The sequence below is a fragment of the Paraglaciecola sp. G1-13 genome, from assembly GCF_055809255.1.
Genome location: NZ_CM147903.1, coordinates 1,209,676 through 1,267,346, shown reverse-complemented (window position 1 = coordinate 1,267,346; position 57,671 = coordinate 1,209,676). Strand labels below are relative to the sequence as shown.

Here is a 57,671-nt window from a genome sequence, read left to right as displayed (position 1 = left end):
ACAGCCACTAGAGCAATGCTATGTGCAGCTCCTATAGTGTCATAAAGCGCAGCCCAGTAATTTTTCATGATTGCTGGGCATGTTAATATAGACGCACAGAGACTGCTGACCTATTCGCTGGATAAGCTATCTACTCTGCTGAGCTTCTAACCAGTCTTTTGTCTTTCGATACTCCCTAGTCGCATCTCTTTTGCTCACGCTCAACAATAACTGACGTCGATTTCAATACCGATTATGGTCTTTGATGAGACTTTGCCCAAAGTATGCGCATTGGCTCGACTCATGCTACACGCTATTGAATGCGCTAGTATTTTTCAGCACCCGTTGTTTGAGCGCAGCATTTAAACTAAGTAAAATAGCTAACATAATAAGGTGCAGTAATGAGCGAAGACGCGACGAACTTTGATCGTAGAAGCATGCTAAAAACCTTAACTGCGGGGGCTGTTTGCACCCTTGCTGCATCAGGAATGGCCAACAGCGCGCCGCAAATCAGCGTGGCTGAATTTCCCGCCGTTCCTAAAGGGCTTTCCCCTGAATCCCTCGCTGAGGATGAATCTTTTTGGGCCAAGGTTGCACTGTTTTACGACACAGCCCAAGGCATTGTTAATTTGGAGCATGGTTATTGGGGCAAGATGTCTCGCCCAGTGCAAGAAGCCTACGTAGACAATACCCGTATGGTTAACACTGACCTGTCTTACTATGCACGTAAACACTATAAAGACGACGAAAGAGTCAGCACCCTTAACGTTGCTAAAGCTCTTGGGGCACGGGAAGACGAAGTCGTGCTGACCCGCAATGCCACTGAATCTATTCATAACCTTATTCGCCAGTACAATCGATTAGAGCCAGATGATGCCATTCTGTATACGGACATCGATTATCCCAGCTTTAAAGACACCATGCGCTGGCTTGCGGCGTCTGGAAACCTCGAGGCGGTTGAGGTAACGCTACCTCCTCAGGCAAATCAGCAACAAATACTCGATAAGTATATTGAAGCCTTTGATAAACACCCTAATTTAAAATTAATGTTGCTCACTCATGTGAGTAATCAACATGGCTTGATTTTACCCGTCGCTAAGATTTCAGCCATCGCGAAGCTACGGGGTATAGATGTGATATGTGACTGCGCTCAATCATGGGGATTACTCGACTTCAATATCACAGAATTGAACGTAGATTGGGCAGGGTTTAATTTGCATAAATGGATTGGCAGCCCAGTGGGTGTGGGTGCGCTGTATATGAAAAAAGGCTCATTGAAAAAAGTATCCCCCTACCCTGGTGAATCTGACCCAAAAAACACCAGTGTGAATTCGCGCGTACACACAGCTACAGTCAACTTCGCTTCAATTTTAACCCTGCCTGCGGCTATCAATTTTCACAACATGCTTGGCGGCGCTAACAAAGAAGCGCGTCTGCGTTACTTACATGCCTTGTGGGCAACCGAAGCCCGCAAGATGCCGCATATCGAAGTACTGGGCGGCGCTGACGGTGAGTCCTGTACAGGCATGGGTGCATTTCGCCTTGCGGGTAAAACAACGCTGGAAGAGGCGAAAAACCTACAGCAAAGGTTAGAAAACGAATTTGGCGTTTTTACAGTCGTTCGCGTCGGGTTATCCAGCGGTTGCTGTATACGGGTTACGCCACAGGTATTTACCTCAGCGAATGATATTAGCCAACTGCTTATCGCTTTGAAAAACCTCGGTTGAGCGTTGAATAACACAAAATTAATCTAAAATTACCCCAAAAAAACAATAAGCAAAAGGAACACCATGAACAAGCTTTTACTTACCTGCGCTTTATCCATCAGCCTTGCGATGTCTGCAAACGCCTTTGCCAGCGATTCACCTGAAGCTCGCATTAAAGCAGCTGGTTTCGAATTACCTGCCCCGGTAAAGCCCATCGCTAATTATGTTACATGGCGACGTTCAGGGAATACCTTGTATCTGTCAGGTCACGGTGCCTGCGAAGGTAACAGTATATTGGGAAAACTCGGCGATACGCTTAATGTTGAGCAAGGTTATGAGGCCGCTCAGCGCGTGGGTTTGTGCGCGCTGGCCACCATAAAATTGGCGGTAGGCGATTTAACGAAGGTTAAACAGGTGCTACAAATTAACGGCATGGTAGCAGCGGTTCCGGCGTTTACAGACCACTCGAAGGTCATCAATGGCTTTTCTGATCTGTTTGTCACTGCGTTTGGTGACGACGGCAAAGCCGCGCGGGCAGCGGTAGGTATGAGCGGCTTACCTGGCAATATGTCAGTAGAAGTCAGTGCGGTTATAGCATTAAAAGAATAATCTTCATTTTACACTGACTGCCTTACTGATTTAATGCTGTCTGCCTTGTTAATTTAATGATTGCTCATTGGTAATGACTATCGCGCAAGGCAGTTGCTCCGTCCCCTTTTTGATTTATTGCGTCATCGCATCATCGCCTCACTGCCTCACTGCCTCACTTTTAAAGCTAGAACGTTAAGGTTTCAAACGGGTAAAAAATGCGTTTAATTTGATAATGTACATCGAAATATTAACCGACATGCTTACCCCGAACGATTCAATAAAATTTCAGCGCTCATTGAAAAACGCCACATGGCTCTGCTGCCTGAATCTAGCCCTGTCACTTACTTTTTGAAAAGTGGAATAAAAAGCAGATTACCAGCCTGATTGTTGCGCTATGCCTTTGAGCCTATGGCGTTCATGGTTTATATTCTGTCGAATATTTATATCTCCAGCAGAAGCAGAGGTGGCATTCATCTTTACCAAGAATCTGTTTGGATAATGTTCGCCGTGCGTATTTGCGGGGCCGGTGCTTTTATTATCACTGCACTTGATCACTACACTCGATCACTACAATAGAAGAGACAACGAACACAGCTATTTCAAATATGGGCAATTGCTTTATTCTGCGTGGCAGCTATGCGAAAAATTGTCATTGTGCGCTAAGTGACTTTATTATGAGAGTAACGGTATGCCAAGAGCCAACCAAATGCCAAGAGACGCTAAGAGGCGCTAGCATTTGATAAAGTAGCCAGAGCGGAGGTCAGTGATCGACTGCTGTTAATCCTGTGTAATGAATATTGCATACCTGTGCCTGAACCCTCCAGGCTATAAACTAACAGAACAACATAAACTTAAAAAAGAGCTAAATATGACTCATGATCTAGCGGCGAACAAACAAAACGCCATTGATTTTTACCGCACGGCCTATTTAGGTGAGCCGGCCAAGGCCGTTGCACTTTACGTAGGCGACACGTACATACAACACAATCCAGCAGTGAAAGACGGTAAACAAGGTTTTATCGATTACTTCACTGAAATGGCTGAGGATTACCCTGTAAAAAGTATCGAATTTGTACGCGCTATTGCACAAGGGGATTTGGTCGCCCTGCACACTCACCAAACCTGGCCGGACAATATGCACTACATCACCATGGATTTTTTCCGTTTTGATGATGCAGGAAAAATCGTTGAGCATTGGGATTCAATACAAGAAATACCCAGTGATTCGAAAAACGGGAACACGATGTACTAACTGCGCGTAATGGGCACCATAGACAGTTCAATGTCTATTTGGAGCCCCTTGTGTCATATAAAGCATAAAAAGCGCAATAAATGCCAATCTTATTGTCGATAAACACCAACTTATTAGCGCAGTTATTAGCGCAGTGCCAGTATCACCCACTGAAAAACGTGAACGATGGTTAGCGGTGTGGATGCCGATAGAAGTAACGCCCTAATTCGCATTATTAAATGAGCGTGGCCAACGATTCTCACGTATTTAATGTCAACGCAAGGCACTTACCCAGCCTCTTTTATCTCACAAATACTGTTAACAAGTGGATATCGTCCACTAGCAATAGCCCCTCTGTGCTCAAGATAAATACCCTAGTGTAAATACATTGTTTTAATCGCATTCACTTGCTGACATAAGGCCAGCCATGGCTTAGCAGGCTTATTGAGTAATAGCTTACGCGCCTAATAAATAAAAATTAATGCATTGATTGAGATCACTTAATGTAGCGAGTATGATATAAAATTGTAAACAATTTACAATAAACATTATTAATATAAATGTGATTTTCTTAGCCGGAAATGAATCGTTACGTTACGCGTTGATGGTCTACGTCATTTGCCGAGCCTGTGTTTATTGATCATTAGGGACTCTTATTACTATGAACATACGTAAACCACTCTCCTTAGTCGCGCTTGGCGTCGTTATCGTTTTACAAAGCGCTTGTAGTCATAACAACGATGTAAATTCCCCCAAAAGCAACCCTGTAGCATTTAAAGATGTGTCTGAGTCAGTTGGCTTAATCACAGATGCAAACTGGAAATACGGCGGTCCAGCTGTGGTTGATTTGAACAATGACGGGCACTACGACTTTTTATTGACCAACCATGACACCACCCCAGTACAATTGTTTATGGGTGATAAAAACCATCATTTTAGCGAGGTGAAGGGTGTTTATGGCAAGGTGGATTTACATGGCGTGTCCGCCGGTGATTACGATGCTGACGGCGACAATGATATTTTATTGTCGCTCGGCGGCGGGAACGGTTTAACCCCGCAACCTCAGCGGTTATTGCGCAACGACAATGGCAAATTTACCGATGTAACCCAAGAAGCAGGCATATCTGAACTAGGCGCACGGGGCAGAAGCGTGCGCTGGGTAGACTTAGACAACGATGGCGACCTTGATTTTATGCAGGTTAACGCCACCAAAATGGTTGATGAAACCTCACCGCGAAACATCATTTTTGAAAATATAGGTAACGCTAAATTTCGGTATGTGAACAGCCCAGGTTTCGAAGATGTTGAAGCAGAGCGAGTGTTACTCACGGATTACAATAACGATAATGTAATGGACATCATTACATTCACCAGTTACGACAAATCCACTATTTGGCAAGGCAATGGCGATTTTACCTTTACCAATACCACCAGCAAAGTGTTTCCAGCGGGACATGAAGGTTACCCAGGTACCGTCACTGTCTCTCAGGCTGATATTGATAATGACGGCGACCTTGATTACTACTTTGCTAGGGGTAAGCTCTACTACACCATCGCCAATAACAGCATCAGTTTTGATAAAGCGCATCAGACGCTTGACCTTCGAGATGTCGGCAGTAAAAGTCACGATGGCTTAACCTTATACGCTGATGCTGACTTGGTGCTCAATGACTTTTATCACTTCCCTAGAGCCAAACTGCTGGATTTTATGCCAGTATATATCGGTGCCAACAAACAGCAAATTACCACGCCAACAGCTGATCAGACCGTGACACAAGAGCAAGCAATGGGCTTTCCTGATGAAGTCACTGAAACCGGTTGGTACATAGGTTACTTAGGTGACAACAAGTGGCGCGTAGAATGGATGCTCACCGATGATTTAGCCTGGGATGTGCGCGCGTCTTTCACCGGCATCACAGACTATGAAGCCAGCTGGACACCGCAAGAGTTAGGAGTGCCTGACGTACTACTACGCAACGACAACGGCGTATTTACCGATATTTCAAACGTCTTACCTGAGCAAGCCAAAAGCAATAACTGGGGAGTGACCACAGGTGATTTTGACAATGACGGAGACGCAGATTTCTTTGTTTACCGCTTTGGCGATTTAAAACGCCGAATCGCTGACGTGATGTTCATCAATAACGGCGATGGGCAGTTCAAAGCCATTGATAAGCAAGATGCCACCAGCGAAATAGGACTCAAATCTCACGGGGATTCAGGCGTAGCATTTGATTTCGACCTTGACGGAAAAATCGATATATTAAGCGGCGATGACGACAACGGGAAATGGCATTTATACAAAAACGTCACTCAAAATAATAATCATAACCACCTACTGGTAAATGTAGGCTATTCCGAAAATGGCGTCGACGCCTATGGCGCAAAAGTGTGGGTCACCACCAAAGGTGGCAAACAGTACAAGCTTATTGGCTCGAGCAACGCCAACCATTCACAAAGTTTATTGAACATTGCGCATTTCGGTTTAGGCAAGGATGACGTAGTAAACGACATTACAGTGCGCTGGCGAGATGGCACCACGCAAACCTTAAAAAACCAGAAAGTTAATCAGGTACTTACCCTAGGTAAGTCTCTTTAGCGGTATTGCATTTCGCTTGAGAATAGGCGGTAAAGTCAAGCATGGGCTTTGCCGTTAATTCATTCCCTTTTGCCTATCACCTCAAATACGGGTGCGTGCACGATTACAGGTATCAACATGAACAACGAGCAATTCAAAAAGTATCTTTCACTCAGCATCTTTGTTGTGCTGCTGCAATTTGGCTTAACCGCCTGCGGTGAGCCCAGCGAAAGCTTCTCCAATATAAGTGTCACTCCATCCTCCCCTGTTAACTTCGATTATGACGTAAATGGTAGTAAGACCAAGAAGTTAACCTTCGAAATTGACAACCCTGGGCAGTCGGCCAACATCTCTTTACTAGCGAATAATCAGGTGTTAATTGACAATCTCAATGTGCCGCAATTCGGCATACAAACCATCAATGTAGTGGTGCAATTTCAAGCGCTGGGCAAGACGAATTTACAATTCAGAACGATCAACTCGCCCGTTACGATAAAAATGCTCACAATAGAGGACGTCACGAATTTACCACTCCCCCACTTCAAGGATATTTCCGTTCAAGCAGGGTTAGATAAAGTAAGCTCGATTAAATACGGCGGGCCTTCTGTAGCTGATATAGACCAAGACGGCGATTACGATTTTATCGTTAATAACCACAACGCTGAAACCAGTAAAATTTACTGGAATAATGGTGATGGCACCGTTACAAAACACAAAAACGACCTATCCCGCTGGTTTATGCAAGACCTCCACGGCACCGCATTGGGTGACTATGATAACGACGGCGACCTTGATTTGCTGCTCAGCCGAGGTGGTGGCAATGGAACGAATCCATCGGTGTCTTACTTCTATCGTAACAACGACAGTAACTTTGTGCGTTATACGGGCGATGTCGGCATTGATCGTGGCGCGCGTGGTCGCGGTGCCAGATTTATCGATATGGATTTAGACGGCGATTTAGACCTTATGTTGGTTAACGAAACGGGGTTGGCTAATCAAACGCCTCAACACTTTTTTTATGAAAACGACGGCGAAGATGGCTTCACCTACAAGTCGGTTGCGGGTATCGAAGATGTGAGATCGTCGCGCACATTAGTCACCGACCTTAACGGCGATAATATCGATGACATCGTTATGTACGGGCCCCTCTCAGTGTGGCAAGGTAACGGCGACTTTACTTACACAGACATCAGCGACAGCATTCCAAATATTGTCCGTGAACTAAGCGGTGTGATGGCCATCACTGACATAGACATCGATGACGACGGTGACCTAGACTTATACTTGGCTCGCGGTAAGGAATTTGAGCATGGTAAGGGCGAATCTCCGTCGGTTGACTTTGACCCTATAGCTAGAACATTCTCTTTGAAAACCCGTGGTTATAAAGGAATCGATGAGTTTAGTTTCACCGCAAGCGGGCCGCTAAAATGGCACAACTATCACTTCTTAGGCCAAAATGGCTTTAGAGGTAAAGACTACCCAATCTATTTAGGAAAAAGCAAAGCCCCAATGAATGTGCCCTCTGGCGGCACGTTTGCATTTGATAAAACCATGGCCCAAGGCTGGCCAGACGATATATCCACCAATGGCGTGTATTTTGGACATATGGGCGACAACAAATGGCGCGCTGCCCTCGTCCGTAACGGCGATATATTCTGGTCTTATTTCTTCACCTTATCCGGCGTCGAAAAGGCCAAACCTCACTTCGAGCCCGAAAACCGTAATATTCAGGACGTGCTACTTGAAAACAAAGACGGGCAATTTGTCGACGTGTCCGACCAATGGAATATTCCCAAAGGTGGAAACGCCTTAGGTGTGACTACAGGCGACTTTAATAACGATGGCCATCAAGACTTGTTCGTTTATCGCTGGGGATTAGTGGAAAAGCGCATTTCAGATTTAATGCTGCTCAATACGGGTGGAGGCGCGTTTGAAACCGTCACCATGCATGGCGCCAGTGACTTGGGCGGCCCAGGGTTTGGCGATATGGGCCAAGCCTTTGATTTCGATTTAGATGGCAATTTAGACATACTCAGCGGCAGTGAATACGGTCAGTGGTATTTGTACAACAATCAACCCGTAAGCAAAAACCACTATGCGTTGGTCAGAGTCGGATATTCCCCAAACAAGCATATTGACGCCCTTGGGGCACACGTCACCGTACAGACGCCATCGACGACCTACAGCAAACGCATAGGCTCAGCAGGTGAAGTGTTTTCACAAAGTTTGCTTAACATCGCGCATTTCGGTTTGGGCAATGAGCAGATTATAAAACGCATTGAAGTGCGCTGGCGTAACGGCGAAACGGCAACATTCACCAACAAGCAAGCGGATAGAGTTTTCGATACTAACAAACTTGATGTTACTGCTCTGGCAATCAATACAGTGGATTTAGCACCACGCCAAGGGGACAAAATTCAACTAACCTCCGCCCTATCCCCTGTCAATGCGCGCCAAGACGTACAATGGCAGTCAAGTCATCCCGCCGTTGCTAATATCAGTTCAACAGGATTGCTAAGCGTAACGGGTAAAGCGGGCGAAACGACAACTATCACCGCCACCAGCCCAAATAAAAATGAGGTCTTTGACACGGCTAAGGTGACGATCTCTGATTGGTACAACAAACCGATCAAATCCCTCAAATTAATCACTACGAAAAAGAACGTAGTGGTTGGCAATAGCATAAAACTGATCGCCAAGCTGAGCCCTGTACACCCAGACAACGGCCAAATCACTTGGGTCAGTTCAGCGCCGAAAATAGCCTCCGTCGACAACCAAGGTAATTTACACGCATTAGCGCCAGGTAACGTCACTGTGACGGCAAAGGCCAATGCAAACTCAGGCATTCAAGATTCCCTACAGTTTATTATTGAACCCAATATTAAGCCGTTTGTGAAAATTGATAATTTAGCGCAATTAACCAGCCAGTCCATACATGCCGGCGACACCTTTGAGGTTAACGTTAATTACCACGCAGGAACGGGGCAAACCGTGATAGCGGCTGATGAAGGCGGACTTAGGGTGTGGCTGCGACACTTTAATAAACAATGGTTCCCCATTGAAGACAGAATAGAAACGGATAAATCCACACTGTACACAGGATCAGGCAGCTCAACCGCTACCCTATCAACTACAGGCTTAGTGCCCACTGATAAGCTACCTGAAGGTCAGTTTTATTCAATCGTGGTGAGCTTTACCAACAGCAACGGCAAAACATTTGAAGATAGTATCGAAGAGTTTATTCTAGTCGAGTGATACAGTCTAAGCCAGCAGCAGGGCTGTACTCGAAAGCCCTGCTAGAGTGGTTACCAAGCACTATGATACCCAAATGATGACTAAGCACTTCCCCGCGATAACTTATTGGTGAGTACATTTGAGCTAAATCAGATCTGCTTCTTCTTGTCGAAGCGTTAAAACTTCATAACCCGTTTGCGTCACCAAAATCGTGTGCTCCCATTGAGCAGACAGCTTTTTATCGGCAGTAATCACTGTCCAACCATCTTTTTTAGTCTTTGTTTTTGCCTTACCCTGATTAATCATCGGCTCAATGGTAAATGTCATCCCTGCTTGCAAACTCAGTCCTGTTCCTGCCTCTCCGAAGTGAAGAACTTGTGGATCTTCATGCATTTCTCGGCCTATGCCATGCCCACAAAACTCTCTGACAACAGAGTAACCATTGCTTTGTGCTACGGTTTGTATCGCAGCACCAATATCACCTAATGTTGCACCCGGCTTCACTTTTTTAATACCTGCCCACATGGCTTCGTAAGTGGTTTTGACAAGACGCTTGGCGAGTGGACTTGCGTCGCTCATGACATACATTTTGCTGGAGTCTGCAATAAAACCATTTTTCTCGAGAGTAATGTCTAAATTAACAATATCTCGCGACTTTAGCTTGTAGCTATCGCGCGGAACCCCATGACAAATGACTTCGTTTACGGAAGAATTTAATGCAAATTGATAACCGTATTGACCAACACTTGCAGGCCTTGCATTTAATGTATTACGAATGAAATTATCGACGTGATTATTGATCTCTAGCGTAGAGATCCCTTCTTGTACAAAGCCATCTAACATATGGAATACTTCAGCCAAGAGTTTTCCTGACGCTCGCATCAATTCAGTTTCTTTTGCCGTTTTAATGTTGACTTGCATACTATTTGACAACTTTTAAGGCAGTGTCAGCGTTGGCATTTTCCAGTTCTTTAACAATAAGTTCTGAGAACGTTAACGTGGGATTTAACTCCGCTAATCGCCCCATTTTTATCCAAAATTCAGCTTGCGCATTGATAGAACGAGACATGACTTGACAGCTTTTTCGCACTTCGTCGTGAACTTCGTCAGATATTTTTATAATTCCCATGACATACCATTTGCATATAAACCATATATGAATCGTATACCTTAGTATTTTGTTTTGCAAAATAATATAGCTGTTCGTTAATTGCAAAAGACATGATTTGCACTGTGTTTGTCAGCAGAGCGTACCCTTTACAAATGACAGAAAGTAGATACAAAGTGAATTTAAGGACACTATAACAACCAGGTTTCACCGAGACTATTGGGGGATTGTCACTGTAACTGACGTAAACCTGAACGACCTTGTACATGACTATTAAAAGGCGTCAGGCATTCAGTCATCTTTTTACTTTTAATTTACTATGCTTTCACCAAAGCGTTACCGCATTAGGCGCTCAATCAGCGACTATGAGGTGCTATCACAGCCTGATATCAACTCTGGTCAATTTAAAAATTAGAATTGAGTCAGGCATATGCCACACATTTATCAAACATACTTACTTAAACGCACTTATTTAAACGCATCGATTTAACGCATTTATTTGATTACGAGTACTGGGCAGTTCGCTTTTTTAACGATCGCGCCGGCAACATTATCATGCAAAAAATGAGACATGCCGGTTCTTCCGTGGCTGGCGATAACCACCATACCAATATCACCGCTGTTGGTTTCAGCCAAGATTTCATCGACCGCATCTCCGTGTCGGATAATCGTCTCAATCTTTAAACTCGTATCTAACTGACTTAATAAATCATGCATTTTAGTTGCGGCAGCATCTTCCATATTCTTAGCTAATTCAGAGGGAGTGATCGTAAGGATCATGTAATTCTCATTTCCTAAAGGCTGCTCAATGACATGCAAAATACGGATACCCACTCGATATAAATTTGCCATTTCAACGACGTACTGCAAAGCATGTGACGAAGTATCGGAAAAATCCGTAGGCCATAAAATAGCGCGTGATCGCATATTACTCTCCTAGACAATGTAAAGGGTGTTGGTGGAATAACGCTACGAGCCTCATCCGAACAGACTCGCCTTTATCGCAAAGACTTAAGTATAGTCAGCGCCCAATGACAATTTAGTGACCAGAATCAATTCAACCACAATCTAAATACCCCTTTCGTTGAATCGGTTGGTTTACATTCAAATAGAACTAACACTAGGTTACTTTGCGGACGCTGAATTTAGCGTATGCAACGTCAAGCTGATTGGATAATGATCAGAAGAGTGAATATTCGTATGCACGTGAGCGTTCACAACCTCTAATCCGCGAAAATAGATATGGTCAAGGTGCTGAAACAAATGATTGAACCTTGGCTTACGATCCATCATCACTTCGTCTAACGAAAACGATTTAGCTAACTGATTAAAGTAACGTAATCTTTTGCCATTCCACGTGTTGAAGTCACCCGCTAACAATATGGGTCCATCATGATTTTCCAGCATGTGGAATACTTGGTGCAAGTGCATACTGAACTTATCAAAAGAGACAAAATTAATAAGGTGGGAGTTTACTACGAGTAGCGACTGCCCTAATTTAGGCAATGGATAGACCGTTGCTAACAACATTTTTTTTGTTTGAGAAACAGGTTCGCTAGGCTTCGATACCGAAAAGTAATGTTGCTGCGCCGCAACAGTCGATCCCGTCTTAACGCCCGTTTCAACATTCGTTTTCACGTTTTTGAAACTACGCGCCATCATCCACTGATGCTGTAGCGACTTTTTGAAGTCGACATCATAAGGTGAATTTAATACCGCTTCTTGTAAAAGGATTAAATCTTTGTCACTAGAAAGAGATTTGAAATCTTCTAACCAGCCCTTTTTTTTGCATTTGAACACATTCCACAGCAAAAGCTCAATGTTCGGCCCCATAACTGGGTTGGGTGCATGCCCCATTATTTTCACAGACTCCAATGGGCTAAAACGACTCTTAAGCATGACTTTATCGGCCTCTAGCAAACAAGATTATAGAAAGATCTGGTGCCCAATAACTCTATCAAAGATAGGGTGAAAATAACCGGAACAAATTGTTACGAGTCTTCTTATAAAAGGGTAGATTGCTAATTTCCTGCTGTGTAACCGGTAGCGAGTTTTGTTTTTTAGAAAGAAAAAACGCTCTCAATTTGGCATTAAGTTGCCTATCAAAACACTCTAAGTTAATTTCAAAATTGAATTCCAAACTTCTGGCATCCCAGTTAGTCGAGCCGACAAATGACCAAATGTCGTCGATAACAACAATTTTACTGTGGTCAAATGGCCTATTATTTTTATACATTTTTATACCGTGCTTAATTATGCGCGAGAAATTTGCTTCCATCACCCAATCCACAAAAGGAATGTTGCTGTGTCTAGGCACGATTATCTCCACTGATACACCACGTAGGGCCGCAGCGTGTAAAGACGTCATTAGGGTTTGGTCTGGTATAAAATAAGGGGTCATAATTTTCACACTTGTTTGAGCGCAAACGAGTGCGTTAATCAAAGTCCAACGTATTTTATTGTGGTCTTCATCGGGACCATCTTGAATGGCTCGAGCAATAACCGATTTATTACTTGTTTTGGTCATCGTGTTTTGTACGAACGAAGGAAATTCAATTAATTCACCGGTCGCAAAAAACCAATCTTCTACAAATACCTGACTAATTTGATCTATCACCGGACCGGTTACTTTAAAGTGGATATCATCAATCGGGTGTTCTGCCGATTTAACCTCATTATTTTTACTTATATTCATTCCACCGACATAGGCTACGTCACCATCCACACAAAGTATTTTTCGATGATTCCGTAAGTTAATAAAGCGAATAGTCGTAAGCGAAATGGCAGGTAAAAAACGAGCCGTTTTCACCCCGAGCTTCTTTAAGGCTCGGTCTGATTTATGCCAGCTGTATCCAATGCCTACACCGTCCAATAATACGTTTACGATGACCCCTCTTTGATGCGCATCGGACAGGGCATCTACAAATTGTCGTCCAAGTGAGTCGCAGTCAAATATGTAACTCGATAAAACGATATAGCGATGAGCCGCATGAATAGATTGGAGCATTTCTGGGTAAGCCATATCACCGTTAACCAATGGCTCAACACTATTATCTGAAACGTAGTTAACAGGATGAATGGTATGCCCCGCAATGACTGCCGGATGCCAGTGCGCCGGAATATGAGATATTTTATTGGGTTGTTCTGGGGCGCGAAAATCCTGCTTAAGTGTTTGAGGGTGTTTTTTCTGCGCTGAGCGCTTAATACGATTTATCCCAAACAGCCAATAAAATAGACTGCCTATAACGGGCGAAAAAATCACTAATCCAATCCACGCTAACGATGTACGTTCATTTTCTTTGAACATAAGTACATGTAACGATGACATAATGGACAAGCCAATATGCAAAACAACTATGATGGTTACCCAATGGATGTAAACCCATTGGGTCCATTGTTCAACTATTTGCATAAAACCCTACTCAAATAATGCTTATGTAAATCAATTTCGGAAATCTAAGTGCTGACAGAATATTACACCATAGCGACAACCTATTTAACGGATACATTTGGCCCAAATTTTATATTTTTGACCATTTTGCTAACGTCGGCGGTTTCTATTGGTTACTTCATATTGATGAGCTACATCATTACAAACATGGATAAACGATACTTTATCCGCAGAAAAAACAAAGATAAAAATGCTGTTATCATCCCTAACCGAACGCCGAGCAAAAGCAGCTTAATATTCATCATTGAAATGGTAAAAGTTCTCTTTGGGATAGCTTTACTAGTGTGTGGGATTATTATGTTAGTTTTGCCCGGTCAAGGCTTAATAACCATGTTGATAGGGTTAAGCCTGATACCCTTCCCAGGTAAAAACAAACTCGAACAGAATCTACTATCAAGACAGTCGGTGAGATCTTCCTTGAATTGGATCCGAGCTAAGGCGAATAAAGAACCCTTTATTTTCGATTGAATGCCCGTCCAATGTTCGAATAGAACAAAAGCATAAAATGGTTGTGGTTAACGTTTTTGACTCAGGTAAGGGAGACCACAGTGCAGCAAAAATACTCAGCAAAGGCTAACATTGCTTAGCTGGTTGACTTTATGGCTACAGGGCATTTGATTAGTGTCATGAACCACATATGGCTCTTGAGAGTGTTTTGAAATGAATAAAGGGTCCCCACTGAGCCTTTGACTGCGGCGAAGCAAGTGTGAATATTTTGAAGAGGAGTAGCTTGCTTAATACAGACTTAGCACGCTATTTGTTTAGAGTGCCAAAGGGTCTAAAACTGGCTTTAAAGCTCCAAATAAAAAAGGGCAAGGTGAGCATCACACCTGCAACGACCATCATGACACCAGCATAAGGGCCGTCAATGGTTTCAGGTAAAACGCCTTGCTGATGAAACTGCTGCCGCAACCCCGTCAACATAACAAGCACGCCTAATACGTCCATTGCAATTAACACAACTAATAAGTTCGAGTGATAACGCACCTTCACTGTTTGTTTTTTCAGATTAGGCTTATCGTTGTTTGCAACGCTAGGAAGAGGGAATAATGACGCCATGAATTCTCACAAAAGTATTTATATTACTATTTAACAATTATGTAACAGTTGACCTCTGTTTTCTGCAATAAGTTCACTCTTGCGTATGAAAAGGCTGAATGTACGGTAAAAACCTTACCCTAGCGTGTAATACTCTGCGAGCAACTGGTTGAACAGTTATAATGACGCGCTTCTTTCGCGTTAACTCAGCAACAAAGGCCTGAATACCTTTTCCCACATGTTTTGGTAACGTCCCTTATGCCAACCAATATGCCCTATTCTTTTGTGACCAACATCTTTAGGCGCGACAGTGTGTCGGGTGATATTTGCAGCGCTGAACTGATCATGCAACATATCGATATTCTTCAAAGACATCATTTCATCATCACTGAACGCAATTGCGCAAATAGGTAAGCTCACATTGGCGAAGCGCTCCTTAAGCCACAGCCCTTCGTTCTCAACCGCATACCCCTCTTTGAGGCACCAACGTCGCCATTGCATCATTACGCCCTTGGGCAGGTTGCACATGATGTTTAGCTTATCCCCAGGGAAGTAGCCCAAAGTCGGCACTGTCAGTGGCACTAGAAAATACCATAAGAACCACGCAACACGCTTAGTGGGGGGCGAATTGTACCACCACGTTCCTGTGCCAGTACCAACTGTAATCGCCCGGCTGATCGGGCCAGTGTTAGGCATCATGCCCAGCATGTGACCGCCTACACTGTGACCAATCCAAATACACTCGAGACCGCTGAAGTGCCTCTCAACAAAATTAAGTACTGCGGGACAATCATTATTCGCCCACCCTAACAAGTCACTATTGCAATGCTTTACATGGCGGTCAATAGACGAACCAATGCCATCATAATCAAATGTCACAACATGAAAGCCTAAGCTGGTTAGCCATATCGCGAAATCCTGATAAAGATGCTGCGCTACGCCCGTCGCGGCCGCAACCACGCAAATACCTTTTACAGGTTTTAGCTGACTCTTAAAAACTTTCAGCACCACCGAATGACCAGCACCTGTAACGATGACATGCTCAATGCTTGACCCGCTAGATGAAGCTTCATCCGTGATGGAAGACTCGTTTCTGCTATTCAATTCGGCCGCTATATCACTAGATGTTGCAACACCTGCTAAAGATTGCGTTGAATTATTCATGACTAGCCTCTTGGTTGTTGATTGAGTCAATGCGTTTAGGTTCTGATGCTCAATAACCAGATAAGAGCACTATTTATTTCGTATGTAAAATAATTTATTTCTAACATTAAATAAAAGGGTTTTAGATTACTGAATAACGAGCAAAAATAGACCAAAGCGTTGCGTTATAAATATTTATTTCGTACATTAAATAAATAGATAATGAAAATGATACACAATGAAAAAGCAACTTAAGATATTTCACTTGCTGCAGTTAGCGCATGGTGCGCTTTTTAAAGCCGCGGATAAAAAACTCAAAAGCGAGCTGCACGTCAGCACGACTCAATTAGCTGTGCTTTTCACATTATCTAAACAGGATAACGCGCCGATCACAGCCATCGCTGATTCGCTCAACATGAGCTACTCCAGCTTATCAGGCGTGATTGACAGAATGACCAAAGCAGCACTGGTTACCCGCCAACAGGGGACAACTGATGCTAGGGTACAAAATGTTATCTTATTGGCCAAAGGACGTGATCTTGCACAGCGCTCCGCTTCAAAGGTACGCAATATAAATCATGCCCTGCTGGAACATTTCACCTTAGATGAGCAAGAAACCATTGCGCGATTTCTAATGCACGTCACGCAAAATGCAGAAAACATAGTCAGTGAAAAAGAACCGTTTTAGTGACTTGCATCAACCCAACCCCATTGTCGGAGTCTCATCATGTCAAAGAGCCTTAATGTTTCCCTAAATAACCGAGTTCTTTCGTTAACCATAAATCGTCCTGAGCTAAAAAATGCGCTCAATCGTGAACTGTACGCGGCCCTAGCGGATGAGCTAGAGCGAAGCAACCATGACGATCAGATCCGCGCTGTTCTATTAACCGCTAACGGCGATACCTTCACTGCGGGTAATGATTTAGATGATTTCATTAACCCAGTTGAAGAGAGTGGCACCCCTTCGGTCATTCGATTTTTAAAGGCTATCTCAGAATGTGAAACCCCTATTGTGGTCGCGGTGAATGGCCCTGCCATCGGGGTTGGCCTTACCATGTTGCTACATTGCGATATGGTGTATGCCAGCAAAAGTGCACGCTTTCGCGCCCCCTTTACCCATGTAGGTTTAGTACCTGAAGCCGCATCCAGCTTGTTGCTCCCCCTTGCGGTAGGTCAAGCATGGGCAAATGATTTGATGCTTGCAGGTCGCATACTTGATGCCAAAGAAGCACTGAGTGCAGGACTTGTTACGCGCGTATTCGAGGATGACGTCTTAGTCGCTGAAAGTCTAAAAATAGCAGAGCAAGTCGCCAGTTTAGCGCCTAATTCAGTTAAGCAATCAAAGCGCTTAATTCGTGGCGTAAACAAAGAGGAAGTTCAGGCGCAAATGAAACGTGAAGGTGTCATATTTGCCGAGCAACTAGCCTCTGCCGAGTTTAAAGAATCCGTCGCGGCATTTTTTGAAAAGCGAGCCCCTCATTTTGCTTAAGGTGGAAAAACAACAAGACCATAAGCGTCTTCACGGGTGGCGCTACAGCCCTTTAACACATGCAGCCTATTCAGGTAAGATGCTCACCTCGTCAGTATTAGCACTGTATTAAATCTCAATGAAAGCAGGAAACAACATGTCAGGCATTACACAGTTAGATGAATTACTTAAATCGATGTCGCCATTTTTGCAAGACGGCGAGTATGCCTTTTGCACAGTAGACGGTAAGGTAGCTGATTATGCACATTTGGATCCGGTGTGCTTTTTTCAAGAATCGGAAGGCTTAACATTAATTTTACTAGCCGAAGATGCCAAACAGGCGAAAATACCTTTTGACGGCACCTATAGACAAATTACCCTCACGGTACATTCTAGTCTAGAGGCTGTGGGATTGACCGCAGCAGTAGCAGCAAAATTAACCGAATACGACATCAGTGCAAACGTGGTTGCGGCCTATTATCACGATCACATTTATGTGCCCAGTGGCAAGGCACAATTGGCTATGAATGCATTGAAAGAATTTAATATGAACTAAACGCGCTGAAGAGCTTTCTTAGTTCCTAGCCATGCTCTCGACCCGTCAAGTTATGCAGGATGAACTTGCTTCGTCTGAGTATATATTGAGTATTTCACGTAACAGTAACTTGGCGTCACCCCGAAGTTTGGTATTACTGACTAATGACTCAAACTCGGCGGGTTGAATATGCCCATCTTGGTATGACAAGCTTATCTCGCTGATCAAATTAGCTTCAAATAATATCGCCGTCATGGGGTCGAGATCATCCACGTTCGTAATGTCTTCCACCTGCCCTTGCACTACATCAATAATCACACTGGGCATATTCCAGATTTTCATTAACTCTACGCTGAGCAGCATCGATTTCTCACTGAGAAATTTCTTAAACACCAACGAGTCTTGTTTAAAATCTGGATCGATCATTTTAAACGCCTCGACCATAAACTGAAAAATAACAACTTTACCCAAATCGTGCATCAGACCAATGGTATAAGCGGCATCGGCATTTTGCTTACGCCTCGCCGCGAGTGTTTTGGCCACAATGGCTACATCTTGGCTATGTAGCCAAATTTTCTCGCCGAAGGTTTTAAAATAAATAGGCTTTTGCTGACATAACTTCTTAATGAAGCGATTAAGCACGAACTCTTTTATGTCATTTGCCCCCATAAACATAAAAGCCTGCTGCAAGTTAGTAATGTCTTTATCACCGCGTTTATAAGCTGGACTATTGGCTTTTTTCATCAATTCAGTCGCAATGCTTGGCTCTTGTTCAACGACCTTGATAAATGACTGCAAATTAAAATCAGGATTATTTAGCAAATTGGTTAGTGAAATAACCGATTGAGGTAACACTGGAAAATGGGTTAGTACGCTATCGGGAGATTTCAGCGCATGATTTACCCGCGTTAAAATGTACTGCTCGATGGGGTTCAATGTGGTGCTAGTTTGTGAAGGCCCAAGCAAGTAATCGTAGAATAAAAAATCAAGACGATTTAATGAGGCGACACTGATGTTGACCGTGCGAGTTGGTATCGGTATGTCGTAAGATTCGACAATATTATCGCTCGTTTTCTCAGTTGAATTTGCAAGTTTACGTTTGTTGTTTTGCTGAGGGTTAGCCGCAGTATTTACGGTGTTATTAGAAACACCTTTATCATTATCGGCAGCGTTACTAGCACGACTGCGCTTAAAAAGACGGGAGATGAGTTTCTCAAACATATTTCAAAAAATTCCAACTGACCAAACAAAAACGAATTACAGTACTGAAGACTTCTAATCATGACTTTCAGCAACATGTCCAGAAACTAACCACCCTGCATTAGTATGCCGTCTACAAAACTGATTATAGGTTAAAGTTTATAAAATTATTCTCCTATTATATTTTAAATTTAGTTTTTTCACCCTGTTTAGTAGTTGATTTATATAATGTTACGGCGATATTCTCCATTCCTAATACTTTAGTGTGATAGGAAAATATTTACTCACTATTTAATCCACTGACTCGTCGCTTTATCTTTTCAAAATCAGATTAACTTGATCATTTTCATTGCGATTCGTGTGGAGCAGATAGGCCCATCACTTTGGGTTAGCTATATTGATTATCGCTCTACCCAGTTCATATTATTCTTCAGTAAATGACCGCCGTCGATTAGTTTCTACGCCAAACGCAATACAGTTCAATATCCTGCTTTAATGTCCGTAAATCCGATAATTGCCCCTCTTCAACCGCTTCATCAAGTTCACGTTTGGCCGCTTCACAGCGTTCACCAAACTGCTGTTTAACAACATCCTGATCGCTTTTAGATGCAGCGCACCCACTTAAACCCAAGACGAACGCACTTCCCCATAACACAGCGTGACGCATATAAATCCTTAGTTGCTATTTTTCGATTGAGTATTTTTAGTGGTGTTTTACTAAAGGTAAAATGAGTTATCAAATTTGTCTTATCTAGACACAACCCAGGTAATGATAGAACTTGTAGACAATCCTATAGGCTTTTAGTGCCCTAGGTGGTTCCACTGGATAAAGCACACAGTGTTAATGGCCGTTAGGGGGCTGCCATAACTCCACTTTATTGCCTTCTGGGTCGATAACCCACGCAAAAATACCGTATTCAGACTCTTCAATATTATCTAGCACTTCACAGCCTTCTGCTTTTAGTACTTTGACTAAGTCGTGCAGCGCTTCCACCCGATAATTGATCATAAAGGGCGCGTTACTTGGTGCAAAAGCCCCTTCAGTTGCTGAGCTGATACACCAAACAGTCGAGCCTTTAGCGGCTTGGCCATTTGCATCACACCATGAAAATGAAGAGCCGCCCCAGTCCTGAACATCTATCCCGAGGTGACGTTTGTACCATGCACGTAATGTAGGTGCATCTTTGGCTTTGAAAAACACCCCACCAATCCCAGTGACTCGTTGCATTATTATTCCCTCCCAATGTCGCTGCTCAACAAAGGATAAACCAATAAGAATCAACTTACAGAAACAAAGTGAAACGCTGTTATCTGCTATGACGTGAGTACACCGAGCGGTGTTAATTTATCTCTAAATTAAACGTTGTTTAGCACCATGTCTTTGATCTTATGAGCTTTCTCAAAATGATCTAATTTGTGAGTTTCAATCCACCACGTGGCTGCTTCCATCAGTAATGCAGGAGCGTCGTTCTTATTCGCAAAGAAAGCGTAAAATGACAAACCAACGTTATCGCCCTTGCTGGCTATTTTTTTGTCACAAACCGTGACGATCTTAGCGCGCAATTCCGCCCTCATACTCTGATAAGCCCTCGTTAATTTTTATTAATGATGAATAAATTTTATGTCTTATACCAACGCCACTAAATAATCAGCCACTTAGGGAAGATTCAATGGAATTGGTATTAGCTACCAAATTGACATAACCAATACATCGAAAGTCAGTCAGACATCAAACTTACTGTACAACAACGTCACACTCTAAACTCATTTCGCACGAAATTGAATTACTGATCAAGCACGCTTCGTCGGCTTTATTGAGCAGTTTTTCAGCTTTTTCAATACTTTCAGTTTTGGGGATCGATAACTGCACTGTAGTTCGTACTTGGGTAAAAAACGTTTTCCCCTGCACTCGGTCGAGAGTGCCTTGAGATTCACATTTTATGTCTTGCCATTCGAATTTAGACGCTCTAGCAATTGCCCTAAACGAGAGCACAAAACAATTGGCGATAGCGGCCATAAATAAATCCTCTGGTGACCATTTGTCACCATCACCGCCAAATTGTGAGGGCGGCGCGACGGTAATATCCGGAAGATTGTCACAATATGCCGTTAAAGCACCTGATGAATCACCTTTGGCGGTGACTGAGTACTGATGGGGCAGTGTTTGCATTGCTATTTCTCCTTAGAGATTGATGACTAGACATACTAATTAGAATACCTGCTTGTCTCTTGATGTTACTTTCATATACGTTTTCTGCTAACTATGCAGGGATTGGAAAACGTTAGATATCTGCAGCTGTACGTTGAAAATGGCGTTAATACTTTAAGCATGTGCTTGAACAAAGCTCTTTAACAACACTCTTTAATAAAGCTCTTGAACAAAGCTCTTGAACAAAGCTTTTTAGAAAAGCTCTTCAGCAAAATCCTCTTTAAGAAATTGAACACTTTCACTTTGTCTCAGGTCAGCGAATGGGATTTATTCACATGACTAAATGCGCGTGATTAACTCTTTATATTGCTGATGCTCTGCCAATAGCACTTGGTGGGTGCCCTCCCCTTTAAGCTGGCCATTTTCCAACCATATGATCTTGTCCATATTGCACAACAGCGCTGGATCGTGCGTGATACACAGCACCGTACTCTCATTCATCGCCCCCATGATAGCTTTCATAACGGCTTGCTTAGATTGGTTATCGAGGCCTTCTGTGGGTTCATCTAACACCAATAATGCGGGGCGACGCAATAACAACTGTGCAATCGCCAAGCGGCGAGATTGGCCTTGTGAAATTCGTCTACCTGCACTGCCTAATCGCGTATTCAATTTATTTGGCAGAGTGAACACCCAGTCTCCCAACTGAGCTTGCTCACAGGCATGTAGCATTTGTTCGTGGGTGGCATCAGGCGCGGCGTAGCGCAAATTATCTGCGATGGTGCCATCGAAAATGTGATGTTGCTGGGCGAGGATCGCGATGAGTTTGGTGCGTTGCGCAAAGGCGAGCCCTTTAATGGCATATTCTTTATCAATTTGCTCGTTGGCATCGTGCGTAACGCAAATATTGCCGTGCTGCTCAGGCCATAAGCCACTTAGCAAATTAACCAAAGTCGACTTACCGCTACCGCTTGGGCCAACAAGCGCCACGTTTTGGTTGGGGTTAATCGACAGACTAATATTCTCTAATGCAAAATGTTGGTTGCCCGTCGAGGGTTTAATGGAAAGGTTCCCGGTAAATGGATCACTATCATACTGATAACTGACATTTTTCAGTTTTAATCCGAGGCCTTTTGTTACGCTGGGGGCCTCATGTACCGGCTGATTTAGCTGCAGTATCGGCTCAGGTTGCTTATCTTGCCCTTGCTGAGTTTGGCCTTTGCTAGTTATCGTGTTGGTACTCGAATTCAATGTATTTTGAGTTTTGGCTAACACGTCTTGCAAGGCAAAAATACGCCCAGCGGCACTTAACGCTACAGGGAGTTGAATAAAGGCATTTGGCAAAGTCAGCACAGTTTCAAAACTGGCTAAAACAAATAATGACAGCATGGCTAAATGCACGTTTTCTATTTGCTGTGTGAATACCAGAGGCACCAGCACGCATACACTTGCAAGCATGGCTAGCTGCACAACGATTAAGCTAACCCCATCACTGTCAGCGAGTGCCGCGTGCCGCTTATCCAGCAAATCATTGTAGTTTTGCTGTATTGCGTTACATTTTGCTAATTGGCTGTCGGTTGCTTGATATAAGGCCAACTCCCGTTGCCCTGTTAACATATCAGATAAGGCGTCACGAAGCTGCGCTGAGCGCTCAGTCTGCTGCGCTGCAGTGCGGCTAAGCTTGGCACTGAGCAACACAGGTAACCCCACCCCCACTAACAACAGTGCACCTAAGCAGACTAACGCCACTTGTGGATTAAAACCGGCGATTATCCAAATGACAATCGGTACGCATACCAATGCCACCAGCATTGGCAGCAACACATTGAGATAAAATTTGTCGAGGGCATCCACATCGTTTTGCATACGATTAAACAAATCAGCACTGCGATTCATGGCCAGCTGTTGATTATTCAACTGACTTAGCGTGGCAAACACGCTGACGCGAATTTCACTCAGCAGTAGAAAGGTCGCGTTATGTGTAACAAGGCGCTCCCCATAACGAGATGCCGTGCGCACAATGGCTAAAAAGCGAATAATGCCAGCGGGTGTAAAATAATTCATTTGTGCTGCGGCTAATCCTGCAGCCGCCATGGACGCTAAAAACCAGCCGGAAATAGCAAGCAACCCCACGTTCGCCAATACGGTCAATACCGTTAGAAAAACACCCAATAACATCGCCCCTATATGGGGCCGACATAGGCGTAATAAACGATTGAAATTATGCATAAGCACCTGCCTGATTATCGCTATTTAGCAATTGCTTAAACGGCCCATTCTGCTGACTCAATGTCTGATAATTGCCTTGTTGCACTACGCGCCCAGCTTCAAGCAACAAAATTGATTCTGCTTGTTGTAAGGTACTTAGTCGATGAGCAATCACCAGTACCAAATGTGTTTTAGCGTGTTCATTGATGGCCCGCTGTACGTCTCGCTCAGTGGCGCTATCTAAATGCGCGGTAGGTTCGTCAAGTATTAAAAGGGGGGCGTCTTTTAAAAAAGCCCGCGCCAGTGCGATACGCTGTTTTTGCCCGCCAGATACCCCCTCACCTTGTTCGCCTAAAAGGGTGTCGAAACCATCCGGCAAGGATTCGATGAATGCCAGCGCGCCTGCTTTTTCAGCCGCCAACGAAACCTCTGCTTGTGTTGCATCAGGCTTACCTAACATGATGTTCTCTTTAATGCTGGCGTAGAATAATGTCGGTTGTTGGGGGATCCACGCGATCTCCCGTTGCCACGTAGGAATATCTGCAGCGCTAAGTGGGCCATTGCCCGAATCAATACAAGAGATGATTTGAGGATAAAAGCCGAGTAAACAGTCAAATAAAGTACTTTTACCAGCCCCACTAGCTCCGACAAAAGCCACCATGCCTGTTGCCGGTAAAGCCAAGCTAATATCGTGAACCCCTTCATCGCTGTCAGGGTAAGTAAAGCTCAGCCCAGAGACAGTAATAGAGCCGTTAATAAGGCTGTTATCTAGCGCACTGGATGCAGGCTCACTCGTCACTTGCGATTCGTTATTAGGGGTTTGCAGTATTTCTAACATATCGCCCGCGGCGCTTATCCCTTCAAGACGAGCGTGATAATGGTTCCCCAGTTTACGCAAAGGTAAATAGAACTCAGGGGCGAGTAACAACACCACAAAGCCGGTGGCGAAGTCCAGCGTGCCAAAAAACAAACGAAAGCCAATCAGTACAGCAACCAGCGCCACACTGATCGTGGCTAAAAATTCTAATGCAAACGAAGACAGAAAAGCGATTTTCAATACACTTAAGGTCGCATGGCGAAAATCATCTGATATTTTAGCAATCTGCTTTAATTCCCGTTTGGTCGCATCAAACAGCTTCAATTGCGTTAAGCCGCGAATGCGGTCAAAAAAGTAATTTCCAAGTACCGCTAATTGCTGCCATCGGTCTTGATTAAGTTGCTCTGCTTTATGCCCAACCAAAATCATGAAAAAAGGAATGAGCGGCGCGGTAAACAAAAATATTAATCCTGCTTGCCAGTCGGTGGGAAATATCACCACTAAAATAGCCAAAGGGATCAGGGCGCTATACGCCACGCTAGGCAAATAGTTAGCGTAGTAATCGTGCAGTGCTTCTACCCCATCATGTAGAGTATTAAGCATCGCACCGTGGCCCTTTCGATCGGTAAAATTTGGCCCGAGTTGCGCTATTTTTTCCAAAAGATTGGCGCGCATATCAGATTTAATATTGCGTGCAGCTCGAGCACTCAAACGTTGGCTTAGGGCCAAAAACAAGCCCCGAACAAGGATCAATCCCCCTAAAGCCCAAAGAAAATGGCTAACGGCGTTTAAGTCGGCCCCTTCAAACATTACTAGGTGAATGCTTTGTGCGAGTAAGTAGGCACTAGCTATCATCAGTAAGGCATTAACAGTCCCAAGGGCGATACTGAATCGAAGTAAGCCCGCTGCGGATGCAGATTCGCGCTTTAAAAAACCGCGCAACAGCATTTGCTGAGCGCGGTCTGGACGGGCTTTAGTTGTCACGTTCTTTTTGCAGCCTCTCGTACAACTCTTTTTCATCGTCCGCTATGCTGTCTTTGTTTTGCTGAAATTCGTACCACATCACGTTAATGACGCCCAGTGTGCAGGCCAATAGCACGCCTAAAATCCACGCAAAATACCACATAAAAACTCTCCTAATATCAGGTGTCAGCACTTAATAGGATGACACCTGCAAATTATTCAACTAACCCGCGCTTAGTAGCTACCATGGGTGTTATTTTCAATTTCATGCACGGTCACCCTGCGCCACATCTTCACGTAACACCAAGTGGTGTACGCCAGAATCAATGGTACAAAAATAGCCGCTGCCACAAACATAACGTTCAACGTCATATGGCTAGAAACCGCATCCCACATGGTTAAACTCACGTTAGGGTTGTTGCTTGAGGGCATAACGAATGGGAACAACGATGCTCCTGCCGTCATAATAACGCCCACTAACATCAAGCTAGAAGACACTAAACCAAGCGCAGGTTTACCCACTTTTGAGAAGAACCAAGCAAGCGCTGCCATCCCCATCCCCAGTGCTGGGAAAATTAACGTTAGTGGCATTGCGCTGTAGTTGTCTAACCACGCTCCTGGCGCTGAGATAACCACTTTAGCAATAGGATTAGCGTAACTTTGCGTATCAGGCATGCTGACAATTTGGTACCCGTCCATGTTGGCTACCCAGAAGCCTGCGATAGCAAAGAGCACCATAAATATGATTAAGGCGTAACGTCCGTATTGGCCTGAGCGCTTGGCGACATCGCTGTCGGTACGTAGCTGCAACCACATGCCCGCATGGCCCATTAACATAGTAATGCTAACTAAGCCGGCCAAGATGCCAAATGGATTAAGCAAACCGATGAACGAACCTTGGTAACTAGCACGCAGCAGATTGTCGATATTAAAAGGCACCCCTAAAAACAGATTGCCAAAAGCAACACCGAACACCAACGCTGGAATGGCACTGCCAGCGAATAGCGCCCAGTCCCAATTATTACGCCAGCGGTACGTATCAATTTTACTCCGGTAATCAAAGGCCAGTGGGCGAAAGAATAACGCGAACAAGACCAGTAGCATTGCGAAGTAAAAACCCGAGAAGGCAGCGGCGTACACCATGGGCCAAGCCGCAAATAATGCACCACCAGCGGTAATGAACCACACTTGGTTGCCATCCCAATGCGCGCCGATCGTATTAATAACCGTTCTGCGTTCGCTGTCCGTTTTACCTACTAGGCGCAGCAGCATAGCCACCCCCATATCCATGCCATCGGTTACCGCGAAGCCAATTAACAGAATGCCAATGATCAACCACCACAATAATTTCAACGTCTCGTAATCAAAAATCATGATTGCGCTCCTTGTTCTTCAGCCGGTTCTTGGTAAATCTTTTCAAAATGATATTTATTGGTGTGCAATGAGCTCGGCCCTTGCTTAACAAATCTCAGCATTAACCAACCTTCGACGATTGCCAAGCCGGTATAAAAGATGACAAACCCAGCAATACTCATGATCAAGTCGTTTGTGGTCAATGACGAGGTTGCCAAGAACGTGGGTAAAATCTCTGAAATTGCCCAAGGTTGTCTGCCGTATTCTGCGACCACCCAGCCGAATTCAATGGCTATCCATGGCAGTGGAATACTGAATACCGCCGCCCACAATAACCAACGTTTCTGTTCGATAACTCGGTGCGCGTTATAGTAAAAAGCCAGTACAAATACGACGAGCATAGCCACACCACAGGCCACCATGATCCTAAATGACCAAAACATCGGGCCCACTTTAGGGAAGGAGTCTTTCACCGCTTGTTGAATATTTTCTTCCGTGGCATCAACCACATTTGGCGTGTAACGCTTGAGCAATAAGCCATAACCCAAATCGGCTTTTAGCTCATCAAACGTGGCGATGTTTTCAGGTGTGTCTTGACCATTTCTAAGTTTATCAAGGTACTCATAAGCCAGCATGCCATTGCGAATACGTTTTTCATGGTTTTTCTCTAAATCGCTTATCCCCTCCACTTCTTCATCAAGTGAGCGCGTAGCAATGATGCCTAACGCGTAGGGTATTTTAATAGCAGCATGAGTTACTTGCTCTTCTGAATCAGGGAAGCCAAACATGGTAAACGCCGCTGGTGCTTCTTCTGTGTGCCACTCAGCTTCGATAGTCGCCAGTTTCACTTTTTGTACTTCACCTACTTCGTAACCAGACTCATCACCTAGTAAAATAACACACAATATTGACGCCAAGCCGAAGCCACTTGCCACCGAGAATGAACGTTTGGCAAAAGAAACATCACGTCCTTTTAGAATGTAATAACTGCTGATCCCAAGCACAAACATTGACGCAGCAACATAACCGGCGGAAACAGTATGAATAAACTTAACCTGCGCCACGGGATTAAACACCAGCTCAGCAAAGCTAGTCATTTCCATACGCATGGTTTGATAGTTAAATTCCGCGCCGACGGGGTTTTGCATCCAACCGTTGGCAATCAAAATCCACAATGCAGATAGATTAGTGCCTACCGCCATCAAGAACGTTACACCTAAGTGTTGACGGCGCGTTAGTCTGTCCCAGCCTAAAAAGAACATACCTACAAAGGTAGATTCTAAAAAGAAAGCCATTAAGCCCTCTATCGCCAATGGCGCACCAAACACGTCACCTACATAGTGTGAGTAGTACGACCAATTGGTGCCGAACTCAAACTCCATAGTTAGCCCAGTGGCAACCCCTATGGCAAAGTTGATTCCGAATAGCTTGCCCCAAAACTTAGTCATGTCGCGATAAATTTGTCGGCCGGTCATAACAAAAACCGACTCCATGATGACCAAAATCCACGTCATACCCAGTGTTAGAGGCACAAATAAAAAATGAAACAGTGCGGTGATCGCAAACTGTAACCTCGATAGATCCACAAAGGTTTCATCTATCATATTTAAGGGCTCCTAATAAGGTCGCTCATGCGACGCATTGCAAATCTGAATGTGGGTGTATTAAACTTTCACTTCTAAAGTTTCAGTAATTACTGAAACTTTGTGAACTTTACTCCTGTTGAACATTTTTTGTCAATAGGAGCGTTATATTATATTTATCTAATATTCATGTAATTGACGTGTATCAGGAATACCTAAAAATACAGCTGAAACATGCGCTACAGCTCAGTTCACTGTGCTGGTAAATGACTCCTTTTCATCGTACATTACGCGCTCTGAACGCAGTTACTTTCAGATACTTCCAGTAACATCGACTCATAAGACAATACGAACGTTACCCACTATATAGATTAACGTCACAGCAAAACAGTTGGGAGTGCCCATGGATATTCACGCCTATTTTATTTTTCTGACCACGACCATAATCGTGTGTATGTCGCCTGGGCCTGCGGTGATTACCATTGCTTCTCAGGGGGCTCGCCATGGAGCGAAAAAAGCCATATTCGGTGTAACGGGTGTGGCCAGCGCCAACGTGGTGTATTTTTTGTTATCAGCGACAGGCATTGCTTCACTATTGGTGGCGTCAAACTTCGTTTTTTCGATAATCAAATGGGTAGGTGTGGCTTACTTGGTGTACTTAGGCGTAAATGCCATTGTGAGCAAAAGCGGCGGCTTGAGGGTTAATCAAAGTGCCAGTTCAAATGCCAAAGGTATCGCATTGTTTAGTCAGGGCTTTATCGTAGAGCTCGCCAACCCCAAAGCATTATTATATTTTTTGGCGTTACTTCCCCAGTTTATCGATATTGAAAAACCCATATTGTTGCAATTATTCATTATGGGCGCGTCGTGTTTAGTGGTCGATTTATTGTCGTACACTATGTACGCCTGCATCGGCCAAAAACTGTCTAGCGGCGCGGTTAAAGCGTCAGTGGTTAATATGATCAATAAATCTGCGGGTGGCTTTTTACTGTTTGCAGGGATTAAAATGGCATCCATCAGCTCGAGTATGTAATGGAGTATAGATTTGAGCTGTGCAGTTTGTGTTCTACAGGAAAATAAACCTTAAACGCTTAATTCGGTGATGTGCCATAACTCACCAGCTGGCCCCCATAAATAAATCACCTTGCCCCAGGGCTCTTGTTTGATGGGCTCATGCTTAACGGCTAGTTCGCCCATGTTCTGAATTTGCTCATATACAGCGTTGATGTCTTTTACGATAAGTTGCATCATTAAATTCTCAGCAAACGTTTGATTATAAACGTTCTGCAAAAAGAACGTGCACTCGCCACAACTGAATATGCATAACTGCTCATTAACGGGCTCTTTTATAAACCCCAAAGCCTGATAAAATGCTTGCGATACCGCGAAGTCTTTACAAGGAATAAATAACCGCACGTCAGTAGGTTGCATAAAAATCCTTCCTCAATTTCTTTGCTTAACTAGCGCCTAATTAAGCATTCGATTTATGCGCTAAATACTAGCCGCGCGCTTGTATAATTATGGTTGCAACGCGCGCAACATAGACTGATATTGCTGCGCTTTATCGGTTTGGCCCGTTTTATATAAATAGCTGACAAGCGCACTTAACACGTCAGTATCAGCTGGCCAGCGCTGATGGGCCTGCTCTAACTCTTTGATAGCAACTGCCGTTTGCCCTTGATGGTCAAGCGCCACCGAGTAAACATAAGCAAAAGACGGCAAAGCTTCACCACTGTGTGCTGATATTTTCAAGTTCGCCAAGGCTTGCCCATATTGCTTCTGGCGAATTTTGAACAAACCTAGCGCATGATTGGCTTGGGCGTTATTTGGCTCAATCTGTAACGCTTCTTGCAAATAACGCGCGCCCTTTGTGTCTTGGCCTTGTTGACGGTAAAACTCAGACACCTGAATTAACACCGGAATATAGCTAGGCTCTATTCTATACGCGGTTAAATACGCTTGCTCCGCTCCTGCTAAATCCCCCAAGTTGCTAGCCAAATGACCAAGGGCTAATTGGGTAATGGGTGAGTCTGCGTTTATCGCAAGCATATCCCGGTATTCATTTAACAGTGGCATCAATTTGGCTTTATCTGAGCGTGTCAACTGACCCACGCTTTCCACTAGCGTTCTTGCCATTTCAAAGCGGACTGATTTACTCGGTTCATCGAGTTTCTGACTTAGTACCTGCCAACGTGCTTGTGGCCCTAGAATAGTCAACGACTCAACAGCAGCGCGGCGCAATAATGCATTGTCGCTTTCGAGGTTTTCAAGAGCGATATCTACCCCCTCTTGTGAGCGATACTGACTCAGGTCAGCTAATAAAGAAGCTCGGCGTAAATAGCTGTACTCAGGGTTTTGAATATAAGTGATAGCCTCGCTTAAGCCCTGAGGGGCCAAATTCTGCACATGCTCACGAGCCACTTTCCATTCATTTACCTTCGAATTACTCCCCCAAAGCTTGTGACTTGTTTCTCGCCAATGCTTGTCGTCTTTATCATGGCAGGCTAAGCAGGATTGAGGCTCACTTGCCGCATTGTCAAAACTCAAATCTGGGATCAAAAAGCTGTGGTCGCGCCTGTCATCCACACCCATGTAGGTTTTTTCAGGCATGTGGCAGTTTACGCACATGGCCCCCTCTGTTTGCGGCGTATGGTGATGATGCTCTGGGCTATTGAAGGTTTCAGCTTGATGGCATTGTAAGCACAAGCCGTTACCTTGAATTTTCACTTTCCCCGTGTGGGCATTATGACAGTTCGAGCAAGTCACTCCCGCATGTTGCATCTTACTTTGCATAAACGAACCGGCCACGAAGACCTCTTCATTGATGCTGCCATTAGCGTGATAAAACGGCGCACGGATCCACTCTAACCGGTTGTCATCCACAAAGCTTTGCTGAGGCTGATTAGCACTGTGGATAATGGCATTTTTACCATGGGTGTCTTTGTCATTTTCTTTGTTGACTGAGAAAGGGTGTGACAAAGGGGTGCGCAATGAATGGCAGCGAGCACACACATTAACTTCGCTGTTGTTCGGTTTGCCATCAGCATGGGCAATCGGATTGTTGGGGCTGAACGCAAAGTTTTTCACCGCGGGTAAAAGTTGGCTGAAGCCAGAATGGTCTTTGCTCAAACTATCGCTTTTAGCCAACTTGATATGCTGACCAGCCGGGCCATGGCAGCTTTCGCAGGCCACATTCACCTCACTAAACTGCGTATCAAAAGCATTCGTTTTAGGTTCAAAATTGCGTTTGAGATCGGTTGTGTGACAATCCGCACAGCGACTATTCCAGTTTTGAAAATGACGCTGCCAGAAAAATGGATGTTCAGGAGTGATTTTTTCAATGGGTTGTAAGTGATACCAGCGCTGACCACCTTTCTCTTCACTGCGACTGTCCCAAGCAATGTTAAACGCTTGTAGCTTGCCCTCGCCTACGTCAATTAAATATTGCTGCAACGGGTAAAAACCAAACGTATAAGGCACATCAAAAGTTTCGACCTTGTTTTGCTTATTGGTTGTCGTGATTTTGTACTCGCCATTTTCAATAAAAAAGCGCGTTGCTATATCATGAAATCTCACTTCGATATCGCCGAAATCCCCCAGTACAGTGCCTTTGCTTGCCGTTTGCATGGCTTTAAAGTGGTCAGACTGCTGCCATTGGTCATACTCACTTTGGTGACACCCCTGACATGCTTGCGCTCCAGCGTATTGCGATGGGTCGATTTTAGAGGCTATTTGACTCGCTGCAGCAACCGCTATTTTGTTAACTTGATTCAAAGATACTTGGGTAGATAGCGAACCCTCGCCCATATCTGCAGCTTGGCTGTTAACAGTGAGCAAGGCAGACCAAAAAAAAGTGAATAATAAGGCACATGTTTTTATCTTTTTCATGTGTGTTATATCTGCCGCGTACCACTTCATCACATCCAACTGCTTATATCCTCGTCAAAAATTACTGGTCTTATTTCACTTGGGCTCATGCTTGGCCCAATCGCTCTCTTTGGTACATGGCTAATTTGTAAGTAACTGATTTATCGCTAATTGGAATGAATCCAAAAATATAACCTACCAATAACCTAAAGAGTTTCGTTTTAGGAGGGGGCGCATTACGGGCGCCTCAGTCTCATAAGAAACATAAGTTTACACTTAGCGCATTAACGCACTGAGTTAAATACACTATTTGATTATGAGTTTGTTGTGATCAGCTTACTAAGAAATTAGATTAAAACACAACTCACCTACTGATGACTAAAACTTCGCGTCTTAGTGAATGAGACTGCTTGGCAACTCAGATGAGTCTGGGAGATAAAACTGATTTATTTACCGCTATGATGCCGGCAACGATCTTCGGTTAGACGTAGGCTGGGACGACAAACAAGGCCACTAAATAAGCCGAGGTTTACGATTTAAAACACTGGAAAATAAGACATGAAATTGTATAGCTACTTTCGCTCTTCCGCAGCATACCGTGTGCGTATTGCTCTTAATCTAAAAGGTATTGACTATCAGTTGGTAGCGATAAATTTACTTAAAGGCGAGCACCTAGGTGAAACGTATAAAGCCATGCAGCCACAAGGGCTTGTGCCTTGTATGCAACTTCAAAGCGGCGAAGTTCTTGCTCAATCAGGGGCGATACTCGCGTACATCGAGGCCAAATATCCGCAACATCCTTTAATGCCCGAAGACCTAATGGAAGCCGTCAAAATACGCAGCTTAATAGACATGATCGCTTGTGACATTCACCCAGTGAATAATTTACGGGTACTGAAGTACCTCAGTAATGAGTTAACCATCGAAGATGAGCAAAAGCAGCAATGGTATCGCCACTGGATTGAACAAGGATTTGAAGCCATTGAACACATGCTCGCAGCAGACAATTCGCCAACGACATCGCCTGCTTTCGCTATGGGGGATCAGGTGACTATGGTGGACGTCTATTTAGTGCCACAAGTATACAACGCCCTGCGATTCAAAGTAGACATGCAGCCCTACCCTAGAATAATGCGTGCCTATCAAGCGTGTAACAACCTAGACGCCTTTATCCAAGCCGCGCCAGAAAACCAACCAGACAGCACTTTGTAGGCTAAGGTTGCGTCACGGGTAATAGATAATCAGTGTCGCATTCTGGGTGTTACGGGTGTGGTGTTGCGGGTGTGGTGTTAAGGGTAAGACACCTACCTAAAACGAATCGCCTTTAGCGAATATCAATTTTACCTCACTCAAGTTAGGATACCGTCACACAACGAATGATCAAACAACGAGGCAAATTTTCATGACAACCCATGTGCTTTTTCGCGGGCCGCAAACACGTAACGACACCTGGCAGGCACTCTTTGCTGATGCCCTGCCGAGCGTGGCTTGGCACCACTGGCCGCATGTGGAAAATAAAGACGCTATTGAGTTGATGATAGTGTGGAAATTGCCACGTGATTACCAACAAGACTATCCCAATTTGAAAGTCATATTCTCAGTTGGGGCGGGCGTCGACCAACTCGACTTAGCTAGCGTGCCTGAGCATATTCAGGTGGTACGTATGCTTGACCCAGGTATTGCCAAAGGCATGAGCGAGTTTATTGCTATGCATGTGCTGAATATTCATCGAGATACCTTCGCCTATATCAACGCGAATAAAGCCGGCTCGTGGCGACCAACGCCCACTGTGGCTAATAAGCAAAGACGCGTCGGTATTTTGGGCTTAGGTAACTTAGGCCAAGCTGCAGCACAAACCGTTTTACAACTGGGGTTTAGTGTCAATGGCTGGAGCCGCCGCCCGAAACACGTTGAACAGGTGACGTGTTTTAGTGGCGATGCTGAATTAGAGTCGTTTTTAGCCCAGACGGATATTTTAGTGTGCTTAGTGCCGCTTACACCAGAAACACGAGGCATACTCAACGCGAAAACCCTAAGCCAGCTCCCCAAAGGGGCCAGCGTGATTAATGTAGGGCGCGGCGAGCAATTAGTGCCAGATGATTTAATGACTTTACTCGATGCCGAGCATTTAGCCTACGCCGTACTTGATGTGTTTGAGATTGAGCCCCTACCTGAAACACATCCACTTTGGCAACACCCTCAGGTTTTAGTGACCCCACATATCGCTGCTATCACTCAAGATGACAGCGCAGGTCAAGTACTCGTCAGCAATGTGCAGCGTTACATCAATAAACAAGCTCTCACTGGCCTAGTGGATAGGGACCGCGGTTACTGAAAACGGTGAACCACATTTACTTTTATACTAGGGCCAATCGATTTCCGACATGACCCCAGCTAGCAATGATCCCAATCCTGTGCGTTGATCTGGCGAAGCTGTTTCAACTCTACACATAAAGCAGCACAAGCTAATCTACCAACATTGACACTACGGGTGCTAAAAATAAGCCCTGCAATCAAACCGTATACTCGAAATGGTTTTGCGATATATAGCGAAAGTGAGCGCTTTTTTAATATGGCAGCAGGCACATTTTAAGCGTCTCACTTAGCCTGCTTACTGTACAGGCGATTAAAAAGGGCGCGAGCCTGTCTTAACTAGCGTATTTCTAAATAAATAAGCAACCAACCAAAAAATACCAATAAAAATTGCGTTCACGCTGTCTTTATCTTTGAAGTCTAACGCACCTAGGCTAGGCGGTGATTTTCTGCTTCAATAGGTTCAGGCAATGGCTTTTCCCCTAATATATCCAGCAGATTGATTTCTATCGTGCGAGAAATAGCATGCAAAGGCAGATGATTGGCAGACAGGCCAAAAGGCGCGGCCAACTCTTCGCTTAATGCATCTAAACCAAAAAAGGTGTAGGCAATAATGGCGCTGAACAAAGGCGTGACTAATCCTTGGGACGCCACAATACCGAAGGGTAAAATAAAGCAGTACAAATAGGCTGTGCGCTGCACCAGTAACATATACGCAAATGGCAACGGCGTAGTCTGAATGCGCTCACATGCCGCCTGTACTTCAGCCATTGCGGTAATGTGCTCATTTAAGCTCGCTTGCAAAATGTCTGACAACAAGCCTTGCTCTCGGCACTGCCTGATTTTTAGCGCGATCATACGTAATATCGCATCCGGTAAACTGTTTGCTTGGCGCAGACATACTGTGTCTTGCTCGGTGACATACTGTTGTATATCGGGCCATGGGTCAGTCTGGCGAAGCTGGTGTCGCAGTGCGTGAGAAAACGCTATGCTGAGCTTGATGGTATATTCTTGCGACTCGATGCCCGCTTTTTCACTGCTATCAATGTAGGACATCAATTGACGGGATAAACTACGAGACGCCACCACTAATTGCCCCCACTGTTTACGCCCCTCCCACCAGCGGTCGTAACTGGCATTGTTGCGAAAACCAAGAAACAAAGACAACGCCACACCAAACAAAGCCACAGGCGCAAGGGTAAAATCTGGGAATATTTTAGGATAGAAATGTTGCGCTACAGCAACTGCCACACCCAGTAAGGTGATAAATAGAATTTTCCCGTAAATAAGCGGTAAAACCGACCCACGCAAAATAAAAAACAATCGAAACGAGTGAGGAGTATCGCGAACTATCATAAGAGTCTCGAGCTAGATATTATAAATGCCTTAAGCTGGGTATTATAAAGAAAAAGTGCCAATGTGTTTGTTAATAGATTGAATCATTAGATTTGCACATATCTAGCCTGATCCTGGGCCAGACGCAGCACCTGAAGCAGCACCAGAGGCAACACCTGAATCAAGAACATAAGCAAATCGACATATGACGCCTTGTCTCCCGTTCTGTCACTGACTTTCTAGCCGCAATACCAAGGCATATACATTGACTTAAAATGCGCTAACATACCTTCTGTTATCAATATGTTATAGGCGTTCTTTATGCTTAACCATGTCGCGAAGCCCTTTACAAAACTAGTAGAGCGCTATCTGCCCGATCCCTATATTTTTGTGCTTATCTTGACGCTAGTCACAATCGGCGCTGCGGTTATTTTTGAACAGCAACCTGTCTTAAGCGTTATTACCCAATGGGGTGATGGATTTTGGGGTTTGCTGAGCTTTTCTATGCAAATGTTATTGGTATTAGTCAGCGGTTTTATGTTGGCTAATACGCCATTAATGAAGAACCTATTAGGCCGCCTGGCAACGCTGGGAAATACCCCGGGTAAAGCTATTATTTTAGTGACCTTGGTATCACTCACCGCCAGTTGGATCAATTGGGGGTTTGGTTTAGTCATAGGAGCATTGTTTGCTAAAGCCCTCGCCCGTCAGACCCATGTAGATTATCGCCTATTAGTGGCCAGTGCTTATTCTGGGTTTGTGGTGTGGCATGGCGGATTAGCAGGCTCAATTCCACTGACCATTGCCACGCCTGGCCACTTCAGTGAGGACCAAATCGGCGTGATCACTACAGGCAGCACTATATTCAGCAGCTTTAATCTGATCCTGCTTGGGATGTTGTTTATCGTCGTGCCTCTGGTTAATCGCCTGATGATGCCCTCTGCTGACGAGAGCATTATTGTCAGTCCAGATAAACTGCAAGATGACCCTATGCCAAGCGCCGAAAATACTCGGCCAGCAGATAAACTTGAGAACAGTAAGCTGTTAGCTGTGTTAGTCGGCTTTGTGGGTATAGCCTACCTAGTGAGTTACTTTGCTCAAGGCGGCGGCCTGAATCTGAATATCGTGAACAGCCTCTTCTTGTTTTTAGCCATCGTCTTACACGGCACCCCTAAACGTTTGCTGCACAGTCTTCAACAGGCCGTGCACGGTGGGAGTGGCATTATTATTCAGTTTCCGTTTTACGCGGGTATTATGGCGGTCATGGTGCAATCTGGATTAGCACAAAGTTTATCCCAATGGCTTATCAGCTTTGCTAGCGCCGAGTCACTCCCCGTATGGAGCTTCATCAGTGCGGGTATCGTCAATATTTTTGTGCCATCAGGCGGTGGGCAATGGGCGGTACAAGCGCCTGTTATTCTGCCTGCTGCCGCAGAATTAGGCGCAGACGTGAGCCGCGTGGCGATGGCGGTAGCATGGGGCGATGCGTGGACAAACTTAATTCAACCATTTTGGGCTTTGCCCGTGCTAGCCATTGCAGGGCTCAAAGCCAAAGATATTATGGGATTTTGCTTAGTTCAGCTTGTCATAACCGGGATCATTATTTCGCTAGTATTGCGCTTTGTGTAAAATTCAAAATTTAAAAAAATGGGTAATTACATTGAGTTAGCAGCATTTAGCAGAACGATATGGAAGTAAAAATACTATTTAACAGGTTTTAATAGTATTTAGCAAAAAGTGGTTAATTTTTCTGGCTTTATCGCGTGGATTTGGCACACTTTTGCCGTGTTTTATAATAATAGTACACACCATACCACGGGGACTAATAACACTCTAAGGTACTGTTGCTATTGTAATTTAGGAAAGCAGTTTACTGCAGTAATTAAGGAAGATTGCCATGACTAGGCTTATCCCGCTTGTAATGATATTTAGTGTAATACTGACCGCTTGTGGAGGTGGAGGCTCAGGCTCCGAGGGAAGCACATCCTCCCCAGCCCAAAAGACCAACTCCATCATAGCAACTTGGTTCTACGAATATCCCAATCAATGCGTTGAAACGTTCGAGTTCAATGCCGACGGTTCGTTTAAAATACTCTCTGCAGAAGCTGTCATTGCTGGCTCTTATGATTTCGATAGCACTACAAATAGCAGAGATCGACATGCTTTAACGCTGACGTTTGAACAGCAAAACCAAAAATACGACTGTGAAGGGGCATACGAAAATATCGTAGGCAGTTATGTGGAATTGTTCGCGGACTTTTCAGCATCTCAACAAATGAATTGGTTCGAACTTAATACAGGTGGTACAGCAATATTTGAATTGGAACGTGAGGTTAAGCTCGAGATATCCGACTTACCTAGTCTCATTCAGGTAGGCACTGAAATTACGTTCACTGTCTCTGCTGATACTGGCACAACCGCCCCCATAACCTTACTTTATGGCCCTACGGGCATGGAAATAGATGCTAATGGGCAAGTCACCTGGACACCCGTATTACCCATGATAAGTGAAAGTAATACGGTGAATTTTGCCTTTACCTCAGAGCGAGTTGTCGTACCCAGCGTAGTGCAAGTTAATGTATCAATGAACAACTTCAAACCTCCCTCGCTGCGGCAAGGATTTGCAGTAGCCTATACGTCCAACGGTATGCAAATAGATAATTTCATTGGCGACAATGACAATGAGATTTTGATTTTGGACAGACTCGGTAATCTATCTATCGTTGAGGCTAATGGTGAAGAATATGAGTCTACTTTTACTTATCCATATTCTCTTAAACGCACAAGTGAGTTGTCACGTTTGTCGGTCTTTGATACCAACGCAGATGGCGTCAAAGAGGCCTTTGTGATGGCTGATAGCAAGATTCTACATGTTGAAAATCTCTCGCTGCCACCTGTGATTAAGTTGCAAAGCGACCAGTTACTAAAGCACTTTATTATCGATAATATTGATAGCGACCCCGCGCCAGAAGTCGTCGTTTTAGAAAGTGAGTTTTTCGGTACACATCAATTGGTAGTTTATGATGATGACTTTAATAGTGAGCTATTCAGAGCGGATATAGAAGAGGGCTACGGCGTTGAAATGTTCATTGGCAATGTAGACAACGATGAATCAAAAGAAGTTGTACTCTCAACGGGTGAAGTTTATGACATTCAATCAGGAGAGCGTCAGTGGTTCGAGCCTGAAGCTTTCACCTATTCTCTAACTGTCGAAGACCTAGATAATGACGGGATTGACGAAGTAATAGCCAGTTCTCAAAGCACTCAAGTAATCATTTGGAATATTCAGAACAGCACTCAAATTGCTGTTTTAGAGAATACTGACAGCTGCTACGGCCCTGTTGCTGCAGCTAACCTTGATACTGATCCTGAAAAAGAAATTATGATTGGTAATTGTGGGTGGGGGTACATTAACGCTTTTGATTTATCTAATGGCTCGTATAACAAACGCTGGTATCTTGACATGATCGGTAGCAGCGAAAAAGGGTTCGCAATCGGTGATGTGAACAATGATGGGCAGGATGAAATGATATGGGGGGCAGGAACAGAATCGACTGCAGAAGATAAGCTAGTCGTTGCAAGTCTAGCCCCTGAGCATAAAGTAACATGGTTTAGCGATGTACCTTCACAACTGACAAGGCATGCTCCTGCGGGCTGGGCACAGATCAATCCGACCGAAGAAGCCGCAGTATTTGTGATCCCCACTAAGTGGGGCGGACAACGTTATGCACTGATGACTGAGCAAGGTAAAGTAACCATTAGTGATGAAATAACCAGCAACTTGACACGTCTCAATCTAGGAATTGTTGGGGACAGTGACGGTGACGGACACGATGAGTTATTTTCACTCGGTGCAGATTTGAACGACACTCGCTTAGATATCATTGATTTAGACAGTGGCATAGTACAAGAGTATGTTCAAAGAGCTGACAGCGATGGTGATATAAGTACATTCGCGATAGCAGATCTGAACGGTGATTTAAACGATGATGTCATCTCGGTTAAGCAAGAAAAGTTGACGCTTTATGACGTAGCAAATGACACTGTCATTGATACATGGGCAGCAGAAAGTCGCATTATCTCCGTTATTGCAACCACAGATACACAGGGAAACCAGGTTATTGTTCTATCCACTTACGAACGTGTGCATTTTCTCTCATTATCATCAGGAAAACTATCACTTCGCGCGAGTAGCACTGAAGTTTACAGAGGGAATTGTAATAAGTTGATTGCCGCACCTCGAACAGACGAAGTCACTTGTTTAGGCGATGTAAATTACGATCACATTACTAAATTATCTCTGGACGGCAACCTCCTATCATCAGTTGATATCGCTCAATTCGAACTCATGGATGCAGTGCAGGCCCCTAACTCCAAAAATGTTTTTGCCTTAGTCGAAAGTAACCGTATTGACCAGCTTGCAACCGAAACCTATATCGTTGAAATAGATACTGATAACGGTACTTTGATTTGGCAGAGCGCGGCAATTGCAGGCAAAGCGAGACTTGTAGGCAGTGCAAGAACTGCAGGTTGGGCAAACAAAAATGCCATTAAATGGGGAAAGGTTGACACAGAATCACATTCATTATTGATTTCAACCGATGCTGGAATGATGATGACTCATTAATGATGAAGGCTAAGTGCTATTGAGCACTTAATCTATCTTCGCCCCTATCAACTGAGACACTAGATGTGACACTTGGGGTGCTGCTTAGGCAGCTCCCCAAACTTTATGCTTTCTCTGCCCATAAGGACATTAGTTAATGACAGAACTCATATTTGTCACATCGCATATTGGCCCTGTTTGCGTTACTCCTTAAAACAATCTTTATAGCTAATATTGCCAAGGGCTGACCTCAATCTAGTTAACGTGGTAGTGGCTATTAGTGCGAATGTAGATAACCGCTGGGGTATCTGCTTTGTTTGCAATACTGTGGGTAAAATTCCCTTTTGATTCTACATAGCTGCCTGCACTTAACGCTTGAGCTTCGCTTTGTTCATTTGAGCTGTACTCAACCGCACCGGCTATGACGACGGCGCGAAACTCACCTGCATCCGTTTTAACATCACCTTTAAAACCCGCGGGCAATTTGATCATCGAACCATTCATATCTGCCGTGCTTTCCCATAGGTAAGTGGTTTGCACACCATCAACGTGAATATCATCCAAATCACTGTCGTTTAGCCACACTATGTTGTCTGTGTGCAGATTTAACGGGCGCTCGCCATTGTCAAAGTTTTCACTTGAGAGTTTGACTAAGAATGGGCCTGAGTCAATTTCAAGATAAATTAAATTGGTATCGGCATTCGCCGCTGTAGTGTGATCTTCACCGGCTGGTTGCGTCCAAAAAGAGCCCGCTGGAATCCACATTCTTTCAGGTTTTGGGTCGTCATTGTGCATTTGGCCTTCGATCACAATACCCCGATAAGTAATGTTGTGAATGTGCGGCGGAGACTCAAACCCTTTGTTAAAACGGACCGACATACCCGTGGCAGTATCTGCGGTGCGATCGCCCCATAGGTCAGCTTAAGCGGCTTATGCCCGAATATAAAATTCCGTTAACCCAAATGTGGTTAGTGCTACCCAGTCGCCAGTTAATTTCCCCCGCTATTCGCCTCATTCGAGATGAACTGAAACGGAACATCAACGAATTGAGAACACAATTAAGCACCAACCAACTCTTATCCGAACAAGAGTGGCCAAAAGCCGAGGAAGAATGGCCAAAGGCGGAGTGAGGGGCAAGGTCAGCGCAAGCGCTCACCTTCTTGAGTATTGAACCAACTAGGATGCCTGCCAGAGCATTGGCTTTAGGCTAGGCCTTGTCCAAATGCTCTGCGTGAAAACGAAAATGTGCTTCAATAAAACTGCTGATAAAGTAGTAACTATGGTCATAACCCTCATGCAAATTCAGCTCTAGCGGATAACCGCCGGCCTTAGCTGCACTTTGCAAAACGTCAGGCTTTAACTGCTCACTTAAGAAGTCATCTGATGCGCCTTGGTCAACCAAAGCAGGGACGAACTGCGTGGCACTGCGCATTAATTCGCTGGCATCGTATTCACGCCATTTAGCCATGTCATTCCCCAGGTATGCGGTGAAGGCTTTTTGCCCCCAAAGGCAGTTTACTGGGTTACTGATCGGGCTAAAGGCCGACATTGATGTGTATCGTTCGGGGTTACGCATGGCGATAGTCAATGCCCCATGACCGCCCATTGAATGGCCTGCAATCGCGCGTTTGTCTGACACGGGAAATGTGGCTTCAATCAGCTGAGGCAGTTCATTCACCACATAGTCATACATGTGATAATGACGATCCCAAGGTGCTTGGGTCGCATTCACGTAAAAGCCAGCGCCCTTACCCAAATCATACCCTTCAGCATCGGCCACATCGTCCCCCCTAGGGCTGGTGTCTGGTGCCACAATGGCGATGCCCAGCTGAGCTGCGATACGCTGTGCACCGGCTTTCTGCATAAAGTTTTCATCGGTGCAGGTCAATCCGGATAACCAATACAGAACCGGCACCTTAGTACCGTTTGCGGTTTGCGGCGGTAAATAAATCGCAAAGCGCATGGTGCAATCTAAAGTCTTGGATGGGTGACTATATTGTTTGTGCCAACCACCAAAGCTTTTATTGATGGATAAGTTTTCAATTGTCATAAGCGTGCCTAACACTCCGCTAGGAGCCTCTTGTAGTTTTGTAGAATTTCGTGATGTTGCAACGTGAAGTTGCTACGTGTTGTTGCTAAAAGCGCAAATGCATGACTGCTCGCTCAAGAGCAAGCAGTCGCTTTCGCTTAGAAATGAATAACGCTGCGGATACTTTCGCCTTTGTGCATTAAGTCGAAAGATTCGTTGATGTCTTCAAGGCCCATAGTATGGGTGATGAAATCGCTCAGTTTGAACTCACCTTGCAAGTAACGCTCTACATAATCTGGCAATTCAGAACGCCCTTTCACGCCACCAAATGCTGAGCCGCGCCATACACGACCTGTCACTAACTGGAATGGGCGGGTTGCAATTTCTTGCCCAGCACCGGCCACACCGATGATCACAGACTCGCCCCAACCTTTGTGGCAGCACTCAAGTGCAGAGCGCATTAAATTGACGTTGCCGATACACTCGAACGAGTAGTCAACGCCCCCATCTGTTAGCTCAACAATCACGTCTTGTAAGGGTTTGTCATAATCTTTTGGATTAATAAAATCAGTTGCCCCCAATTTCTTGGCTAATTCAAATTTACTTTCGTTGATATCGATAGCAATGATACGACTGGCTTTAGCCATGGTTGCACCAATGACCGCTGACAAGCCAATGCCACCCAAACCGAAGATGGCCACAGTGGCGCCCTCTTCTACTTTTGCGGTGTTCATGACCGCCCCCATGCCTGTAGTCACACCGCAGCCTAGCAAACAGACTTCTTCTAAGGGGGCATCTTTGTTCACTTTTGCCAATGAAATTTCAGGCAACACAGTGTACTCAGAAAACGTTGAACACCCCATGTAATGGAAAATAGGCTGGCCATCTTTATAAAAACGCGTGGTGCCGTCAGGCATCAGGCCTTTACCTTGGGTTTCCCGAATTTTTTGGCAAAGGTTCGTTTTACCAGACAAACAGAATTTACATTCACCGCACTCAGGGGTGTAAAGAGGAATAACATGGTCGCCAATCGACACGCTGGTAACGCCTTCGCCTACCTGCTCAACAATACCGCCACCTTCGTGGCCCAGAATAACCGGGAAAATTCCTTCTGGATCTTCACCAGACAAAGTGAACGCATCAGTGTGGCACACACCAGACGCAATCACTTTAATCAGTACTTCGCCTTTGCGCGGAAGCATGACGTCAACTTCCTCAATCGACAATGGCTGCTTAGGGCCCCAAGCAATGGCGGCTTTAGATTTTATAAATTGATCTGACATAGTGATCCTCTCTTTGAGTTAATAAATTGCTTACGGAAATAATTCGCTTTCGTGAATAAAATTGCGTTAGTAAAAATAGTCGCCTTGGGTGCTGCGATTCGTTCATTTAAACCACACCTTGAAGGCGTAAAAATGGGCTTGTACTTAATGGCTATGGCCTTGAGACAAATTGATCATCGCCACACCAACGGCGACAAATGCCATACCAAACCATGTGGTTAAATCTAAATGTTGGCGGTAAATTACGGTCGACAACAAGGTCACGGTGACAATCGCTAGGCCAGCCCACAACGCGTGTACAATCCCTATAGGCATGCCTTTCATCGCTTGTCCTAAAAACATAAAAGCCGCGACGTGCCCCAATAACACCAATACGCTGGGTAAAGGTTTAGTAAAACCATCCGTTTCTTTTAACGCAACGTGTGACATGGCTTCTGCGACCACACCTAGCATTAGAAATACCCAACTCATCTTTGCTCCTTACGTAGTGTATTAGCGCCGCGCTGACAGAAATATTTCCGTCATGACCCGAATTAGTTAACGAATCTTGTCCGCTGCACTAGTGCTAAGTTTAAGCTTCTGCCAAAACGCCCATTGGTTTTTGTTTTCACGCTCGTTCGCGAGTATGGGACGCATTATATTTATTTCTTCACAAATGATAATATACTGATTTAGTAAATTACTTTTACTCACAGGTAACAATGATGCAGTGGGAAGGGATCAACGAATTTGTTTATGTGGCCGAAGCCGAGAGTTTTACTCAAGCGTCAAAAAACTTAGCTATCTCTACCGCCCAAGTCAGCCGCCAGATCAGCGCGCTGGAAACGCGATTAAACGTGAAGCTGTTTTATCGCACCACGCGAAAAGTGTCACTAACTGACGAGGGGCGACTCTTTTACCAACATTGTCGCAGCGTACTTGACGGACTCGATGCCGCTGAGCGCGCCATCACGAATTTACAATCGAAGCCCCAAGGCAAAATCCGCCTCACTGCGCCGGTGACCTATGGTGAGCAGCAAATACTGCCGTTAGTAAATGATTTTATGCTCCAGTACGCAGAGGTAGAAGTCACCGCCTATTTAAGTAATCAAAAAGTCGATTTAGTTGAACAAGGATATGATCTGGCCATTCGCCTCGGTAAATTAAGCGATTCATCCATGATGGCAAGAAAACTCGCGACTCGCACCAACTCTGTGTGCGCCTCCCCTGCCTATTTGGCAAAATTCGGCTTCCCGCACTCTTTATCTGAGCTGAGTAAACACAGCTGCTTGCTAGGCACCCTAGATTATTGGCACTTTCGTGTCGACGACAAAGAGCGAAATATCCGCGTGAAAGGCAGGCTAAGGTATAACAGTGGGTTTAGTTTAGTGGACGCTGCGCTCAAAGGCTTGGGCATAGTGCAACTGCCAGACTACTACGTGCAAGAACATCTTGAAAGTGGCGCCCTGGTCAGTTTATTAGATAATTATCGCGAATCCGAAGAAGGTATTTGGGCGATTTATCCGCGTAACAGGCATTTATCACCCAAAATTCGCTCCTTAGTGGATTATCTAGCTGAGCATATAGGGTATACCAATTCCGTTAAATAATTGCTAAGTGGCCAATTATTTAATGGCGTTGGTATTAAGCCATCAGACTCGTCAACTCAAGACTGCCCTTTTCATGACTGCCCTTTGCGTGAACTGATCTTGAATGCTAGCGTTAGTGTACACAAAGCATGCTCGTCATTACGCAAATGGGCAGTCGTGCTTGCTAGCAATTGAGAACAAAGGAGATCAACATGGAACTGGGGGCTTTTTCAATTAGCTTAAGCGTTAAAGACATCGCTCTATCCAAAACCTTTTACGAGAAATTGGGCTTTGCGGCAGTAGGAGGTGACCAAAAACAAGGTTGGTTAATCCTAAGAAATAGCGGTCAAACCATAGGTTTGTTTCAAGGTATGTTCGAAAAAAACACGCTGACGTTCAACCCAGGTTGGGACGTTCACGGCAATCCCACAGGAACCTTCACCGATGTGCGTAACATTCAGCAAGCATTGAAAAGCAAAGACATTGATTTTATGAGCGACGTCACTGAAAACACGGTCGGCCCAGGCAGCTTTATGATGACTGACCCAGACGGAAATCCCATATTGGTCGATCAACACAGATAATTAATCCTCTGCGTTATTAAGACAATTGATTGAAAAATATGGAAACACAACCCATTGGACTTTACAGGTCTAACTGAACATATTTGAACAACCTAACTGAAATACGTGAACGAATTGAATAAATCTTTGGGTCTGATATGTATCGACTTTCTTAAAAACAAACAATAGTGAGCAACAATGGAAACAAAACTGATAAAAATTGCAATTTGGTCAGCTGTGGTCGTTCTACTCCTGAGCTTGTTGTGGCTCCCCGCGCTTTGGCTGTTCGTACTGCTGATCCCGATCGTGGCATTAGGTTATTACGATTATCACCAAACACGGCATAGCATTTTACGTAATTTTCCCGTTGTGGGTCACGGCCGCTGGATAATGGAGCGCATTCGACCCTTCGTTCGACAGTATTTTTTCGAATCAGAAACCGACGGCACACCGATTACCCGTATGTTCCGCTCATTGATTTACCAAAGAGCAAAAGGCAGTTTGGACTCCAACCCCTACGGCACAAAAATCGATACCCAGCGCGTGGGCTACGAATGGATAGGCCACTCAATGGCAGCAAAGCACCATGACAGCAAACGCCCTGCCCCGCGCATTACCGTTGGTGGCCCCGATTGCACCCAGCCTTACGAAGCCAGTTTTTTCAATATCTCCGCCATGAGTTTTGGCGCACTGAGCGATAACGCCATTCGAGCACTTAATAAAGGCGCGGCCATAGGCGGCTTTTACCACAACACGGGTGAAGGCAGTGTCAGTGATTACCACCTAGAAAACGGCGGTGATATTGTATGGCAAATTGGTACCGGTTATTTTGGTTGTCGGGATAAAGAAGGCAATTTTGCTCCTGAAGCATTTCAAAAAATTGCCCACAAAGATGTCATCAAGATGATTGAAATTAAACTCAGCCAAGGGGCAAAACCAGGCCATGGCGGCCTATTACCCGCTGATAAAAACACCAATGAAATTGCTAGAATTCGCCTTGTTGAGCCCGGCACGCAAGTGGACTCGCCGCCATCTCACAGCGCGTTTGAAACACCTATTGAAATGATGCACTTCGTTAAACAACTACGGGAGTTATCTGGTGGAAAACCAGTGGGCTTTAAACTGTGTATTGGCCGGGCCAGCGAATTTGTTGCTGTGTGTAAAGCCATGGTTGAAACCGGTATCAAACCAGATTTTATCACAGTGGATGGCGGTGAAGGTGGCACTGGCGCCGCTCCACTTGAGTTCTCAAATTCCGTAGGCATGCCATTGCGTGAAGCCCTATCATTCGTATGTGATATTTTGGTTGGCTTCGATTTGAAAAAAGACATTCGCGTTATTGCCAGTGGTAAAACCTTCAGTGGCTTTCATTTGGTCAAAAACCTCGCCCTAGGTGCAGATATGTGCAACAGCGCCAGAGGTATGATGGTGGCGTTAGGCTGTGTACAGTCATTAGAATGCAACACCAACAAGTGTCCAACAGGCATAGCCACGCAAGACCCTAAATTAGCTAGAGGTTTAGTGGTGCCAGATAAAGCCGATCGCGTGGCGCGTTATCACAAGGCCACGGTAAATTCGGCATTAGAAATTATTGCGTCTGCAGGCTTACGTAACACAGAGGATCTTAATCGCTCACATATTTTCAGGCGTGTCAGTCAAACCGAAGTGCGCCGCTTCGATGAAATATACCAAAGCCCCACGCCGGGCAGTTTTTTCGATGATGAAAAACCGAGCAAGTTTGCTCAGGCACTTAAAGAAGCCAGCCCAGATAGCTTTTATCCGAAACAGTACTTAGCCGAGACGGACGAAGGGTTAAAAGAAGTGAGTTAACCCTGGCATCTTTAAACCAACACTAGGCGCTTAGAATAAATAAATTCTACAGCGCCTTTTTTGTGGGCATGACGACGTTAGCGAATATGAGACCGGCAATCAGCGACATAAAAATTAAGAAGGTTTCCTGCCCTATATGCTCTGCTTGCACGAAGTCTTGGCCAGATACAAAGGAATTCAAACCTATGTAGGTTTTCGACCCTGGCACTAAAACAATCAAGCCTTGCATACTCACCAATGACGCTGGTGCGTGGGCAATTCGGGTGAATAAATTAGCGTATATACCAAGAGCAAATGCCCCCACAAAAGTGCTTAAGCCCTGCTCTAAATATGCTGAACTCCACACCGTCGCCCCATACGCAATAAAACCGGAAAGCAAGGTCCACGGAATATGTTTAACCCGTGTTCTGAAGATAACCACTAAGCCCAAGCACAACATTAATATGGCGAACCAGCGTGTCCATTCCGGTAAAGACGTAGCAACTGATGATTCATTTGGGCCAAAGAAACCAAAGCCGATGCTGATCCCCAGAAATGCCCCAAAATAGAGTTTAAATAGTTGCATCACCGCATCCATGACGCGCGCGGTACCAGAAACTAAATTACGTGATGACAACTCAGCTAGCCCCATGGTTAAGGCTAAGCCCGGCACAAGGATGATCACGGACGAGAGCACCACCAGCGGTATGTTCATCCCGTGATCAAAATAAAAGCTAATCGCACAAGCAATCAACCCAGCGGCCAAAGATGCCGCTGGCTCTAACATTAGCGTCACTCGGCGAGAAATTTGTGACCATAACACCAGAAAGTAAACCACTAAGCCGATCAATGACGTCCAGAGGATCTCTTGCCAGCTAGCCCCCATCAACATAGCAAATGCGCCCGGTGCAGCACAAAACCCTAGACCGGTTAAAATCTTGCCATAAGGGCTAGGCATCTCATTGATCACGTCAAGTTGGTGATCAGCTTCTTCTAAACCGACTTCGCCAGCGAGCAAGCGCGTCGCCAGCTCATCAGTGCGGGATAACGCATTCATATCGTAATCACCAGGCTGTACTCGGACAGAATGGTTGTACTCATCTTCCCGCCTGTCGCTCCAAATCACAAACGTCAACGCCGTGGGCGTGGCAATAAAGGATGCGCGAACCCCCAAATAGGTCGCAAGCTCAGTTAGGTAAGCTTCTAAGCGAAACGCAGGTGTACCATATTTGTGCAACATAATGCCCAATTTAACGATAAATTTTCGAATTTGAATAAACTCTGCAGTATTCACTTCACGCACCCTTTTTGATACCTAATTCGATTATTTTAAATCGCTCATATTTAACGACTTAACTTAAATTTTCGCGGATTCTAGTGACATTTAATGTGTTACACAACGCACATTTTTTACTCACATTGGATTATAAAAACTAATCCTTACGAGCGAGAACAGCATCTCTATATTGGTTCCTGATCGATAGACCAAGGTAGTTCCACTTACACGATTATTTACATCTCATCATTCAGTCACTTCGTCTATCTGGCTTGAATTTGATCAAAACACCATCAGCTCTAGTAGTAACAGAAAAAAACAATAAATTTTACATCACTAGGAGAAAGTAACATGGCAAAAGAAAAAGTCGTATTAATTACCGGCGCATCCAGTGGTATCGGCGAGATGACAGCCAAAATATTGGTCCAAAATGGCCACAAAGTAGTGTTGACCGCTAGAAGACAAGAAAAGTTAGATGAATTAGTCGATTACCTTGGCGCTGACCATGCTATTGCAGTCGCCGCAGATGCCACCGATATTCACGAGCTTGAGAAAGTGGTAAAAGAAGGAATCAACAAATTTGGTCGACTGGATGTGGCGTTTGCCAACGCTGGTATGGGTGTGTCTACATCTGGCACAGAGAAAGGCGATCCCGACGAGTGGGATACCATGATCCAAATTAACATCAATGCTTTGCTCTACACCGCTAAGCTCACGTTACCTCACCTACGGGAGTCCGTAGGGCAGTTTATCATTACCAGCTCAGCGGCTGGCAGACGTCCCATTAAAGGTTCGATTTACGGTGCAACTAAATGGTTTGCCTATGGGTTTGGGCAAAATTTAGCAGAAGAAATGGCAGAATGGGGCGGCCGCTGCACAACTATTGCCCCAGGCATGGTTAATACACCATTTTTCGATGAAGAAAAGCCAGACAAACTCGCTCCTGCAGATGTAGCCGATGCCGTGCTATTTGCCGTGGAGGCTGATAAGCGAAATTGCGTTCGCGAAATTTTCTTAATGCCAACAAACTAGACTAGGCTAGACCTTAGGCAAATCTATAGCCGCTTCATTGGGGTACGCTCAAGCCGGAGGACACGGAATGTGGCGTCGTGGTTACAAGGTGAAGTAATTGCGACGCGTTTTGGCTACGCGGCATTGTGATTTAGTGGCGCCGTGGTTGTGTATTTTTCATTTAGGAGGAAATATGAAGCATCTAGCGAAAGCCTTTTTTACCCTAGGATTAAGTCCTTTACTGAGCACAGGGTCTCTGTTTGCACAGTCTTTGCCAGATACATCTGGCAAAGAATTGGTTGAAGCCCATTGCAATGCTTGTCATACCAGCGAGCGTATTGTATCTAGCGCTGGCTACAACCAAACGGGTTGGCAGCATTTGATTGCCACCATGGTCAATTTAGACGGCAATCCGAACCGCGAAAAAATCACTGCTTATTTAGCCGAACACTTTCCTCCAACGTCGCATCGCAACCCGCAACTGGTGGAGGGCGACACCTCTGTTACATTTGAAGAATGGGTGGTACCCACATTGGGCCAGCGTTCCCGAGACCCAATTGAAGCGCCAGATGGTTCGATATGGTGGGCTGGCCAGTGGGGGAATCTCATTGGGAGCATAAATCCACAAACCGGTGAGATGCGTGAATACCCCTTGCCGGCTAACGCCATGCCACACACCGTCACCCACGACAGAGAAGGTAACATTTGGTACACAGGCAACAAGAACGGCACATTGGGTATGCTCAACCCGCAAACAGGAGAGATCACCGAATATAAAATGCCCGACCCGCGTGCGAAAGACCCCCACTCCGCTATTTTTGATGACAACGGTACACTGTGGTTTACCTTGCAGCACAGCAACATGATTGGCCGCTTGATACCCAGCACGGGGGAAATCAAATTAGTCACCATGCCCACCCAAGACGCTCGCCCTTACGGCATTAAAATTGATAGCAAGGGCACACCTTGGGTGGCGTGCAACGGTAGTAATTGCTTAGTCAAAGTAGACCCAACAAGCATGGCAATCAGTGAGTACCCACTGCCAAATGAGAACACCACCGTCAGACGCCTTGACATCGCAGATGATGGCATGATCTGGTACGTTAATTCAGGGCGTGGTCGCTTAGGTCGACTCAACCCTAACAATGGCGAAGTCAAAGAATGGCCATCCCCCAGCGGGCCAAACTCACACCCCTACGCTATCGCGGTCATTGGTGATGCTATTTGGTACAACGAATCAGGTAAACGCCCTGATGCCTTAGTTCGTTTTGACCGCAAAGCACAAACCTTTCAAAGTTGGCCCATTCCCACTGGAGAGGGAGACGCGCACATCTACGCCGGTATCGTGCGCCACATGCGCCCAACCCGTGATGGTAATCTGCTCATCCACCAAAGCGCGACTAATCGAATTATTCTGGTGAAGGCTGAGACCAAAAAGGACTAATTCCGTTATTTAGCGGTTCGTTCGAGCCGCTTATTCTTACCACATCTGAACCTAATCTATTCATACCCATCCGCATTAATACATGCCCCTCAGAATGCGTCCGGCGGCTTTTGAGCAAGGCGTCGCTGGGTAGTAATGGTTGTTCCCTTTCAAATAATGAGAATGCAGAGCAAAAGCCGCTGGGCATTTCTTTCAGCTCAGCTGTAACCAATGAGTAGCCAGTGCGATCCAACTAGTTAAATCCAACTATTTCGCTCAAATTTTCCGCAGACTTTTGTCTTCATTTGTATAGAAGTGTCAGTGATTGCCAAGAAAGGTAAAGGTTATGTAAAGAGCCTCATAGCCAATGAACTTAACGTTTTATCCTTACGTCACAATGGCAATTAAACAAAGCCTTAGGTGAAATATGACCGCTTCTCACCTAAGAAAATAAACCTGGAGATACAATGAAGTTAAGCAAAACGACGTCGTCGATAATTCGCTCCCCTGCTCTATATTTGGGAGTTGCGTTATTGTCTCTTACTGGCTGTGGTTCAAGTGACGATGACAACACTGGATACATCCGCTTTTACAACGCCTCATACAACGCTCCAGCAGTGTATCTCACCGTTGATGAAGATTTAGATGAAGATGACGACGACGAAATTGAAATTACCTATGGTGCAGTGACGTTCGGCAATGTGACTTCGAACAACGCCCTGGACAATGACACTTATTGGGTTGAGCTTGGTTGGCAAGACGAAGAAAGCAGCGATCGCAGCGATCTTGAAGTGATTTATCAAGAGCAGCACAAAATTCAAAACGAAGTGATTACCTTTGTTGCCCTTACTGACGATATTCGTTCGCCTAACGTACTCACATTTGATATCCCTGTGGTAGATGACGATGATGATGACGACGATGATTTGTTTAACGTGCGTTTTCTAAACCTAAACACTGATTATTCAACTGTGGATGTTTACATCTCTGAAGATAACGAAACGTTCAATGAAGCAGAGTTCGTATCAACCGTTGAACTCAACAGCCTTACTGACAATATTAAGATTGAACAAGACCAGTATATTTTCTACATCACTGAGCCAGGTGGCAGCGAGCCAATCTTTACCTCTGAAGATATTTCATATTCTGTTGTCAGCCAATATGTTGTGGTACTGCGTGACAACGTGGGTGTAGGCAGCTCACCCTTTACCATCGACAGTATCGGTGTAAACAGTGTTACTGAGCTAAACGATGTTGACGCTGAAGCCTCATTTGGTTTTTACAACGGCATCGCCACCAACCAATACATTCCTGATTACACAGGTGTAGTCGACTTAAATGTTGATTTAGATGATGAAAGCGAGTTGATGGTCGATGATCTAGGCTACGGCCAATTCAGTGAAACGACGACGACCTCGAACGGTGACTATTCATTCGACATTCTAAATGCAGATAATGACGAATTGTTCATCCATGATGCCTTACTAAGCTTGCAAGAAAACGCTGACAATATTGTATTCTTATACTCAAAAACGGACGCAGTTGATGATGACGAAGACGATATTATCGATGAAAACGAAGACGGTATCGTTGATAATTACGAGTCTATCATCAAGTCTTTAACCATCACCAAGAGCAGCAGTTCAAGTATTTATAGCCATGGAATCAAAGTGGTCAACTTGAGTGATTCAGACGACTTCAGCCGCGTGAAATTCTACTTTGTTGAGAACGACGAAGTGATTTCTACGGCTGATAATACCCTGTCTGTTTTACAAGAAAGCAATAGCTCTATCACGCTTATCAATAACACTTACGATGTTTTCGCCATCGCTACTATCGAAGGCAGCGATATCATCATGGACAGCTTCCAACTGACATTAGACGAAGACAGTGTTGAGCAGTTCTTGATTTTTGCCCCAGATGACAGCGCATCAACCGGGTTCAGCATGACATTAGTGGATCAAAACCAAGTTAACTAATTGGTTTATCGCGTTCGCGCCATAGTAAAGGATTGCCCTGCTATGGCGCTGATTCACATATCAAGTGACGACCCAAGACTCACATTAGCCGACATCTGCATCATACGCTTTGAAAGCTTTTTGCTTTATCGCTGTTAGGCCCTTTATTGCCTAAAAACCAGTAAAGCATTGCACAAGCTAGATAAACAACTGCGCTAACAGAGTCGGACATTTCGTTTTGAGCAGAGCGCTTTTATAAAGGCAAGTAGTAAGCCGCAATAATCAAGCGATCACACGAGCAATGAAACAAGCGATGAAAAAAACAATGAAACAAACACGAATAGCAGCCTTTTTATCCAGCGCCTTTCTATCTAGCGCCTTTTTATCAGTTCCTGCTGCGTTCGGTGCTCAGTATCAAGTAGTTGAGCTACCCGTTGCAGAATTAGGTGTGGACTCATACCCAACTGCCATCAACAGCATCGGTGAGATCGCCGTCAACCTAGCGTCGCAGTTCAATCCCGTGATTGATGTTTCTTTGCTGGACTTTGATTCAGCTACGCTCATTGCCGGGTTAACCAACTTAGAAAACGCCCGATCAGGCGACTTCAATACTGCTGACTACGAATTTTTATATGCCTATATTACCGCCAATGCTGAAAGCCAGTTTTTCCAGCAAATCGCCAGTTTAAATAGCTATGTAGCCTCAGAAGACACCAGTATTTTGCTGCATGGTTTTGACACCATTGACAGCGACACAGACGAGTACCGTAACAGTGCCACCACAACAGTGCGTGGTATCAACGACTTTGGCTATACCGTTGGGAAAAGTTTCGACGGTTTTTACACACTGGAATATGTGACAGAAGACATTGAAGACGTCACTTATGTGCTAAATGATTTTTACTACCGTGGATTTGCGCAAATAGAAGATGACGTAATCGAGCTTACGCCGCCTGAAAGCACTTTGGGTGGATACAGCGAAGCCTACGATATAAACGAACTAAACCAAGTGGTGGGCATAGGGAGCACTGAATTGGTGTCTAGCACATTGCAAGACAGTATTGATGCGTGTGCCGATGAAGATGAGCGAGGTGATATCCCTGAAGCGTCGTGTTTGCGCAGTTTAAGTATCAGCACCAATGCCAGTCTCGGAAGCGTTTTTCAGCAACGAGGAGTGATTTGGCAACTAGACGATGGCGGTGTCGAAGATACCTACACCCTGCCCATGCTAATTGAGCCGGACGACGATGACACTACGGTTTACAGCAGCACGGCTGTCGCCATCAACGACTTTGGTATTGCCGTGGGTACGTCACCCGCGTTCTATCAAAATACTGACACTTTAACCTCAGCGGCGGTGATTTACGATAACGACAAAGCCTACACGATCAGCGAAGATAGCGACGAAGAGTACGATGTTTTTGCCAGCTACGCGGTTGACATCAATAACAATGATTTGGTGGTAGGATACGCCACCAAAAGCGTACTGGGCTCAACGCCCAACAAGTTTTTCGTGTATGACTACGACTCAGGTATCATTGAATACCCAGATGATTTCTTCGACAGTGCCTCTACGGTTCCCACCGCAATCAATGATGACAACCTAGTCGTTGGTTTCACCGAGTTTGAAGAAACCAGTTCAGGCATTCGCCGGGTAGAAGGCTTCGTTTATGATTATCGTAACGATATCTTCTCAAGCCTAAACGACTTAATTGAATGCAACAGCCCCTACACCATTGCTCAAGCAAATGGCATTAACGAAAATGGCGAAATCATCGCAACGGCAACTGTGTCTAGCGTTAACAAAGACATCACAGGTGAAATTGAATTAGATGAGTACGATGCCCAATCTTCAAGCACCCACGTTGTCGCCATTAAGCTAGTGCCCATTCCAGGTGGTTCGATTGATAACTGTGACGTATACGAAGAAGAGTATGAGCGTGAAGGCGCCAGTGCTTTCTGGTTGTTGTTTGTCGGATTGTTTGGTTTAGCACGCTTTGTCCCTTCGCGAACGAGCCTTGGTAACCGCTAGAACACGCGTAGACACAAGGTAACGAACATCACTAAAGCATGATGTTCATGATAAAACCTAAACGAGCAGTTGTATTTAATGGAGTCGATACAACTGCTCGGTTTTAATCAAATCACCCTAGCTTTACGCTAACTCGGCTTAGTCAAAAAGCTGCGCTTAGACACAGCGTTGGTTTTTAGCGCGTTGAGGGCTGAGCTATCAGAGCGATCCTTCAAAGCGACACCTGACAGATTTAAGCGCCGCGCTTCTTTGAGTAAATATAATGCTCGATGCGCGGCGTCATCATAACCCAAGCCTGCGGGTCGAATATTCGAAATACAATTTCTCCGCGCGTCGGTCAAGCCTATTTCTGGTGCCCATGTGAAATACAAACCTAAGCTGTCGGGCGAGCTTAACCCCGGGCGCTCCCCAATTAGCATCAATACCGCTTTGGCGTTCAGGTACTCTCCTACTTCGTCCCCAACAGCCACTCGCCCCTGCTCTACCACCGTCAGCGGGGCAAGACGCCACGATTCCGACTCATGCTTTAGCAAAGTGATTAACTGCCTGAGCAAGGGTTGAACATTGTATTGCACCGCGATGGATGAAAGCCCATCCGCCACCACGATGGCCAAGTCATAGTCTGGCTGAGTAGTTCCTGCTTGTTGCGTCATGAATTTCAGCAATAGATTGCGCGACACATCATTTAGTTTTCGGCCCAAGTCTGGGCGCTGCAAAAATGTCGTTCTATCAAACGCTTGGCTATGCAGCATTATAGGTGGGCAAGGCAACACTGACGAAAACTCGGTCAGTTTGTGTTGTAGCTCCTCTGTGTTTAATCGCAATTTTACTGCATCTCGGGCCTTGGCATGCGACAACTGGAATCCCAGCATTTCTGAGGTAGGTAAGCTTATCCCTGCTCTGCCTAGCCCGATCCGCGCATTTGTGTAACGACGTAACGTGCGCCATGGGTTATTAACGACTTCGCTGCTTGTCATGCTTGCATGACTATTCACCATATTGCTCACGTGACTGGACTCATCATTGTACTTTTTCATTATGAACGTCCCCTTAGTGCCTTTAACGAACGGGCAAAAACGTCTGGCACATGATCTGATAGTATGTACTGCCCATCATTTTTCATGATATTCATTTTCTCTAACCACATCTCAAACTCCGGTGCTGGTCGCGCGCCTATCACCCGACGCAAATACAAAGCATCGTGAAATGAGGTCGTTTGATAATTCAGCATAATGTCGTCTGAGCCCGGGATCCCCATAATAAATGAACAGCCTGCTACCCCGAGTAATGTCAGCAGATTGTCCATGTCGTTTTGGTCTGCCTCGGCGTGATTGGTGTAACACACATCACAGCCCATCGGCAGACCAAGCAATTTGCCGCAAAAATGATCTTCGAGCCCAGCTCGGGTGATCTGTTTGCCATCGTATAAATATTCCGGGCCGATAAAACCCACCACCGTATTAACCAGCAAAGGATTAAACTTACGAGCCACAGCATAGGCTCTGGCTTCACATGTTTGTTGGTCTAACCCGTGGTGCCCATTGGCGGATAACGCACTCCCCTGACCCGTCTCAAAATACATCACGTTAGTGCCTGCTGTGCCTCTGCCTAAGCTCAGCGCTGCCTCATGCGCTTCTGCTAATGTCGATAGATCGAATCCAAAACTACTGTTCGTGGCTTGAGTGCCTCCAATAGACTGGAAAACCAGATCCACGGGCGCGCCTGCTTCTATGCACTCTATAGTGTTGGTCACGTGGGTAAGCACACAACTTTGTGTTGGAATCTGATATTGCTGAATGACGTCATCCATTAGATGCAGCAAATGTGTGGCCTGGGCAACATTATCAGTCGCTGGGTTAATCCCTATGACCGCATCACCATTTCCGTACAGCAATCCATCTAGCATGCTGGCCGCGATCCCGTTTATGTCGTCTGTGGGATGATTTGGCTGTAATCGCGTTGAGAGCCGGTTAGGTAGGCCAATCGTGCTGCGAAACGCTGTGGTAATTTGACACTTTTTGGCCACCAAAATCAGGTCTTGATTGCGCATTATTTTGCACACGGCCGCGGCCATTTCAGGGGTGATGCCGGCGCTAACACTGGCCAGTACTTCACTCGTGGCGAAATCGCTGAGCAGCCAATTGCGAAAATCACCTACGGTTAAATGCGCTAGCGGCGCAAACGCCTCTTTACTGTGGTTATCCACTATTAACCGAGTGACTTCGTCGCTTTCGTATGGCACCAAAGCTTCATTTAAAAAGTC

General features: G+C 45.0%; 46 protein-coding genes and 2 pseudogenes (1 of these 48 running past the window's edge). 21 read left to right on the top strand and 27 right to left on the bottom strand.

Going from position 1 to position 57,671, the window contains the following annotated elements:
- Positions 1–380 precede the first annotated feature (380 nt).
- The 5 genes from AC0L6N_RS05320 (at position 381) to AC0L6N_RS05300 (ending at position 9,340) form a co-directional block, all read left to right on the top strand.
- Entirely contained in the window at positions 381–1,706 is a 1,326-nt protein-coding gene (locus tag AC0L6N_RS05320) for an aminotransferase class V-fold PLP-dependent enzyme (protein ID WP_473479561.1), read from the top strand.
- Between the two features lie 63 nt (positions 1,707–1,769).
- Positions 1,770–2,294, top strand: a complete 525-nt coding sequence (locus AC0L6N_RS05315; protein WP_473479558.1) for a RidA family protein — start codon at positions 1,770–1,772, stop codon at positions 2,292–2,294.
- 850 nt (positions 2,295–3,144) lie between these two features.
- A complete protein-coding gene (locus AC0L6N_RS05310; protein ID WP_011574315.1) occupies positions 3,145–3,528 on the top strand; it encodes a nuclear transport factor 2 family protein in 384 nt (127 codons plus the stop codon).
- Between the two features lie 640 nt (positions 3,529–4,168).
- Entirely contained in the window at positions 4,169–6,106 is a 1,938-nt protein-coding gene (locus tag AC0L6N_RS05305) for a CRTAC1 family protein (protein ID WP_473479555.1), read from the top strand.
- Between the two features lie 117 nt (positions 6,107–6,223).
- On the top strand, positions 6,224–9,340 hold the full coding sequence (locus tag AC0L6N_RS05300; RefSeq protein WP_473479552.1) for an FG-GAP-like repeat-containing protein: 3,117 nt from the start codon (positions 6,224–6,226) through the stop codon (positions 9,338–9,340).
- Between the two features lie 123 nt (positions 9,341–9,463).
- Here the strand turns inward: AC0L6N_RS05300 and map are convergent, their stop codons facing one another.
- From map to AC0L6N_RS05265, 7 genes are all read right to left on the bottom strand, one after another.
- Positions 9,464–10,240, bottom strand: coding sequence for a type I methionyl aminopeptidase (gene map / locus AC0L6N_RS05295; RefSeq protein WP_473479549.1), 777 nt, complete (start codon positions 10,238–10,240; stop codon positions 9,464–9,466).
- Between the two features lies 1 nt (position 10,241).
- Positions 10,242–10,448, bottom strand: coding sequence for a ParD-like family protein (locus AC0L6N_RS05290; protein WP_011574309.1), 207 nt, complete (start codon positions 10,446–10,448; stop codon positions 10,242–10,244).
- Positions 10,449–10,922: 474 nt separating this feature from the next.
- Entirely contained in the window at positions 10,923–11,354 is a 432-nt protein-coding gene (locus AC0L6N_RS05285) for a universal stress protein (RefSeq protein WP_473479544.1), read from the bottom strand.
- 198 nt (positions 11,355–11,552) lie between these two features.
- Complete coding sequence (locus AC0L6N_RS05280) at positions 11,553–12,326, bottom strand: endonuclease/exonuclease/phosphatase family protein (RefSeq protein WP_473479541.1); 774 nt, start codon at positions 12,324–12,326, stop codon at positions 11,553–11,555.
- Positions 12,327–12,384: 58 nt separating this feature from the next.
- On the bottom strand, positions 12,385–13,839 hold the full coding sequence (cls, locus tag AC0L6N_RS05275; RefSeq protein WP_473479539.1) for a cardiolipin synthase: 1,455 nt from the start codon (positions 13,837–13,839) through the stop codon (positions 12,385–12,387).
- A gap of 792 nt (positions 13,840–14,631) precedes the next feature.
- On the bottom strand, positions 14,632–14,937 hold the full coding sequence (locus AC0L6N_RS05270) for a hypothetical protein (RefSeq protein ID WP_473479537.1): 306 nt from the start codon (positions 14,935–14,937) through the stop codon (positions 14,632–14,634).
- 180 nt (positions 14,938–15,117) lie between these two features.
- Positions 15,118–16,080 (bottom strand): alpha/beta hydrolase family protein, encoded by a 963-nt coding sequence (locus AC0L6N_RS05265; protein WP_473479535.1) that lies wholly within the window; start codon positions 16,078–16,080, stop codon positions 15,118–15,120.
- Between the two features lie 217 nt (positions 16,081–16,297).
- Here AC0L6N_RS05265 and AC0L6N_RS05260 point away from each other — a divergent pair, with 217 nt between their 5' ends.
- From AC0L6N_RS05260 to AC0L6N_RS05250, 3 genes are all read left to right on the top strand, one after another.
- Entirely contained in the window at positions 16,298–16,747 is a 450-nt protein-coding gene (locus AC0L6N_RS05260; protein WP_011574302.1) for a MarR family winged helix-turn-helix transcriptional regulator, read from the top strand.
- 39 nt (positions 16,748–16,786) lie between these two features.
- A complete protein-coding gene (locus AC0L6N_RS05255; protein WP_473479533.1) occupies positions 16,787–17,548 on the top strand; it encodes an enoyl-CoA hydratase in 762 nt (253 codons plus the stop codon).
- Positions 17,549–17,684: 136 nt separating this feature from the next.
- Entirely contained in the window at positions 17,685–18,083 is a 399-nt protein-coding gene (locus AC0L6N_RS05250) for an ACT domain-containing protein (protein WP_011574300.1), read from the top strand.
- Positions 18,084–18,128: 45 nt separating this feature from the next.
- On the opposite strand, the gene AC0L6N_RS05245 is transcribed toward AC0L6N_RS05250, so the two are convergent.
- From AC0L6N_RS05245 to AC0L6N_RS05200, 10 genes are all read right to left on the bottom strand, one after another.
- The gene (locus AC0L6N_RS05245; RefSeq protein WP_473479531.1) at positions 18,129–19,283 is read right to left on the bottom strand and encodes an HDOD domain-containing protein; all 1,155 of its coding nucleotides are present in this window, start codon (positions 19,281–19,283) and stop codon (positions 18,129–18,131) included.
- Positions 19,284–19,713: 430 nt separating this feature from the next.
- Positions 19,714–19,929, bottom strand: a complete 216-nt coding sequence (locus AC0L6N_RS05240; RefSeq protein WP_473479528.1) for a hypothetical protein — start codon at positions 19,927–19,929, stop codon at positions 19,714–19,716.
- Between the two features lie 174 nt (positions 19,930–20,103).
- On the bottom strand, positions 20,104–20,490 hold the full coding sequence (locus AC0L6N_RS05235; RefSeq protein ID WP_473479525.1) for a VOC family protein: 387 nt from the start codon (positions 20,488–20,490) through the stop codon (positions 20,104–20,106).
- 128 nt (positions 20,491–20,618) lie between these two features.
- The gene (locus tag AC0L6N_RS05230) at positions 20,619–20,837 is read right to left on the bottom strand and encodes a DUF6500 family protein (RefSeq protein WP_473479522.1); all 219 of its coding nucleotides are present in this window, start codon (positions 20,835–20,837) and stop codon (positions 20,619–20,621) included.
- 160 nt (positions 20,838–20,997) lie between these two features.
- Positions 20,998–21,432 (bottom strand): OsmC family protein, encoded by a 435-nt coding sequence (locus tag AC0L6N_RS05225; protein WP_473479520.1) that lies wholly within the window; start codon positions 21,430–21,432, stop codon positions 20,998–21,000.
- 318 nt (positions 21,433–21,750) lie between these two features.
- Positions 21,751–23,640, bottom strand: a complete 1,890-nt coding sequence (gene cydC, locus AC0L6N_RS05220) for a thiol reductant ABC exporter subunit CydC (protein WP_473479518.1) — start codon at positions 23,638–23,640, stop codon at positions 21,751–21,753.
- Entirely contained in the window at positions 23,633–25,420 is a 1,788-nt protein-coding gene (gene cydD, locus AC0L6N_RS05215; protein ID WP_473479514.1) for a thiol reductant ABC exporter subunit CydD, read from the bottom strand. Before cydD ends, cydC begins: the two co-directional genes overlap by 8 nt.
- Positions 25,410–25,562: a cytochrome bd-I oxidase subunit CydX gene (gene cydX / locus AC0L6N_RS05210; RefSeq protein WP_006992518.1), complete on the bottom strand. Its 153-nt coding sequence runs from the start codon at positions 25,560–25,562 to the stop codon at positions 25,410–25,412. Before cydX ends, cydD begins: the two co-directional genes overlap by 11 nt.
- A 71-nt stretch (positions 25,563–25,633) precedes the next feature.
- On the bottom strand, positions 25,634–26,773 hold the full coding sequence (gene cydB / locus AC0L6N_RS05205) for a cytochrome d ubiquinol oxidase subunit II (RefSeq protein ID WP_473479511.1): 1,140 nt from the start codon (positions 26,771–26,773) through the stop codon (positions 25,634–25,636).
- Positions 26,770–28,356: a cytochrome ubiquinol oxidase subunit I gene (locus tag AC0L6N_RS05200; RefSeq protein WP_473479508.1), complete on the bottom strand. Its 1,587-nt coding sequence runs from the start codon at positions 28,354–28,356 to the stop codon at positions 26,770–26,772. Before AC0L6N_RS05200 ends, cydB begins: the two co-directional genes overlap by 4 nt.
- Positions 28,357–28,738: 382 nt before the next feature.
- On the opposite strand from AC0L6N_RS05200, the gene AC0L6N_RS05195 reads away from it, so the two are divergent.
- Positions 28,739–29,368, top strand: coding sequence for a LysE family translocator (locus AC0L6N_RS05195; RefSeq protein WP_473479506.1), 630 nt, complete (start codon positions 28,739–28,741; stop codon positions 29,366–29,368).
- A gap of 50 nt (positions 29,369–29,418) precedes the next feature.
- On the opposite strand, the gene AC0L6N_RS05190 is transcribed toward AC0L6N_RS05195, so the two are convergent.
- Entirely contained in the window at positions 29,419–29,766 is a 348-nt protein-coding gene (locus AC0L6N_RS05190) for a VOC family protein (RefSeq protein ID WP_473479504.1), read from the bottom strand.
- Between the two features lie 87 nt (positions 29,767–29,853).
- Complete coding sequence (locus AC0L6N_RS05185) at positions 29,854–32,253, bottom strand: multiheme c-type cytochrome (protein ID WP_473481256.1); 2,400 nt, start codon at positions 32,251–32,253, stop codon at positions 29,854–29,856.
- A 507-nt stretch (positions 32,254–32,760) separates the two neighbouring features.
- Here AC0L6N_RS05185 and maiA point away from each other — a divergent pair.
- Positions 32,761–33,414: a maleylacetoacetate isomerase gene (gene maiA, locus AC0L6N_RS05180; RefSeq protein ID WP_473479501.1), complete on the top strand. Its 654-nt coding sequence runs from the start codon at positions 32,761–32,763 to the stop codon at positions 33,412–33,414.
- Between the two features lie 190 nt (positions 33,415–33,604).
- Entirely contained in the window at positions 33,605–34,537 is a 933-nt protein-coding gene (locus AC0L6N_RS05175) for a 2-hydroxyacid dehydrogenase (RefSeq protein WP_473479498.1), read from the top strand.
- Between the two features lie 407 nt (positions 34,538–34,944).
- Here the strand turns inward: AC0L6N_RS05175 and AC0L6N_RS05170 are convergent, their stop codons facing one another.
- Positions 34,945–35,871: a bestrophin family protein gene (locus AC0L6N_RS05170; RefSeq protein WP_473479496.1), complete on the bottom strand. Its 927-nt coding sequence runs from the start codon at positions 35,869–35,871 to the stop codon at positions 34,945–34,947.
- A gap of 300 nt (positions 35,872–36,171) precedes the next feature.
- Between AC0L6N_RS05170 and AC0L6N_RS05165 the strand changes: the two genes are divergently transcribed.
- Together AC0L6N_RS05165 and AC0L6N_RS05160 are read left to right on the top strand one after the other, a co-directional pair.
- Positions 36,172–37,479: a short-chain fatty acid transporter gene (locus AC0L6N_RS05165; RefSeq protein ID WP_473479494.1), complete on the top strand. Its 1,308-nt coding sequence runs from the start codon at positions 36,172–36,174 to the stop codon at positions 37,477–37,479.
- 268 nt (positions 37,480–37,747) lie between these two features.
- The gene (locus tag AC0L6N_RS05160; RefSeq protein WP_473479491.1) at positions 37,748–40,477 is read left to right on the top strand and encodes a hypothetical protein; all 2,730 of its coding nucleotides are present in this window, start codon (positions 37,748–37,750) and stop codon (positions 40,475–40,477) included.
- 234 nt (positions 40,478–40,711) lie between these two features.
- Here AC0L6N_RS05160 and AC0L6N_RS05155 read toward each other — a convergent pair.
- Positions 40,712–41,377: pseudogene (locus AC0L6N_RS05155) on the bottom strand (DUF4437 domain-containing protein); the annotation flags it as partial.
- Between AC0L6N_RS05155 and AC0L6N_RS05150 the strand changes: the two are divergent.
- Positions 41,371–41,586, top strand: a pseudogene (locus AC0L6N_RS05150) (LysR family transcriptional regulator); the annotation flags it as partial. The pseudogenes AC0L6N_RS05155 and AC0L6N_RS05150 sit on opposite strands and share 7 nt — an antisense overlap.
- Positions 41,587–41,663: 77 nt before the next feature.
- Here AC0L6N_RS05150 and fghA read toward each other — a convergent pair.
- The 3 genes from fghA to AC0L6N_RS05135 all read right to left on the bottom strand — a co-directional run bounded on the left by fghA (position 41,664) and on the right by AC0L6N_RS05135 (position 44,239).
- Positions 41,664–42,506, bottom strand: coding sequence for an S-formylglutathione hydrolase (gene fghA / locus AC0L6N_RS05145; RefSeq protein ID WP_473479489.1), 843 nt, complete (start codon positions 42,504–42,506; stop codon positions 41,664–41,666).
- 137 nt (positions 42,507–42,643) lie between these two features.
- Positions 42,644–43,768 (bottom strand): S-(hydroxymethyl)glutathione dehydrogenase/class III alcohol dehydrogenase, encoded by a 1,125-nt coding sequence (locus AC0L6N_RS05140; protein WP_473479487.1) that lies wholly within the window; start codon positions 43,766–43,768, stop codon positions 42,644–42,646.
- A gap of 144 nt (positions 43,769–43,912) precedes the next feature.
- Positions 43,913–44,239 carry a DMT family transporter gene (locus AC0L6N_RS05135; protein WP_473479485.1) on the bottom strand — a complete coding sequence of 109 codons (327 nt, stop codon included), beginning with the start codon at positions 44,237–44,239 and terminating at the stop codon, positions 43,913–43,915.
- Positions 44,240–44,472: 233 nt separating this feature from the next.
- Between AC0L6N_RS05135 and AC0L6N_RS05130 the strand changes: the two genes are divergently transcribed.
- The 3 genes from AC0L6N_RS05130 to AC0L6N_RS05120 all read left to right on the top strand — a co-directional run bounded on the left by AC0L6N_RS05130 (position 44,473) and on the right by AC0L6N_RS05120 (position 47,729).
- Positions 44,473–45,357: a LysR substrate-binding domain-containing protein gene (locus AC0L6N_RS05130; protein ID WP_473481254.1), complete on the top strand. Its 885-nt coding sequence runs from the start codon at positions 44,473–44,475 to the stop codon at positions 45,355–45,357.
- Positions 45,358–45,548: 191 nt separating this feature from the next.
- Positions 45,549–45,920 (top strand): VOC family protein, encoded by a 372-nt coding sequence (locus tag AC0L6N_RS05125; RefSeq protein WP_473479483.1) that lies wholly within the window; start codon positions 45,549–45,551, stop codon positions 45,918–45,920.
- Positions 45,921–46,097: 177 nt separating this feature from the next.
- Positions 46,098–47,729, top strand: a complete 1,632-nt coding sequence (locus tag AC0L6N_RS05120; RefSeq protein ID WP_473479480.1) for an FMN-binding glutamate synthase family protein — start codon at positions 46,098–46,100, stop codon at positions 47,727–47,729.
- Positions 47,730–47,775: 46 nt separating this feature from the next.
- Here the strand turns inward: AC0L6N_RS05120 and AC0L6N_RS05115 are convergent, their stop codons facing one another.
- A complete protein-coding gene (locus AC0L6N_RS05115) occupies positions 47,776–49,002 on the bottom strand; it encodes a threonine/serine exporter family protein (protein WP_473479477.1) in 1,227 nt (408 codons plus the stop codon).
- 333 nt (positions 49,003–49,335) lie between these two features.
- On the opposite strand from AC0L6N_RS05115, the gene AC0L6N_RS05110 reads away from it, so the two are divergent.
- The 4 genes from AC0L6N_RS05110 (at position 49,336) to AC0L6N_RS05095 (ending at position 55,408) form a co-directional block, all read left to right on the top strand.
- The gene (locus AC0L6N_RS05110; RefSeq protein WP_011574271.1) at positions 49,336–50,016 is read left to right on the top strand and encodes an SDR family oxidoreductase; all 681 of its coding nucleotides are present in this window, start codon (positions 49,336–49,338) and stop codon (positions 50,014–50,016) included.
- A gap of 172 nt (positions 50,017–50,188) precedes the next feature.
- Positions 50,189–51,439 (top strand): Vgb family protein, encoded by a 1,251-nt coding sequence (locus AC0L6N_RS05105; protein WP_473479474.1) that lies wholly within the window; start codon positions 50,189–50,191, stop codon positions 51,437–51,439.
- A gap of 446 nt (positions 51,440–51,885) precedes the next feature.
- Positions 51,886–53,397 (top strand): hypothetical protein, encoded by a 1,512-nt coding sequence (locus tag AC0L6N_RS05100; protein ID WP_473479471.1) that lies wholly within the window; start codon positions 51,886–51,888, stop codon positions 53,395–53,397.
- Between the two features lie 304 nt (positions 53,398–53,701).
- Complete coding sequence (locus AC0L6N_RS05095) at positions 53,702–55,408, top strand: DUF3466 family protein (RefSeq protein ID WP_473479469.1); 1,707 nt, start codon at positions 53,702–53,704, stop codon at positions 55,406–55,408.
- Positions 55,409–55,536: 128 nt separating this feature from the next.
- Here the strand turns inward: AC0L6N_RS05095 and eutC are convergent, their stop codons facing one another.
- Together eutC and AC0L6N_RS05085 are read right to left on the bottom strand one after the other, a co-directional pair.
- Positions 55,537–56,445: an ethanolamine ammonia-lyase subunit EutC gene (gene eutC, locus AC0L6N_RS05090; protein WP_473479466.1), complete on the bottom strand. Its 909-nt coding sequence runs from the start codon at positions 56,443–56,445 to the stop codon at positions 55,537–55,539.
- Positions 56,445–57,671, bottom strand: the 3' portion of a protein-coding gene (locus AC0L6N_RS05085; protein WP_473479463.1) for an ethanolamine ammonia-lyase subunit EutB. It continues 177 nt past the right edge of the window; the window shows 1,227 of its 1,404 coding nt (coding positions 178–1,404); its start codon lies beyond the right edge, outside the window — the gene reads right to left on this strand; the stop codon is at positions 56,445–56,447. The genes eutC and AC0L6N_RS05085 overlap by 1 nt, the downstream gene beginning before the upstream one ends.

Bases quoted from the DNA above. Each gene is read 5' to 3' on its own strand.
- AC0L6N_RS05320 (WP_473479561.1), top strand. From the start codon at position 381: ATGAGCGAAGACGCGACGAACTTTGATCGTAGAAGCATGCTAAAAACC.
- AC0L6N_RS05315 (WP_473479558.1), top strand. From the start codon at position 1,770: ATGAACAAGCTTTTACTTACCTGCGCTTTATCCATCAGCCTTGCGATG.
- AC0L6N_RS05310 (WP_011574315.1), top strand. From the start codon at position 3,145: ATGACTCATGATCTAGCGGCGAACAAACAAAACGCCATTGATTTTTAC.
- AC0L6N_RS05305 (WP_473479555.1), top strand. From the start codon at position 4,169: ATGAACATACGTAAACCACTCTCCTTAGTCGCGCTTGGCGTCGTTATC.
- AC0L6N_RS05300 (WP_473479552.1), top strand. From the start codon at position 6,224: ATGAACAACGAGCAATTCAAAAAGTATCTTTCACTCAGCATCTTTGTT.
- map (WP_473479549.1), bottom strand. From the start codon at position 10,240: ATGCAAGTCAACATTAAAACGGCAAAAGAAACTGAATTGATGCGAGCG.
- AC0L6N_RS05290 (WP_011574309.1), bottom strand. From the start codon at position 10,448: ATGGGAATTATAAAAATATCTGACGAAGTTCACGACGAAGTGCGAAAA.
- AC0L6N_RS05285 (WP_473479544.1), bottom strand. From the start codon at position 11,354: ATGCGATCACGCGCTATTTTATGGCCTACGGATTTTTCCGATACTTCG.
- AC0L6N_RS05280 (WP_473479541.1), bottom strand. From the start codon at position 12,326: ATGCTTAAGAGTCGTTTTAGCCCATTGGAGTCTGTGAAAATAATGGGG.
- cls (WP_473479539.1), bottom strand. From the start codon at position 13,839: ATGCAAATAGTTGAACAATGGACCCAATGGGTTTACATCCATTGGGTA.
- AC0L6N_RS05270 (WP_473479537.1), bottom strand. From the start codon at position 14,937: ATGGCGTCATTATTCCCTCTTCCTAGCGTTGCAAACAACGATAAGCCT.
- AC0L6N_RS05265 (WP_473479535.1), bottom strand. From the start codon at position 16,080: ATGAATAATTCAACGCAATCTTTAGCAGGTGTTGCAACATCTAGTGAT.
- AC0L6N_RS05260 (WP_011574302.1), top strand. From the start codon at position 16,298: ATGAAAAAGCAACTTAAGATATTTCACTTGCTGCAGTTAGCGCATGGT.
- AC0L6N_RS05255 (WP_473479533.1), top strand. From the start codon at position 16,787: ATGTCAAAGAGCCTTAATGTTTCCCTAAATAACCGAGTTCTTTCGTTA.
- AC0L6N_RS05250 (WP_011574300.1), top strand. From the start codon at position 17,685: ATGTCAGGCATTACACAGTTAGATGAATTACTTAAATCGATGTCGCCA.
- AC0L6N_RS05245 (WP_473479531.1), bottom strand. From the start codon at position 19,283: ATGTTTGAGAAACTCATCTCCCGTCTTTTTAAGCGCAGTCGTGCTAGT.
- AC0L6N_RS05240 (WP_473479528.1), bottom strand. From the start codon at position 19,929: ATGCGTCACGCTGTGTTATGGGGAAGTGCGTTCGTCTTGGGTTTAAGT.
- AC0L6N_RS05235 (WP_473479525.1), bottom strand. From the start codon at position 20,490: ATGCAACGAGTCACTGGGATTGGTGGGGTGTTTTTCAAAGCCAAAGAT.
- AC0L6N_RS05230 (WP_473479522.1), bottom strand. From the start codon at position 20,837: ATGAGGGCGGAATTGCGCGCTAAGATCGTCACGGTTTGTGACAAAAAA.
- AC0L6N_RS05225 (WP_473479520.1), bottom strand. From the start codon at position 21,432: ATGCAAACACTGCCCCATCAGTACTCAGTCACCGCCAAAGGTGATTCA.
- cydC (WP_473479518.1), bottom strand. From the start codon at position 23,640: ATGCATAATTTCAATCGTTTATTACGCCTATGTCGGCCCCATATAGGG.
- cydX (WP_006992518.1), bottom strand. From the start codon at position 25,562: ATGTGGTATTTTGCGTGGATTTTAGGCGTGCTATTGGCCTGCACACTG.
- cydB (WP_473479511.1), bottom strand. From the start codon at position 26,773: ATGATTTTTGATTACGAGACGTTGAAATTATTGTGGTGGTTGATCATT.
- AC0L6N_RS05200 (WP_473479508.1), bottom strand. From the start codon at position 28,356: ATGATAGATGAAACCTTTGTGGATCTATCGAGGTTACAGTTTGCGATC.
- AC0L6N_RS05195 (WP_473479506.1), top strand. From the start codon at position 28,739: ATGGATATTCACGCCTATTTTATTTTTCTGACCACGACCATAATCGTG.
- AC0L6N_RS05190 (WP_473479504.1), bottom strand. From the start codon at position 29,766: ATGCAACCTACTGACGTGCGGTTATTTATTCCTTGTAAAGACTTCGCG.
- AC0L6N_RS05185 (WP_473481256.1), bottom strand. From the start codon at position 32,253: ATGAAGTGGTACGCGGCAGATATAACACACATGAAAAAGATAAAAACA.
- maiA (WP_473479501.1), top strand. From the start codon at position 32,761: ATGAAATTGTATAGCTACTTTCGCTCTTCCGCAGCATACCGTGTGCGT.
- AC0L6N_RS05175 (WP_473479498.1), top strand. From the start codon at position 33,605: ATGACAACCCATGTGCTTTTTCGCGGGCCGCAAACACGTAACGACACC.
- AC0L6N_RS05170 (WP_473479496.1), bottom strand. From the start codon at position 35,871: ATGATAGTTCGCGATACTCCTCACTCGTTTCGATTGTTTTTTATTTTG.
- AC0L6N_RS05165 (WP_473479494.1), top strand. From the start codon at position 36,172: ATGCTTAACCATGTCGCGAAGCCCTTTACAAAACTAGTAGAGCGCTAT.
- AC0L6N_RS05160 (WP_473479491.1), top strand. From the start codon at position 37,748: ATGACTAGGCTTATCCCGCTTGTAATGATATTTAGTGTAATACTGACC.
- fghA (WP_473479489.1), bottom strand. From the start codon at position 42,506: ATGACAATTGAAAACTTATCCATCAATAAAAGCTTTGGTGGTTGGCAC.
- AC0L6N_RS05140 (WP_473479487.1), bottom strand. From the start codon at position 43,768: ATGTCAGATCAATTTATAAAATCTAAAGCCGCCATTGCTTGGGGCCCT.
- AC0L6N_RS05135 (WP_473479485.1), bottom strand. From the start codon at position 44,239: ATGAGTTGGGTATTTCTAATGCTAGGTGTGGTCGCAGAAGCCATGTCA.
- AC0L6N_RS05130 (WP_473481254.1), top strand. From the start codon at position 44,473: ATGCAGTGGGAAGGGATCAACGAATTTGTTTATGTGGCCGAAGCCGAG.
- AC0L6N_RS05125 (WP_473479483.1), top strand. From the start codon at position 45,549: ATGGAACTGGGGGCTTTTTCAATTAGCTTAAGCGTTAAAGACATCGCT.
- AC0L6N_RS05120 (WP_473479480.1), top strand. From the start codon at position 46,098: ATGGAAACAAAACTGATAAAAATTGCAATTTGGTCAGCTGTGGTCGTT.
- AC0L6N_RS05110 (WP_011574271.1), top strand. From the start codon at position 49,336: ATGGCAAAAGAAAAAGTCGTATTAATTACCGGCGCATCCAGTGGTATC.
- AC0L6N_RS05105 (WP_473479474.1), top strand. From the start codon at position 50,189: ATGAAGCATCTAGCGAAAGCCTTTTTTACCCTAGGATTAAGTCCTTTA.
- AC0L6N_RS05100 (WP_473479471.1), top strand. From the start codon at position 51,886: ATGAAGTTAAGCAAAACGACGTCGTCGATAATTCGCTCCCCTGCTCTA.
- AC0L6N_RS05095 (WP_473479469.1), top strand. From the start codon at position 53,702: ATGAAACAAACACGAATAGCAGCCTTTTTATCCAGCGCCTTTCTATCT.
- eutC (WP_473479466.1), bottom strand. From the start codon at position 56,445: ATGAAAAAGTACAATGATGAGTCCAGTCACGTGAGCAATATGGTGAAT.